Genomic DNA, 56,833 nt, shown 5'->3' on the forward strand with positions numbered 1-56,833 from the left:
TGTTGACGTCAACAAAATGGTCTCCCTTGGGTCTGGGTCGGAACGGGAGATCCCTGATATCATGCTGACCAGGTATGCCTGTTACCTCATCGCTCAGAACGGGGATCCCAGGAAAGAGGAGATCGCGTTTGCCCAGAGTTACTTCGCCGTGCAGACGCGCAAGCAGGAGATCATCGAGGAGCACATCCTCCTCACCGAACGCCTGAGGGCACGGGAGCGGCTGCGGGAGTCCGAGTCCGAACTGTCGCGGAATATTTACGAGCGAGGCGTGGATGAGCCCGGGTTCGGGCGGATCCGCAGCAGAGGCGACATGGCGCTTTTCGGCGGGTATACCACCCAGGCGATGAAGGAGCGCTTAGGGGCGCCGCAAAACCGCCCTCTTGCCGATTTCCTCCCGACGGTGACGATCACGGCGAAGAACCTCGCCACCGAGATCACGAACTTTAACGTGACTAAAGAGGATCTCCAGGGTGAGCGTGCGATCACGGACGAACACGTTCAGAACAACACCGACGTCAGGGACCTCCTCGTGCGGCGCGGGATCAAGCCCGAGTCTCTCCCTCCGGAGGAGGATCTGAAGAAACTCGAACGACGGGTGAGGTCGCAGGAGAAGAGGATCGCCGGCGCTGCCGGGCGGCTGGCGAACTCGGAGGCGGGCGACGGTGAACGCTGATAGGGTTGTCCCGGTTGCATACGCGATGCACGCCTCCCCGAAGCGCTACGCCCTGCTTATCGGGGCGGGGATCTCGGTCGCCGCAGGCCTCCCGACGGCAAGCGACGTCTCCGGGAATATGATCCTTGCCGTCGCCAGAGGACGGGGCGAGAAGGTGGAGAGGGGAGAGAAGAACGAGGTCTGCCTTGCGTGGTTTGAGGAGACGTTTGGGGAGCCTGCAACATTCCAGCGCCTTATGAAGGAGCTTGGGATCTCAGAAGGGAACCGAAAGGACGGGTTGAAGAAGTTCATCTCTCGGACCGACGAGAACGGCGATCCCATCCCCGGAGCCCCCACCGCAGCCCACCGCGCCGTTGTCAGGCTGGTGAAGTCCGGGACGGTCTCGCTCGTCATCACCACGAATTTCGACACGCTCATGGAAGAAGCGCTGAAGGCGGAGTTTGTTCCTTACGAGGTCATCACCGAGGAGTCGGACGTCCGGCAGATGTCGGTATTCCCGGACAGGTGCCGGGTTCTTAAGGTCAACGGGGATTTCGAGCGGGGGACGCTCAGGATCACGCCCGAGGACCTCAAGCATTACCCCCCGGCAATGGAGGACTACCTGAAGCGGATCTTCGGGGAGTACGGCCTTGTTGTCTGCGGCTGGTCCGGGGAGTTCGACACGCACCTTATCCAGATCCTCTGCGCCGAAGAGATCCCCCGCCGATACCCGATCTTCTGGTGCCGGAGAAACGGGGAGCCCGTTCCCCGTGAGGTGTGCAGGGCACTCATGCCGAACGGGATCGCTATCGACGATGCCGATGATTTCTTCACCGCCCTTGAAACGGTGGTTGAGAGGTTTTCGCGGTTTGAACCGAGAACGACCCTCACCGCCGCTGCGGCGGTGAGGAAAGTCAAAGATGCTCTCAGACAGACCAAACCAGAACTTGTCCTTCCCGATCTCATCAATGAAGAAACGGATCGGGTGCTTGCATTCCTCGCCGACAAAAGCCGATATCAGGCCGACGTCATTGACAGCAAAGGGTTTTTCACGGCGCTGCTCAGGGAACTCGAAGACACCGCGGTCCCCTTGGCAGCGATGGTCGCCACGGTGGCGCAATACGATGACGAAATTTTTGCGGATCTCATCACCGATACGATCGAGCGGTTGATCAACGTGCCACCTGTCACCCCCGTTTTCTCAGAGATCCAAAACAGGGGGCAAGTGACGATGAACGATTGTCTTGAGCGGCTGCTCCGGTTGCGGTACTCTCCGGCCCTTCTTGTGATCTACGCTTCGGGTATCGCTGCCGTTCGTACCGAACATTTTAACACCCTGGAGGCGATTGTCCGGAGGCCGATGAAATCCCGGTACAATGGTGTATTACGGGAAAAGATACTGTATCATGCGTACGTAAATATCTGGGATGTTATCGGGGTGTGTCACGAATGGGTCGCTGATCTCGCGCACAGGCGGTTCGGGGAAGAAACAAGGTATCAGGACTATCCGTACCTAACCATATATGAGTTCATGAAGGTCTTGATCCCGAACCAATACACCTTCTTTGAATCGCTTGATGTCTTTGAGTATATCTTCGGGCTTGCGTATCTCGCAGGGATCGAAGGAGACGTAGATGAGGGGGCACTCCTTCGTTCAAGTGTACCTGGGCCCTTGCGGTCCCGGAATCTGTACCTCTGCCGCCGTTATACGGGCCTCGATTCCACTCGACCATTCCTCTCCCTCCCCGCCCATGTCGTCAACTACCTTGCAGATCACAAGCAGATGGTTAGATATTCGACTTTTTTCGGCGGGAATTATCCTGTTTTAGAGGCAGCAAGCCGAAAATATGCAATAGGGTTCGGGATCAAGGTACCTGATGTTGGAGGGCCCGTAATTGCTGCGAGAGCAAGCCGGAGACCTGGAACATGATTCTAGGGGAGATTATGCATATGTTCAGCATTCCCAAAGGTTACAAAATGACAAGGGTGGGGATTATCCCGGAGGATTGGAGGGTAGAACTCATCTCTAACCTCTCTCAAAAGATAAATGGGATCAATCCGACAAACAATCCGGACCAGACATTTAGGTACATCGATGTGTCTTGCATATCCCGAGATACGTTAAAAATTACAAATTACTTGGAATATAATGGTAAAAATGCGCCAAGCAGAGCGAGGAAACTGATAGAAAATGGAGATATCCTTTTCTCGACAATAAGGCCGTACCTGAAGCAGTTGGCGAGAGTCCCAGCCACTTTAGACGGAGAAGTCTGCTCAACTGCTTTTTGTATCATAAGGTGCGACGCAAAAAGAGTGGATCCAGAATATATATTTCAATCAGTTACAAGAGATGAATTTATCTCTAATGTTTCATCACTTCAAAATGGGTCAAATTATCCTGCTGTGACCGACAAGGATATTTTTTCTCAATATATTCCTCTCCCTTCTCTCCCCGAGCAGCATCGTATCGCCGCCGTCCTCTCCACCGTCGACGCCGCCATCGCCGCCACCGACGAGGTCATCGCAAAGACTGAAGAGCTGAAGCGGGGCCTCATGCAGGACCTCCTCACGAAGGGTATCGACGAGGAAGGGAGGGTACGGTCAGAGGGGACAGACATATTTTGCGAAAAGACGATTAATTCGACGACGTTTAAGTTCCCAGAACCCTGGGAGTTTAAAGCTATGGGCGATGTAATCACTCTTAAAAGAGGCTATGATCTTCCTTCGGATGAAAGACTTGCTGGAAACGTCCCTGTTATCTCCTCTTCCGGTATATCGGGCTATCATCAGGAAGCAAAAGTTTGCGGGCCCGGCGTTGTGACGGGGCGCTATGGAACTCTTGGAGAGGTTTTCTTCATTGAAAGAGATTTCTGGCCTCTTAATACGACGTTATATGTTTGTAATTTCAAAGGTAATGACCCCAAATTTATCAGTTACTTTTTGAGACTACATCTGGCAGCATACCAGAGTGATGCGTTATCAATTCCCGGAATAAATCGAAATTTTGTGCACAAATTACTCTGTGCCGTCCCTCCTCTCCCCGAACAGCACCGCATCGCCGCGATCCTCTCCGCCGTCGACCGCGACCGCCTCCAGACCCTCAAAAAGGGCCTGATGCAGGATCTCCTCACCGGGCGGGTGCGGGTGCCCCCGAATGGCGCTGGCGGGACAGCCTGCCCCGGTCCCGAACGCGTGACTGCGTGCGATCTTCCCCCGGGGCACACTCCATGACCCGCGACCCCAGAGAACTGACGGAGGTCGAAGACCCTGCCGTCGAGGTCCTCACCCGTCACCTCGGCTGGACCGAACGCACCGTCCGGGAGGCCGACACCCTCCGCCCTTCCCGCAAGGAGCCGGTCCTCACCGTCCTCCTTAGAGAGAAGATCCGGGACCTCAACCTCTGGATCTCGGAGGAGAACATCGACCGGGTCGTCTACCAGATCACCAACATCCCGGCCGCCTCCGTCCTCGGAGCCAACGAAAAGGTCCATGCCATGCTCGACCTCGGCACCACCGTCCAGCAGGACCTCGGCGACGGCTGGGGCGAGCGGAGCCGGACCGTCCGGCTCATTGACTATGAGAAGATCGAGAACAACGACTTTTCCGCCGTCAGGCAGTACCCCGTCGAGCACTACACCGAATGCATCCCCGACATCGTCCTGTTCACGAACGGTATTCCCATCGGCGTCATCGAGTGCAAGAGCCCTTACCTTACCAGGGCAATGGCTGAGGCCCTCAGGCAGCTCAACCGCTATCAGGAGATCGATTCCGGGTTCAGAAATCAGGGTTGTCCGAAGCTCTTCAGAACCGCCCAGGTTCTCATCGCCACACACGGCACCGTCGCCAGATTCGGGACCAACTATACCCCCCTGCGCCACTGGTCGGAGTGGAAGGATCCCTGGCCGTTGACCCTCGAAGATCTCACGTTCATCCTCGGCAGGCTCCCCACCTCGCAGGACGTCCTGCTCTTCGGTACCTGCTCAAAGGAAAACCTCCTCGATCTCATCCGGAACTGCATCGTCTTCGAACGCGAGGACGGCAGGGTGGTCAAGAAAGTGGCCAAGTACCAGCAGTTCCGGGCAACCAACAAGATTCTCGCGCAGGTCACCGCACCTGAGCGCAGGGGCGGCTTCGTCTGGCACTGGCAGGGAAGCGGCAAGAGTCTCACCATGGAGTTCACCGCCGTCAAACTCCGGCGGAATAAGGCCCTTGCCAACCCGACCCTTGTCGTCGTCACCGACAGGACCGACCTCGATCACCAGATTCATGGCACTTTCCTCCACTGCGGTTTCCCGAACCCCGTCAACGCGACAAGCGCCGCCGCCCTCAAGGAAACCCTCTCTCATCCTGTCGGTCAGACGGTCATGACCACCATCCAGAAGTTCCAGGACGCCGCAGAAGTCTATCCCCCTCTCACCGACGAGAGGAATATCTTCGTCCTCGTCGACGAGGCGCATCGCAGCCAGTACAGCATCCTGGCCGCCAACATGCGCAAAGCCCTCCCGAACGCCTGCTTCATCGGTTTCACCGGCACCCCCGTCTCTCAGAAGAAGCGTGACACTTTTGCCGAGTTCGGTCCCTGCATCGACCGTTATGATCATAAGCAGTCGGTCGTCGACAGGAACACCGTCTCGATCTATTACGAGAGCAGGCTGCCCCAGCTCTCCATCACCGGCAACAACATAAAAGAACTCGCAGAACGCCTTTTTTCCGGCTACTCCGATGAACAGCGGGCGAGCCTCATAAGAAAGTACGTTACCCGGACAGCCATCGCCGTCGCGCCCGATCGAATCGGAAAGATCTGTGAGGACCTGCTCCTCCACTATCAGACCCATATCGAGCCCAACGGTTTCAAGGCCCAGATCGTCGCCCCGAACCGTCTCGGGGCAGTCCGTTATACGGAAGCACTCAAAACCCTCGGCAGGCAAGATTGTGCTGTCCTCATCTCCACGATGCACAACGACGAGGAGCAGTACAAACTCTACCACACCTCAAAGACCGAGGAGCAGGAGATCATCCGCCGGTTCAAAGAGGAGGAAGACCCAAAGATCATTATCGTCTGCGACAAACTCCTCACCGGCTTCGATGCTCCGCGGGAGCAGGTGATGTACCTCGACAGCCCGCTCAAAGAGCATACCCTCCTCCAGGCTATAGGCCGGGTGAACCGCCGGCAGAAGGGCAAGGAGTACGGCCTCGTGGTCGACTACTGGGGACTGGGTAGCGCCCTCCGGGATGCCCTCGGGATGTATGACGATGATGACGTTGAGGGAATGATCCACCTGGATTTCAAAAGGGAGATCCTTCCCCATCTTCAGGCAGCCCACCGCGCCGCCATGAACTTTTTTGCGCCCGTTCCACAGCGGAGCGCGGAAGAAGACTATAAACAGGCCTGCATCCTCTACCTCAAACCCGAGGATCTGCGGATCTCCTTTGACCACGTATTCAAACAATTTTCACAATACCTCGATATGCTCCTCCCCGATCCTGAAGCTCTGCGCTATGTTCCGGACCTCAGATGGCTCGCCGATATCCGCATAGGGGCACGGAACATATTCAGCGAGGAGGACGACCCGGTCGAGGACCTCGGGGCAAAGGTGCGGAAATTCATTGACGACCATCTCAGAGCCGACGGCATTCTCAGGATCTCCGAGCCGATACCCCTCTACTCGGCAGGTTTTGAGACGGAAGTGGGAAGACTCCGGTCGGACGACGCCAAGGCGAGCATGATCGAGCACGCCGTCAAACACGAGATCCACCTCAAACTCGACGAGGACCCGGTCTTCTACGAGGGTCTCCTGGATCGCCTGAACAGGATTCTGGAGGAGTACAGGCACCAGCAGATCACCAGCACCGAGCGTCTCGCCCGCCTCACCGCTGTTCTCGACGACGCCCGGCACCCGCAAAGGCACGCCGGAGTCCTGGGCCTCGACCCGGAGGTCGCCCCCTTCTATCAAGTGATGGCAGTAGATATCGATAACCCTGAACCCCTCAAGGAGGCGGCTATAGAGATCTGTGCGATCCTAAAAGAGCATACAGTGATCGACTGGCAGCAGAAAGAGGACACCAGGCGGGTGATGCGCCAGAGGATCAAGAGGGTGCTCAGAGCGGTCGGATATCCATCGGATAAGATTCAGGATATGGCCGTTCGTCTTGTCGAACTGGCCGCACGGAGGTACCGGGGATGACGGGGGCAGAGACCATACAATTCGGGACGACGACGATCCAGTATACCGTCTCCTTTAGTCCCGGGCGAAAGGATGCGACGATTGCGGTCTATCCGGATACGAGTGTGGTCGTGACGGTTCCGACCGGCACACCCCTGGAGACGGTTCAGGGTCTTGTCCAGAAAAAAACCCCCTGGATCCTGAAGCAGATTGGAGCGTTTGAGCACTTTGCCATGATCGATGCCATGAAGGAGTATGTCAGCGGAGAGACGTTTCTCTATCTGGGCAGGCAGTACAGGCTGAGGATAACCGTCGCCGGGGAGAACGCGTCTGCAAAACTCATGGGCGGCTACTTCGAGGTGACGGTGCCCGACGGCGTGCACCCAGATAGGGATCTGGTCAGGCGCGCTCTCCATACCTGGTACAAAGAGCACGCCCTGCAGAAGGTGCGCGAAGTGGTGCGCGTCTATGCTCGAAGGCTCCACCTTGACCCTCCGGAGGTGACGATCCGGCATCAGTTGAAGCGATGGGGAAGTTGCACGAAGGATGGTGTGCTCAACATCAATCTCCGGATTGTCATGGCGCCGACGGCTCAGATTGAATATGTGGTGGCCCATGAACTCTGCCACCTGCGGCACAGGGATCATTCCGCCGAGTTCTGGGACCTGCTTCGGCTGGCGATGCCGGACTATGAGATCCGGAAAGAGAGACTGCGGAAGGAGGGATGGAGGTACGTACTGTGAGGTGTGAGGAAGGACCTGATGGCCGGTAGTCCGCCGCTCGCCTGCCTCTTCGACACTGATGTCCCGGAGAATCGGCGCATCTCAAAAGACTCCGCTACGGCGTGTTGGTGATGGGAGATGCGCTACTCTGTCGCGGTGCGAACCTCCCGGGGTTTTCGGCGGTCGTGACCGGGAAGGGCGCAAACTCGATGTCGGCAGGAGGTTTTCTACGGTTCACTCCGGGCGCTCCGGACTTTGACGGCTGGACGGTGGTCGACTACGGCAGCGAGTTCGTCTTCTAGCCCATGAGATCGGGGCCCATCAGCATGTCTCACTTCCGGGACGCCCTCTTGCCGCGACGATGCTCGAGTCCGGGATCGAGACGAATATCGCCGAGGATGCACTTCATCCCGTGCATTTCCGGTACCTCACTTTCGCTCCTTCCCCCGGATCAGCACACTCCACCGATGCAGCATCCGCCGGGTCCCGGCGGTCCCGACGGGCGCCGGGTACGGGAACGGTATGGCGGCCCCGTCCGGGTCGACGGTAAGATTGAGGGCCTCGGTGCACTCGGTGCAGACGGCCACCGCATCCGGGTCCGTCTCGAGCATGGGGTGGGGGGATCGGAAGCATACCCTGCTGCCCGCGATCTCGGAAAACCGCGAAAGCATCTCCGCCTGATAGGCACGCTCCTCTTCGACGGCGGCCGAAGCGTCGATGCCGCAGACCCGGCCCGCTTCTTCGAGGAACCGGCGCGTTCCGGCAAGTCCGGCAGGGAACGAGTCCACGTAGGGCGTGTTAAACCTTCGTCTGAGGTCTTCTCCGACCGGCCGGAGGGCAGGTTCCCGGAGGACGTTTACGGCGGCGGACCCGAGGCGCCCGACATCCTCCGTCCCGATCCCCCGCACGAACCGGAGGTTGATGCCGATGCCGAGCCGGGAAAGAAGGCGTGCGATCTCGGCCGCGTTCTCGTCGACGCCGTACTCCAGGTTCTTCTCTCCGACCAGGTTTGCCGAGAGGGTCTTTTCGGCGGCAGGAGCGGGCCGGGCAAGCGAGGCGACGGCAGAGAGGGCGTTTTTGACCCCCGTTTCAAAGACCCCGCCGAGGAACCCTGCGGTCGGCACGGCGATTACCGGGACACCCCGGGCCTTCGCGCAGACCGCCTCGGTGTCGTCCCCGATCGTCTCGACGATGCAGGTCGAGAGGACGAAGACGGCAGCGGGCGCGGGGGAGAGCGAGAGCCCCCGCGCTATGGCCTCTTCCAGCGCCTCTTCGCCCCCGAAGATGATATCGTTCTCCGTAAGGCCGGTGGAGAGGAGACGGGGGACTTCGAGCCGGTCGTTCGCGAGGAGGGTGGCGTGAAGAAGGGAGAAGTTGTGATGTACACATCCCGACGGGCCGTGAACGATGCAGACGGCGTCCCGTACCTCTGTGAGCACCGAAAGCGCTCCGGTCAGGGTGCACCCCTCAAACCTGGACGAATTCGAGGGCGAAGGATTCGAGTTCATCCATCTCGAGGGGCGTGGGGATGCTCGTCGTTTCGTTCCCGCGGATTGCGCGTGCAAGGTCCCGGTAGACCGCTGCCTGGTCCGATTCGGGGGCGTACTCGATGACCGTCTGCCGGTTCAGTTCCGCGATCTGTACCGTCCGATCGCGGGGGACATAGGCAATGAGCCGGGAGTTGATCCGGCGGGCGAACTCCTCCACCAGGTCCCGCTCGCCTTCGATGTTCTTTGCGTTGCAGATCACGCCGCCGAGCGTACACCTGCTCCGCGCCCGGCGCGAGAGACGGGTGATGGCCTTCGCGATGTTGTTTGCCGCATAGAGGGACATCAGTTCCCCGGACGTGACCAGGTAGACCTCCTGCGCGTATCCCTCCCGCATCGGCATCGCGAACCCGCCGCAGACGACATCCCCGAGGACGTCGTAGATGATTATGTCTCCTTTGAGGGCCTCCAGGCGCTCGAGGAGCTGGAAAGTCGCAATGATGCCCCTTCCCGCGCATCCGATCCCCGGTTCGGGCCCGCCGGCCTCCACACAGCGCACCCCCCCAAAGCCCCGGTAGACCACGTCGTCGACCGTGATGCTTGCATCTCCGCGCTCCCGGATGAGGTCGAGCACCGTCGGTATCCAGGCGCCGTGCATCAGCATGCGGGTGCTGTCATGCTTGGGGTCGCAGCCGATCTGCAGGATATCGAGCCCTTCCCCGGCGAGTGCTGCCGATAGGTTTGCTGCGGTCGTGGATTTCCCTATTCCTCCCTTCCCGTAGAGGGCGATCTGTTTCATTGTTTTACCTATGCGCTCGCATGGGTAATTAGATGTCGGGCAGTATCCTCACCGATCAACCATATATACTTTGTTGCGATCCTGCTCATGCGTCACGGGACTCCTCCCGGTCAAACGTTCGGTTTCTGGTTGCAGATTAATAATCCTGGGGATATATATGGATTTTTATCATTAGAAAAGTATATAACAAACTGTTTGAAACATCTGTTAAGAGCGAGGAGAGTGAACCATGGACCCAGGATTTCGATCACGGTTGATTGCGGCGGTAATCCTCATTGCCGTCGTCTGTTCGATCTTTTCGGCGAGCCCGGTCACCGGTTTCCATCTGGAAAACAGGGACGGGAACGGCACCGAAGCGGCACTTGCAGAGGCGCTGGTGCTGCAGCAGAGCACCAAACTCCGGGATGAGTTTATGGAGAACACCACCGTCTACATCGACAGCAAGAATGAGTTATTCAAGCAGCCGGATGCGCCCGGGAACATGAACGGCCTCTACATCCCCGAGGAGAACGCAATATATATCCGCTCGGACAGGGACGCGGCGCGGGCCGATGAGGTCTTTGTCCAGCAGGTCGGGTATCGGGTCTACCACACCATGGGATTTAACGAGAGCACGGTCTTCCCGACACTGGATGTAAACCCCGATTCCTATCTGGGGCATCTTGATCTTCCCTCCGGCGAGGAGAGGGAGGCGGCACTCTTTGCCGATGCCTTCATGCTCTACCATGTCTCCCCGGAGCTCCTGAAGAAGGATGCTCCCGAGGTCTATACCTACATGGACCTGCTTGTCGAGAGCGGCGGGGACCGGGCGACGGTGGACGACCTGTACATGCATCGCCAGTCCGGGTAACCGGCCCTCTTTCTTTTTTTATAGTTCACTCATACCGCTTGAAGACGCCCAGGACGAGCATGATCACCGGAATGACCTCGAGACGTCCAATCCACATGAGCAGGATGTAGAGGACTTTCGCCGGAGCGTCAATATCGGGGGTGATAAATCCCGTTGAGATGCCGCAGTTGCACATCGCGGAGACGACCTCGAAGAGCACGTTGCTCGAGTCGAAGGATGTCGGTTGCAGGTGCATCACCAGTATCGTAGCGATGAAGATGATCAGGATATAGAGCATGATGGTCAGCATGTTCCGGGAGATCTCAAGGTCGGCGACGTTCTTCGGGATCACCTTGCCGTCGTACTTGAAGGGCACGAGCACCTTCCCGGATACGAACATCCGTCGGAACCACCAGACAAGGCTCTGAAAGCCGAGGACCACCCGGGAGAGTTTAATACCGCCGGCGGTGCTTCCCGAAGCCCCGCCGATCAGCATCAGTATCGAGAGGAAGAGAACCGTCACACTCGCCCATTCGTTCGGAGACGCGATCTGGAACCCGGTACTGGTTACTGCGGCGACCGACATAAAGAGCGCCTGGTGGATGGCGGTGGAAATGTCCGTCGCGCTGAGCGTGATGAGATCCCACGCGATCACGATGATCCCGAGCGCAATGAGCATGAAAAGGAGGCGTGCCTGCTGGTCGTCGAAAAATCTCACGCCTTTGCGGCGATAGAGAAGGTAGAAGAGTTTGAACGGCAGGGCGCCGGCGATCATGACCGGAATGATGAGGACCTCAAGGAGCGAGTTGTTGTAGAAGAGGATCCCTTCCGAGTGGACTGTGAACCCGCCGGTGGAGATCGCGACAAGGGCGATGTTCACCGCGTCCCAGAGGGATACACCGGATAGGAGGATAAGTCCGATTGAGGCTGCGGTCAATATAAGATAGATCTTCCACATCTCCATGCCCGTTGCGACAACACTCGGCATCAGCGCCTCCGAACGTCCTTCCGAACGATAGAGGCGGAACTGGGTCAGCCCGGTCCTTGAGGCCATCGCGATGGTGAAAGCGACGATCCCGAGGCCACCGAGCCACTGCATCAGCGATCGCCAGAAGAGGAGCGTCCGGGGCAGGTCTTCGACCGACTGCATCATGGTTATGCCCGTATCGGTCCACCCCGACATCGCCTCGAAGACGGCGTCGAGGTAGGAGACACCGAGGCCGAGGCTGAACGGCAGGGCGCTCACCAGTGCGATGGCGAGCCAGATCAGGGCGACCGCCATAAGGGCAGCGGATAGAGGAGCCTCACGGTTCTCTCGTGGAACCCGGACAAGAAGCGCCCCGAGGAGAAAAAGGGTTGCCGGGACGGAGACCATGGGCAGGATCATATCCCACTCCCGGTAGATCACCGCTACGACCAGCGGCATCGCCGTGGCGATGCTTATATAACGAAAGATGTTGCCGATGTCTGGCGCGATGGTCGAGAATTGCTCGAGGCTATCCATCGATACACGTTCTCCGGGCGTTCTTATCTACTTTCTCTTGTTCGGCCGTTTATCGCTTCCGGGTCCTGCCGGCCCCGGGCCCCTCATCGGCCGCACATACACCCGCCGTTTCCAGTCAACGCCGTCTTCTCTCCCCCGCCCGTCTCCGGGGCGCTCTCGATGAAGATGCGCCGGTTGATGATCCGCCACGCGAGGATGAGCTGGGCTACATCACCGGCCGTCAGGTAACCGTCGCTCCCGACAAGGTCGATGGGCTGCACCTGCGTCTGGATCTCGATGTTCTTCTCCAGTTTTCTCACTACCGCGTCGTTCAATTCCCCGTCGAATGCAAGTGCACCCATCGCTTTCCCCCCGATATCTTCCGTGGTGAACTCGACCATGAAGTTCCGTTGCGAGAGCGAGAGGAGCGGGAAGAGGTCGATGGAGAGATCGACATCCCGGATGCTTCGCTCGAGTTTGCTCTGGCAGAGGGTGACGTGGTAGACGTTCTTCTTCTCGCTTGCCTCGCGGCCGTACTTCGAGAAGGCGATTTTAATGACCGCGTCCGCAAACCGGCACTGCGGTGCGACGTACCGCTCGTAGTCCGGCTCGCGCTCCGCCATCTCCCGGACGACCGCCTCGGGAGAGTACCCCCGCCGTTCCACGTCGCGCTTGATCTTCCAGGCGCGTTTGACATCCGGGTCCGGGTCCACGTAGAGTTTGAAGTCGATCAGGTCCCGCATCTTTTGGGTGATAAAAGGGTGCAGGCCCTCGAAGATCAGGATCTTCGTGGGCTTGAAGGCTACCGGTGGGTCGAATCTTCCGGTATCGTGGTTGTAGACCGGTTTCTGGATCGTCTTTCCCGCCTTCAGTTCTCCGAGGTGCTCCTCCAGCAGGTCGAACCGGTTCGCCTCGGGGACGAGCGGCGTGACCCCGAGTTCTTTACGTTCCCGGCGGTCGTAACGGTGGTAGTCGTCGATGGTGATCGTGGAGACGAGGTCTTCGCCGAAGATCTCTCGAATGGCCCGGGTGAAGGTGGTCTTTCCACTTCCACTGTCTCCCGCTACGCCAATGATAAAGATGTAGGGCGACTCTGCAATGACTCTCTTGAAATCGGACGGGGGCATAAGGCAGCTCAAATACTGGTCGGTATTCCACACTCTTAAGAGTTCGGTGCCGGACCAAAAACGATGAAGTGGGTTCGGTCGGAACCCTCAGGCAGGGATGATCCCCGCCTCCTCATGCCTCTTTTTGATCTCGTCGGCGAGCCGGTCCAGCGCTGCGAAGTCCCCCTCTTTCGGGTAACCCTGGACGTAGACCGGTTCGAGGAACTCGACCCTGAGCCGCCCGAGCATGTCTTTTATAGTGTCGACCGTCTTCCCGCCCCAGCCGTAGGACCCGATCACCGTTGCGTACCGGGTCTTGGGGCGGAGGAGGTTTGCGAGGTATACCGCGGAGACCACCTGCGGGTGAGGGCCGAAGATGACCGTCGGTGCCCCGATCACGACCGTCGCGGCATCCACCAGAGCCTTTGCAAGGTCACCGGTATCGGTCTTCGTGAGGTTGAACGGCTGCACCATAACGCCCCGCTGCACCAGGGCGGCGATGAGGTGGTCGACCATCGCCCGGGTGCTCCCGTGCATGGAGACGTAGGGGAGCACCACCACGTTCCTGACGCCGTCGCCCGTCCAGTCCCGGTAGGCGTCCATGATGAACGCCGGCCTGTCGTAGACCGGACCGTGACTTGGGGCGATCAGGGCGATCTCGCGCGTCGCGAGTTTTTCAAGGTGCCCCTTGATGCTTGCCCGGAAGGGCATCATGATCTCGGCGTAGTAGCGTTTTGCGGACTCGTAGATTGCCCCCTCGTCGGGGACGTAGAGGGAACTCGTGGCATAGTGCGAGCCGAAGAGGTCGCAGGAGAAGAGGATCCTGTCTTCCCGGAGGTAGGTCAGCATCGTCTCCGGCCAGTGGACCCAGGGGGCGATGATGAACTCGAGTGTCCGGTCTCCGAGGGTGAGCGTATCGCCGTCGCCGATGACGACGACCCGGTCCTCCGTGATGCGGAGGAGATCGATCAGGAGGTCGCGGCACTTCTGGTCCGTCACCAGTTTAACTCCTTCGAACCGGTCGAGCATCGCCGGTATCGAGCCCGAATGGTCCTGCTCGGCATGGTTGACGATGATGTAGTCGATCTTTTCGACACCGAGCCGCTCAAGATTCGCCGTGAGGTCCGCAAACGTCGCCGGGTCGACGGTGTCGATCAGCGCCGTCTTTTCGCTGCCCCGTATCAGGTAACTGTTGTAGGAAGTGCCGTGGGGGGTCGGGACCAGCTCGTCGAAGATCCGGCGGTCCCAGTCGACGACCCCGACGGAGAAGACGCCCGGGGCCATCTCACGCGGGGTCATCTCCTGCCTCCCCTTCGTGCATTCCGGCCGCTATACAGGGTTTGTGGATTATTTCCTGACATCTTTCACGCTCCGTGGGCTGCAACCGGCCGTGATTTTTTCCTACCGTGCCGGTCGATAAACGCTTATCCGGTCCGAACGATGATAACGGTTTCGTTCTACCTACCTCCGGAGGGGAGGGAGGTCTGCCCGCCCTTTCCGTTCCTCTCCCTCCGGACGGCGTTTGCATAGAGGTGGGCCTGCCGGGTCGGTTCCGGGAGCCGGTACCCCCGGGAGGTTGCGAGGACGAGGTCGACGGCCTGTACGAGATCGATCCGGTGGCCTACCGAGACATAGAGCGGCTGTGTCCTCTCTTTCGTCCGCACCGCCATTCCGATCGTCTCGCCGCCCCGGAGTATCGGGCTCGTTGAGCCTCTGGGGGCTCCCGGCTCCGCCGCTGTTCCCAGAAGGAGGCTCTTTGCAACCCCGACGGCGGGCCGGTCGAGCAGGACGCCCATGTGGCTTGCGATACCGAGCCCCCGGGGGTGAGCGACCCCCTGCCCGTCGAAGAAGATGACCTCCGGCTCTGACCGCAGGTTCCGGAACGCCTCAAGGAGGGCGGGGCCTTCCCGGAAAGCAAGGAGGCCGGGAATGTAGGGAAACGACGTCTCGATAGAGGCAGAGGCCCGCTCGACGGCGGCGAGATCGGGGTAACGGAGGACGACGACGACTGCATGGATCTCGTTAGAACCCTTCACGTAGGAGGCGTCGGCGCCGGCGAGAAGGGAGACCTCATCGAGATCCCCGGAGAAGCTGATCCGGGCACGCAGTTTCTCCTGGAGGCGGACGGCCTCGCCCGGCGTCAGGTCGAAGGAGTGGGTCTCTCTGATCTCCATGATCGTCTCCCAATCGCATGCCTCTGGATCCGGATAGAACAACTAATTATCTCCTGGTGGTGGAGTGCGGCATCTGTGCGGACCGGGGACTATGGGCAGGCAGAAGCGGCTCCGGGATGCGAAGGTTCCCCGAAAAAGTGACCATTGCAGCGGGTAGCCGGCTGAGGGGAAGAAGTTGCGGAGGACGCCGGGAGCTGGAGACGCCGCCGGCGGGCACAACCGGCGCTAGACCCCGGGTCGGGAAGATCGCATCGGGGCAGCGGTGAAGGGAGTCCCCTCATCTCATCATGTAAAAAATAAAGTACAGAAACGCGACGATGCTGATGAAGATGATGCCGTAGCCGCCACCCCAGATGTTGACCTGAACATCCGGATAGCAGTCTTTCAAGAGGGAGAGCTCTTTCTCGTACGCTTCCGACCTGGATCGATCGGAGAACGCCCGTACAAACGGCAGTTTAAGGGTTTTTCCGGCGATCTGACTGGCAACGAGCGGATTTTCCGAGATGAGCCCGAGGGACGTTGCGAGGCTCTCAACCCCCCTCTCTATCCTGTCTGCGGTGTGCACCAGGGGATTTGCCGAGATCCAGACGATCGCATCTCCGGCCTTGACATAAAGGGCGTCGATATCGGTCTCGACCCCGCGCCATGGGACCCTGAGCGGCCGCACCGCGAACAGGAGCGCCCCTGCGGCGGCAAAGATGGCAGCCGACTCCAGCAGGTACGATGAGGCGAACGCGTGGGCATCCGTTCCGCCGGGCAGAAGATCCGTCAGGAGGTGCGGGAAGAGCCCGATTGCAAGGCAGAGGAAGGCGGTTGCCCCCATCGCAACCAGCATCGGGGTCGGCGGATCATTTGGGAGGAGCCCCTCCCTCGTTCCGGTGGTCGATCGGAAGAAGACGAAGTAGAGGAACCGGGAGACGTAGACGACGGTTATGACTGCTGAGATAAGGAGGACGGGCGAGAGATACGGCACCCCGCCTGCCGCCTCGATCGCCATCCCTTTGCTGACCGCACCGTTCAGGCCGGGCAGTCCCGCAAGTGAGAGACCACCGATGACGGCACAGAGGGCGGTTATGGGCATCGTCCTTCCCAGGCCCCCGAGATCCGAGAGCCGGTGTGACCCCGTCCTGAGGATGACCGCACCCGCCGCCATGAAGAGAAGCGACTTGAAGAGGATGTCGTTTACCATATGGGCAAGCCCTGCATCAAGCCCCTCAACCGAACCCACGCCGATTGCCGCGACCATGTAGCCCACCTGACTGACGATCGAATACGCGAGGAGCCGGCGGATGTCATCCTGCATGAGGGCATAGATGGCCCCGTAGAGTGCCATTGCTCCCCCTATATACGCAACCGCAACCCCCCATCCCCCTATTGCAGCGAGGAGGAAGACCGCCGCTTTTGTTGTGAAGATGGAGAGGGCGACGGACCCGACAACAGATGCCCTTGGATAGGCATCGGGTACCCAGGTATGGAGAGGAATGAACGCAGCATTCACGCCAATCCCGACCAGCATAAGGAGGAGACCGGCTCCATCCCCCACCGGGCCGATGGCGGCACTCCCGGTTGTGGCCACCGTATGCACGATCCCGCCGAGGAAGCATGCTCCCCCGAAGATATGGAAAAGGATGTACCGGTAGCCTGCACCGGATGATTCGGGCGCCTTCGAAGACCAGATGATAGCAAGTGACGCAACGGCGAGGAACTCCCAGAAGACGAAGACGGTGATGAAGTCGCCTGCATAGACGATCCCCATTGCCGCTGCGATCGACGCGAGAATGCCGATCGTTTCCGCCGTCGGAAGATCGCGGTATACTGCATAGATGAGCGTGATCAATCCTGAGAAAGCAAAGATGCCGCCCGCGATCTGCCGCATCGGATCGGACGTCAGGAGGATCGTCTCAATGCCGGGGACGACTCCGATCACCATCTCCGGCGCCGCAGACGAGAGTGAGAGGGCCAGGATGAAGCCGGCAGCGCCGACAAGCAGTGTCCATGCCTTCCTGACCGGCCCGGTGATGACAGGGAGCAGGAGGAGGCCGATAAGGTAGATGAATGCCGGAGGTATCTCGATCATGGAATCACCTGCTGCATGATCTCGGCGAGTGCGATCTCAACCAGGTCCATGAACGGCGTCGATGGGAAGAAGAAGATGAAAACCGATATCGCCGCCGTCAGAATGATCGGAACGAGCATTACGAGAGGAGGCTCTGAGACCGAATCGAGTGAGTGCTCGTCATCCGGCCGGTCCAGGAGCATTGTATAGATGATCGGGAAGAAGTATGCGACATTCAGGACCGCACTGGTGACGATGACCAGCAGAAGGATCGGCATGCCGCCTTCCACCGCCCCGAGCGCAAGATAGACCTTGCTGATTATCCCGGGAAGCGGAGGCAGGCCGCAGATCCCGATCGCAGCAGCCGAGAACATCAGAGCCGTCACCGGTATCTTCCTGCCGATACCCTTCATATCGGAGATGCACTCCTTCCCGGCAGAGACGATGACCGCTCCTGCGACGAAGAAGAGGGTGATCTTGAGGAACGCATGGATGGGGATATGTGCCATCGCCCCGGTCATCCCGGCGATGGAGAGCATGGAGACGCCAAGCAGGATGTAGGAGAGCTGGCTCACGGTCGAGTAGGCAAGCCTTCGTTTGAGGTTGTCCTCGGTCAGGGCGAAGAGTGATGCGGTGATGATCGTAAACGAGGCGATCACGGCGAGGAGCGTGCCGAGGCCGAGGGACGCCATCAGGTCCATGCCGTAGACCCATCCGGCGATCCGGACGATCCCGAAGACTCCCGCTGTGACGACGGCGACTGCATGGAGGAAGGCGCTCACCGGTGTCGGGGCGACCATCGCTGCAGGGAGCCAGCCATGGAGAGGCATCCATGCCGCCTTCACAAACCCGACCATAAAGAGGAGGAAGAGGATCTGCAGGGTTAGGGCTGATCCGGAACCCGCCAGGAATCCCCCGGGTACAAACTCGGTCGTTCCCGTGAGGGTATAGGTCAGGATGACTGCGGCGAGGAGGAAGATGCCGCCGATGAGGAGGTATGCCAGGTACTTCCTGCCTGCCTTCATTGCTGCAGGCGTCTCGGTATGAACAACCAGCGGATAGGTGATGATCGTCAGGATCTCATAGAAGATAAAGAGCGTCAGGAGGTTCTGTGAGAATGCTATCCCGACTGCGGCAGCTATCGCGACAGCAAGACAGAAGAAGAACCTCGTCTGTGCGTGCTCCTTCAATAACCGCATATAGCCTATCGCATAGAACGAATTCAACAGCCAGAGGGCGGTTGCCGTCAGGGCAAAGACCATCCCGAAGGCATCTGCCCTGAGAGCGAAATCCCCGCCGGGCACCATCGGCAGGAGCGAGATTGTGATCCGACTGCCCGATAGGATCTCGGGGAGCATCGCAAGGACGGATCCGAGCATCGTTGTTGCGGCGATGATCGTGACCGCTTCCCGGATGTTCTCATGTCTTCCGACTATCAGTATCAGCACCGACGCGAATAGAGGAACGGCGATGGTTACCGCCGGGAGCACCCCGTTTATATCTGCCATATCAGGCTCCCCCAAGGAGAATTGAGACGGCAGGACCGACGACCTCCATCACGCCCTCGACGAAGATGCCGAGGAAGAGGCAGAGGAGAGCGAGGCCGACGATCGGGACGAGCATCGAGAGGGGCCCTTCCCGTGCTGCGGTGCGGGGGTGAGCTTCGTTGTGGTCGCTGTGAAGGCCTCCAAAGTATGCGGTCTCGATGAACCGCCAGATGTACCCGACCGCAAGGAGCGATCCTAACAGGAGAACGGCTGCATAGACCCAGTGACCGGCTTCAAGCGCCCCGAGGACGAGGTAGTATTTGCTCATAAACCCGATCGTGGGGGGAATGCCGATCATCGATGCACCGGCAAGGGCGAATGCGGCACAGGAGATCGGCATCGTCGTTGCAACGCCCTTCAACTCGCTCAACCGCGATGTCCCCATCCGGTAGATGATCAGCCCCGCGACCATGAAAAGGCAGCCTTTCATCACGGCATGGCCGAGGATATGCAGAAGACCCCCTTCCAGCGCGATCTGGTTTGCAACGCCGAGTGCAAACATGATATACCCGACCTGGCTGACGCTTGAGTACGCGAGCATCCGCTTGAGATCCTTCTGTGCGATAGCGAGAACCGCACCGGCAACGATCGCAACCGTCGCGATGAAGAGGATGAACCCGGTCACCGGGAAGGTATCGATGATGTATGCTGTAGTAAAGACCGAGAAGAGGATCCGGAACATCGCATAGATACTCACCTTCGCCATCACGGTCGAGAGGAGGATCGTCACCGCAGAGGGTGATTCTGCATACGCATCAGGGAGCCAGAGATGGAGCGGGAAGAACGCCGCTTTGATGGAGAACCCGATTACCAGGAAGAGGAATGCGGCATGAACCGTTGCAAGCCCGTATGATGCAGGGAGCAGCTGAGCAATATCCGCCATATTCAGCGTCCCGGTCGCGGCATAGAGGTTCGCGATACCGAGGAGGATGAACCCTCCTGCAATCGACCCGAGGATGAGATAGTTGAAACTTGCCACGTACGCGCGCGGCCTTCGGGCTGAAGCGATCAGGGTGTATGCGGCGATCGACGATATTTCAAGGAAGACATAGAGGTTGAAGATGTCGCCTGTGATCGTCATGCCGACAAGGCCGGTTATGAGGAGCTGGAAGAGCACATAGAATGAGACCGTCTTCTCCGGTCCTATCTCTGTTTCAACGCTTCTTCTTGCATAGACTGCCGTTGCCGCGGCAAGAAGCATGATCGCTGCCAGGATATAACTGTTGAAACCGTCGACGACGAGTTCGATCCCGAGCGGCGGCGCCCACCCTCCAACACTATACCGGATCGTTCCCTCCTGCATCACATGCAGGAGGATGGCGATTGCGGATCCAAACTGGAAGAGGACCGTTATAAGCGATATGGGGTAACAAAACCTCCGGTCATACCATCCGGCCAGGAGTGTCAGGAGCGACGCGAGGATCGGGATGACAATCATGAGGACCGGAATATGGTCGATCACCGTCATCGCTTCCTCACTGCCTGCATCAGTTCATCCTCATCGATGACCCCGTACTCTTCATAGATCCGGACGATGAGCGAGAGGGCAACCGCAGTTACGCTCACCCCGACGACGATAGCGGTCAGCATAAGCACGTGCGGAACCGGGTTGACGTAGAGGGCATCCACCCCTTCGGGAAGGTAGATCGGTGCAGTGCCTCCTTCCACCTCGCCAATCGAGATATAGAAGAGAAATATCGCGGTCTGGAAGATGTTGAGTCCGATGAGCTTCTTCACCAGGTTCTGTTTTGCGATCAATGCATAGAGCCCGATCAGCATCAGGATGATCGCCATCCAGTAGTTGTACCGCGAGAGGAAGAGTTCGTAGAACGCTTCTATCATGGAGATTCTCCCCTTCGCTCGGCCATATCATAGATGATCGATGTCATCACCGCCATCACGGTGATCCCGATCCCGACCTCGACTGCGTCAAGGAGGTACCCATGGAGGTGCGGTATACCGAGTGTTGCCTCGATTATTCCGTACTCCAGGTAATTTCCTCCCAGGATGAGGCAGAGGAGCCCGATACCGGCATAGATGGTGATCCCGATGATCGAGCAGATCATGATCCATTTGTTGTTAAACCGCTTTTTGACACTGGAAAGGCCGAAGGCGATGGTCATCAGGATGAATGACGAAGCAAAGACAACTCCTCCCTGGAACCCGCCGCCTGCCCCCGATGCACCATGCACGATGACGTACAGTGCAAAGACCTGGATAAACGGGACCGCAAGCCGCGATACGGTCCTGATGACGACGTTCTCTCTCATAACTGCCCACCCCGTCTGAGCAGGAGGGCGACCGATATCCCTGCGGTGAAGATCACCACAGTCTCTCCAAGTGTATCGAATCCACGGTAACTGGCAAGTATTGCGGTGACGATGTTTTCAATCCCGATATCCGGAAGAACCGAATTGATATACAGTTCCCCGGTGTATTGAGTGGCCGGAGCTTGCGGATCGCCGAATGCCGGCATATCCTCGATTGCCCAGAAGAGGATGATGCCGATGAGGAGAACCGCAAGCAGAGCTTTTGCCCTCAATCCGATGAACTCCTTTTCGTTCGTGCTATAGCTGCGATAAAGAGGACGGTGGTTATCCCGGCCCCTACTGCGGCCTCGGTGAAGGCGACGTCGACGGCGTTCATCACCGACCAGAGTACCGCCATGGCCAATGAGTATGCGGCAAGGATTATTGTTGCATGGAGGAGGTCGCGCACCGTGATCGCGGCGATTGCACAGCAGATCATAAAGAGGAGGAGGGCGAAGTCGAGCTCCCAGATCATCGCCGTTCATCCCCCTTCTTCCATGGTTTAACCCCCCGAATGTGGGCAAAATTCATAAGAGCATGAACCGCCGTCGGCGACGTGATGAAGATGAAGACCACAAGGAGCAGCAGTTTCACCGCAATCAGGGTCATCCCCTCATACAGGATAAAACCGGTCAGCATCATCCCCTCGCCGAGGGTATCGCACTTGCCGCTTGCGTGGGCACGGGTATAAAAGTCGGGGAGCCTGACAAGGCCGACGGCACCGACGACCATGAAGAAGAGGCCGATTACGATGAAGATCAGGGCTAATGTATTCAGCAGATGCATCCTCTCCCGAGGTACTTGGCGATCGCAAGGGTCGCGATGAAGTTGATCATCGCATAGACGATCGCGATGTCCACAAAGAGCGGCCGCTCATAGATGAAACCGATGAGGACAAGGAGGATGATCGTCTTTGTTCCGATGGTATTTACCGCAATAAGGCGGTTTTCCACACCGGGACCCGCCAGTACGCGATAGAGGCAGAGAAAGATCGTCAGGATCAATACGATCGCACCGGCATGGAAGATATCGATCACGGTGCCTCACCAAAGATCCGTGCCAGATCATTCTGCATACTCCTCCCTTCGAGGAGTTCTTCTTCCGACGCCTCCCGGACGAGGGCATGCACAAGATAAGTCCCGCCCGTTACGTCGACCGTCACCGTCCCCGGAGTCAGGGTTATTGCGTTTGCAAACGATGTTCTGAGGATATCGTTTGTGAACGGCGTATCGACGGTGATCATCCCGGGATCGATCGGCATCTTCGGGTGGAGGACCCGGTATGCGACATCGATGTTGGCATAGAGGATAGCCAGCATCAATTTGGGGATATAGAGAATGAATCGGATGAACGTACGTGCGGATAGAATGAGGCTTCGGTCGGATCTGAAGATGAGATCCCCGGAGATGAGCGTCACGATGCTGCAGCAGATGATGCCGGCACCTATATGAAAGGGATCCAGATACCCGGAAAGGACATACCAGAAGATCATCAGTATTAAAAATACTGTGATATAGCGAGTAACTGACGTTTTGCCGGTATTTGAAGACAATTCATACCCTCCGGAGTAGTGTTTCTTTAAACTTGAGGAGTATTGCTTATAATAGTATCCCCCGCCGCTTCAAGCGCTCGTTCGCGATCGCTCGATTCCTCCCTTTCAGCGTTTCACATGGCTCCGGATGAACCAACTCCTCGGTCGCAACGATCCCGAACCGTTGCACCCGGACTCATCCGGGCCTGCCCTCGGGGGCGATGCCTTTTATATGTGAAGATGGGGTACAGCAGGAGTCGCCATCGGGACGTGAGCGGTATGGCGCGATGGGTGTGCAGTGTCTGTGATTACGAGTATAATGAGGAGGCCGGAGACCCGGCCGCCGGCATACCCCCGGGCACGCTCTTTGAGGACCTCCCGGACGATTGGCGGTGTCCCCGCTGCACCGTGGGGAAGGGGGCGTTTGTGCGGGTTGACGAAGAGGAAGAGGTGAAGACGGATGAAGAAGACTACCTTTGAAGGGGCCACCATGACCGTGGCCGACGTGCTGGTCGCGGAACTCGCGGCATGGGGGATCACCCTGTACTTCGGCATTCCCGGGGCGTCGGCGCTCCCGCTCGTGGACGCGGTCAGGAAGAACGAAAACGCCCGGTACATCGTCGTCCGGCACGAGCAGACGGCGGCCCTCGCCGCGTCCGCCTACAACAAATTCACGGGGAAGATCGCGGTCTGCCTGACCATCGCCGGACCCGGGGCGACGAACCTCGCGACCGGCCTGTACGACGCAAAAGAGGACCATGCGAGCGTGCTTGCGCTCTCCGGGCAGGTGAAGACGCAGTACGCCGGCCCCGGCGGCATCCAGGAGATCGACCAGGACGCGTTCTTCCGGCCGATTGCGGTCTTCAACAACACCGTCGCCGACCCGACGACGGCGGTCAAACTCCTCACCCGCGCCCTGCGCTACGCCGTCGTCGCCCGCGGTGTCGCCCAACTCTCGCTCCCGAACGACGTCCAGAGAGAGCCGCTCGAACTGGCCTACTGCGAGCGCGAGACCTGCCTCCCGGAGGCCAGGGTAGCGCCGACCGACGAGGCCGTCGGGGCGGCGGCGGCGATCGACGGCGCCGCACGGCCGGTGATCCTCGCGGGGTTCGGGGCCATGAGTGCGGCCGGGGCGGTCTTCGATCTTGCAGAGGTGATCCAGGCGCCGATCGTCACCACGTTCCGGGCGAAGGGGATCCTCCCGGACGATAACGGGTGGATTGCCGGGGTGCACGGCCCCCTCGGGACGCCTCACGCCCGGGCGCTTGTCGCGGCCTCGGATCTCGTGATCGCCTGCGGGGCGAGTTTCTCCGACCTCACCGGGATCCCCCCGGAGAAGCGGGCCGTCCAGGTCGATATCGACCCGCTCCAGCTCGGCAAGCACCCGCTCGCGGCCGGGGTCTGGGGCGACTGCACCATCGCGCTGCCCCGGATCCGCGAGCGGGTCCGGCCGCGAGAGGACCCGGCGGTCAGGCAATGGCTCGCGGAGCAGAAACAGGCGTGGTCGGACCGGCTCGACCGGGAGGCCGACCCGGAAGCCGTCCCGATCCGCCCGCCCTACATCATGAAGGTCCTCTCCGAGACCCTGCCGGAGGATGCGGTCGTATCGCTCGATGTCGGGGAGAACCAGTGGTGGTTCGGGCGGAACTTCCGGATGAAGCGGCAGCGGTTCGCGATGTCGGGCTACCTCGGGACGATGGGGTTCGGGCTCCCCGGGGCGCTTGCAGCGAAACTGGCCTACCCTGATGCGACCGTCGTCTGCATCACCGGGGACGGCGGGTTCTCCATGGTCATGGCCGACTTCGCCACGGCGGTCAGGTACGACCTTCCCATCGTCGTGGCGGTCTTGAACAACCACGAGCTTGCCATGATCCGGGAGGAGCAGCGGGAAGCGGATTATCCCCCCTACGGCACCGACCTCACGAACCCCGACTTCGCCGCGTACGCGGAAGCCTGCGGCGGTGCCGGGATACGGGTGACCCGGCCGCAGGAACTCCGGGACGCCGTTCTGGCTGCACTGCAGATGAACAAACCCGCCCTCATCGATATCGAGACCGACCCGAAGCGGTTCGAGTGAGTTCTCGGCCGGGGGAAAGTGCGAAAAGAGGAGTAGGGTTTGGGTTACTCGCCGGCGAGGTAGTCGTAGAGGAACGCCGCGAGCACCGCACCGACGATGGGGCCGACGATGTAGATCGGGAAGAATGCCCAGAGGTTCGATCCCCCAAGCAGCCAGTCGCCGAGGTACGGCCCGAATGTACGGGCGGGGTTCAGTGATGCGCCGGTCAGGTTCCCGATCGTTGTGATGACGCCCGCGACCGTAAGGCCCACCGCGAGACCGGCAAAGCCCGGCGTGGCCCGTTCATCGACGGCAACGCCCATGATGACGAACATTAAGAGGAACGTTCCGATAGCCTCGATGACGATCGCCTGCAGGTAGCCGATGCCGGGGAAGGGGGCCGTTGCCCCGAGGCCCCCGATAGTGACGGCGTCCGGGCCGACGGTCCAGGCAAAGAGGAGACTTGCAGCCGCTGCGCCGATGAACTGGGCGACGATGTACGCGCCCGTATCGCGTCCGGGGAACCTCCGGGTCGCAAAGAGCGCTATCGTCACCGCCGGGTTGATGTGGCACCCCGATACCCGCCCGAGGGCATAGATGGCCCCCGCGATGGCGATACCGAAGGCAAGTCCTATGGCGAGCCAGTCCCCGAGCCCTCCGAGCGCCCCGATTCCGCCGTTGAAGGCGTTCGGCGGCGAAGTTCCCGCGGCGAGCATCAGCGTGACGACGGCTGCACCGGCTCCGAAGAAAACCAGGATGAATGTGCCGACGGCTTCGGCGACGAATCGTTTTCCAAGAGATGCGGTCATGATATCACCGGATAGGTGTGTGCTTGGAGATTCGGCCAAGAAGGTCCGGGGTGTGCTTTACTTCCCTTTCTCATACAGGGCGGCATAGCACGCAGGGCAGAGGATCCGCGGCAGCGGAGCCTTCACACGCCTGCTGGGGAGCGGGTAGCCTCCCTCCCAGACATCGACGTCCTTCCGGATGGCGTGGTCCATACAGAGCCCCATCCCGCAGACGATGCAGATCGCCACCGCCTCGCTCTCCTTCCCCTCAAGGGCGCAGTAGTAGCACTTCATGGCGACTCATTCCTCCTAGACCGCCTCTTTCCACTGACAGTACCGCTGCCGCTGGTCGACCAGACACGCCGTGGCGCAGTTCTTGCAGGCCCGCACCGGGGCGGCCGCCTTGTCCTTCTCGAGGGCGATGATGTTCGTCATCATCGTCGCGGTCACGGGCTCGCTCGTCAGGAGGCACGGGTAGTCGGCAAGCCGCATCAGGGCGGAGAACCGGACGGAGATCGCACAGGCCGCATAGGCGTAGCGCTGGGGGTTCATCAGCACCTCGTTTGCGCGGATGGGCGAGAGGTCGACGGGGTAACTGCCGACCCTGGGGACCAATTCCGCACCGGACCCGTTTGCGTTCCGCTGTGCCTTGTCGAGGAGTTTCCAGCCGCGATAGATCATGTCCATGAAGTCGCAGTTATGGAGTTCTGCCGCCGCTCCCCTGGCCGGGTAGCGCTGGACGTAGTTGTGGAACCTTTTCGTGAGCAGGTCGACGATCATGGGTGCGTTGAACGCGTCGAGCTGGAGGATATACTCGGTTGCAGCCGCCGATGCTCCGGTTGCGACCGAGAGGACGTCCCAGTAACTCTTGTAGGAGTCGAGCGAGTTCTTGAGCGTCGACTCCATCACCCCGGTGACCGCCTCGATCACCGCCATCACGACGTCGTCCTTACACATGTTGAAGGTCGTCTGCGCGATGTGGTGGGCGACGTCGCCGACGCCGTAGGCGGGAATGGTCAGGATGTTGCCGTAGTGGACGCCGTCGTCGATTGCAGCCTTGATCGTCGCTTCCATCCGCCGCCGGTACTCGCTCATGTACTTCCGCTGATCAAAGGAGGTCATCCCGGCCTCATCCATCAACTCCGCCTGGGCTTCGACCGGTTCGCGGTAGATCTTCTGCATGGTCGCGATCTCTTTAGCCGTCGCTTCAGTGGGGGTGGCCCTCGCCTCGAGGGCATGGGCGAAGGCGTCTCCGAAGCCGTAGGAGGTGTTCATGCCCCACGACTTGGCGGCGAGGATCGCTCGCTTGTGCTCGACCGGGATATCGGTCTTCTGCAGCACCCGGTTCACCACGTTGCTCGTGCTCCCCGGGATCAGAGCGAAGTCGACGACGCAGGTGGGGCCGTAGAACCCGCCGTAGTGCCGCACCGCCTCAAGGCCGATCCGGGCCTCCGCATCCGCGATTGCCTGCACGAAAGTATCGACGCTTCTTGCGAACGCCTCATCCTGACTTTTCAGGACCTCGAGCACCACGGGTGTCTGATAATGCTCGACGAACGGGTCGTCTTCGGGACGGACCGTCGTCGTGAGGCCCTTGAGGGTCTCGTAGTGCGCGATCACCGAGTTCTTGTGCAGGTCGATGACCGCCCGGCTCTGGTCGCCGATCGCCGTCATCTTCCTGGCCACGTCGACGTAGGGTTTCGTGTCCTCTATGACGAACTTCTGGCCGCGTTTTGCCTTTACCGTATCCACGTCCGCCCGCTGGGCGGCCATGGCCTCATTTATCATCTTCTCGTAGAGTTCTCTCATACGAAGTCACCTGTTGATTCTCCTTACGGCGGTCCCTTGCGGGGCCGCCGGATCTGACAGAACGGTTCCGATGCGAGGGGGGTACAAATGCTGGCGCAATCCCGGAACGGGGCCTGATGATCCGGGAAGTCCGCGGTTAACTGCGGTCAGGAACGTTTGAACGGTAGTTAGGGATACATCGGCTCACTGTTGGTCCTCGCATCCTCTATCCTCTTCGAAATACCGGTAGAGACCCGTCAATCGAGATACTGCGTCCTCCTCGCATATATCTCTTGTGTCTTCGGGGAAAATCCATATCCAAAGATAGAGCGAGTCTTCCGATTATCGGGTCTGCTCGGGCGTATCAGAACCAGGCGTCCAGCGTCTTCTGCGTCGCCTTCGTCGAGACCTTGGCGAGAGCGTTTTCGACCCGCTCCTCGGAGAAGTCGTAGCGCCCGCAGAGCATCTCTACAACCCCCCCGACATCCGGCGGCCTCCACTCGAGGGTGTAGTCGTCGGCGACCGGCGGGTCGAGGAAGAAGTCCCGGACCGGTTCCGGGTCAAAATCGGGCTGTTTTTCCGCGATCACTGACTCAAACTCACCGTTTCTCACGATCTTCAAGGCCGTCTTGCCGCCGACGCCCCGGATGCCCGGGTTGAAGTCCGTGCCCACCAGGATGCCGATCTCGACGAGTTGCTCCCGGGTAACGCCGAGGCGGTCGAGGAGGGAGGAGAGGACGATCCGTTCCGGTTCCACCGTAATCGTCCGCCCTCTGGTCTTTCGCCGGCCGCTGACCGTGAGGTTCCGCACCAGCACCGGAGAACCGAAGAGGAGCGAGTCGTAGTCCTGCGAGACCGCGTAGGCGACGCTCCCCCTCTGCACCATATGGGCCGCCTGCGCTTCACCCTCGCTCGGTGCCTGCACCCGGGGGATCCCGAGCAGGTCGAGGAGTTCACAGGACGACGCGATGATATGGTTGTCGATCCGGGCGGATGCGCTCGCCTGCTTATATGCCTCCTCCATATCCCCCTCCCGGAGCGCCGCCTTCCAGGCTTCGTCGGCCCTGGCGCGGACCGCCCGCCGCTCTTCGATCGTCTCCTGCTTGAACTCCGGCGGCTTTCCGTCGAAGACGTAGACCGGCTTGATGCCTTTTTCCAGGAAGTTTACCGTCCGGAAGAGGATGCCGGAGAGGTGCGAGGTGATCCTTCCGGCACCGTCCATCAGCGGGGTGCCGTCCGGTTGCCGGATGATCGAGAGGAACTGGTAAAGCGCGTTGTGGGCATCCACCGCGGCGGTGCCGGAAAGATCGCTCCACGTCAACGTCTCTTTACAGTCTGCCAGAATATCGCGGATAGCAACGCCCATGCTTACCTACTCATGAGAGGGGGAGAGACCATTAAGTTGGCGATCCGGTTCACCGATACATCCGCCGGGAGAGCCCGTCGACGATCTCCTCGATATGACTCACGGTATTGTCGTACTTGGCGCTCATTGTCTTTCCCATCTCCTCCATATTCACGCGCATGGTGCGCTCTCGCTGCACGACGCTCTTCTCGAGGCTCAGAATCTTTATGCCGAGAGAGATGAGCAGCCCCCCGAGTGAGAGCATCATAAGCGTCGCCGCAACCGCTATGATCAGGTCCTGCCAGAACCGCATCACCAGCACGACGGTGGAGACCACCATCACGATGGTGAGAACAATGTCGCCGATGAGTTCGCGAAACTCCATAATTTAAAGTAATGAGGATGCATTAATTAACCTACCTATAATGAATGGAGTTTTGTGATGCAGATACGCGACTGGCTGCCGTTTCTCGGGATGCCCATCATGCTCTTTGCCGTCCAGATCATCGTCATCGTCCTCATCCGCCCCATGCAGGCGGCGGGGCTTGTGGCGTTTGAAGACCCCGAGTCGGTTGCAAACCCCCTGATCTTCATCGGGATACTGCTCGCATTCACCCTGTTCCTGCTCCTTCTGATCCGGGTGGGGGGGCGGCGTTTCATCTCCGTCCTCATCGGCGCTTCCATATTCCTGACGTTCCTCTACATATTCGGGGCGCTCTTCCTGCGTGCGCTCGGGCCCACCGATGCCGCGGCCGTCGGGACGCTCGCCGTTGCCGGAGCGGCGACGGCGCTCCTCTACCTCTACCCGGAATGGTATGTCGTCGATATCCTCGGGGTGCTGCTTTCCGCGGGCATTGCATCCATTTTCGGGGTCTCTCTCGCTATCCTGCCGGTGCTCGTGCTGCTCGTGCTGCTCGCGGTCTACGATGCCATCTCGGTCTACCGGACAAAACACATGATCACGCTTGCCGAAGGGGTTCTCGCGACGAAAGCCCCCATCATGGTCGTGGTGCCGAAGCGGGCGGACTACTCGTTCCGGCGCGAGAGCATCAGCATGGGTGAGGGGGAGGAGCGCGGCGCGTTTGTCATGGGTATGGGCGACCTCATTATGCCCTCCATTCTTGTGGCGTCGTCGCACGTCTTTGCGGGTGCGCCCGCCGTCGTCGGGGCCCTCTCCGCCCCGACCATCGGCGCGATGGCAGGCTCCCTTGCCGGCCTCGCCGTGCTCCTCTATGTTGTCAACAAAGGAAAGCCTCAGGCCGGGCTCCCCTTCTTAAACGGGGGCGCGATTGCAGGTTTTATCATTGGAGCGGCTCTCGCAGGCTCGTTTTCGTGGCTTCCTTTCGGTATGTGAGCAGGAGGTCGAGCACCGCCGCCACGCCATCGCCGGTGAGCGTGGACATCGCCGGACAGCCTTCGAGCCCCCGGATATCCGCTTTATTTACAACCGTCACCACCGGCACGTCGACGAGCCGGGAGATCTCGTCGCGGAGCCGGAGCTGGTCGTCGAGCGCGTAGCCGCAGTGCTCGCTTGCGTCCAGAATGAAGAGCACGACGTCGGCCGTGTTGATGATGGCGCTTACCGCCTGCCGCTCGATAGGGTTCCGTTCGTCCGCCGGCCGTTCGAGGACGCCGGGCGTATCGATGAATTGGATGCGGTCGCGTTTCCCGATATCCCGGTGACCGACGATGACCCCCTTGGTGGTGAACGGGTAAGCGGCGATCTCGGGGTCCGCCGTTGAGACGGACCTGATAAACGAGGATTTTCCGACGTTCGGGAACCCCGCCACCACCACGGTGAACTCCCCCTCGGTCACGTGCGGAAGTTTCCGCAGGATGTTCCGGGCTTCGTTGAGAAAGGCGAGGTCGTCTTCCACCTGGTGGACGATTGAGGCGATTCGGGCGACGGCCTGCCGCCGTTTCTGGTCCGTATCTTCTGCGGACCGCATGCTGCGGGTGTATCCGGACCCGATGGTCCAGACCTGGTCGGCCGCCCAGGTGACGGCCCCGAGGGACTGCTTCAGCCGGTCGAGCGAGACGAGGATATCGGCCACTTCCTGATAAAAGGGAGGGAGGCGCTCGAAACTCGGGAACGAGCTGACAGCGCTTTTTAACTTGTCGTGGATTGACTTCGCAGCCGCTCTCACGAACTCCTCGTTCGCCCGGTCGACGTTGGTCTTCAACTTCTTTTTGGCTGCCGCCCTGCGAAGACTGCGATCGAGCACTTCATCAGCCGTCGGAACGGTCGGGATAGTTTCAAACTCCACGGTACGCACAACCTAATGTATATAAACAACGTATCATGACTGATGATTATGGATCTCTCTCCCATTCAGAAGGATATCCTGATAACCCTGATTACTCTATATCATCAGTCTTCTCATTCTATAAAGGGTGAGGAGATCGCGGATGTGCTGAAGCGCAACCCCGGCACCGTCCGCAACCAGATGCAGGCGTTGAAGGCGCTCGGGCTTGTCGACGGTGTGCCCGGCCCCAAAGGCGGCTACAGCCCGACGGCACGTGCGTACAAAGAGCTGAACCTCGGGGACCTCGATCACCAGTTCGAGGTGCCGATCTTCCGCGACGGCGAGAAGGTGAAGGGTGTACGGGTCGCGGAGCTCGATTTTACCACACTCTGCCACCCGGACCTCTGTCATGCCGAGGTCAGGATCATCGGGAGCGTGAAACTCTTCCGCGTGGGGGATATGGTCTCGATCGGACCCACGCCGGTGAACAAACTGCTTGTCCGCGGCGAGGTCTACGGGATGGACGAGAACCTGCAGGCGCTCCTGATCAGCGTCTCGGAGATGATATCCCTCCCGAAACAGTCGATCAAGCACTATATGAGCACACCGCTCCTGACCCTGCCGCTCTCCGCCACCCTCCGGGATGCCGTCCGCCTCTTCAATACGCACCGCATTCACGGGGCGCCGGTGATGGAGGACGGCCGCCTCGCGGGCATCGTGACGTTGAGCGATATCGCCCGGGGCCTGGATGAGGGCCTGACGCTGGATTCGCCTGCCTCAGAAGTCATGACCGCCGATGTGGTGAAAGCGCCGTCGTCGATCCGGCTCTACGAACTCGTGGGCCGGTTCAAGGAACGGGAGATCGGGAGGCTGATTGTGGTCGAGGACGGTAAGCCCATCGGGATTGTTACTCAGACCGATATTATTCGGGTCTTTCCCTCACTTTGATACCCTCCCCGTTCTGAATTTCGCCCTCGAACCCCTCTGGTGACAGATAACTATTTATATATGAGCACCTATGGTGCTTCTGTCAAACGAGTTCTGTGTGAGAGTACATTGCACAGAACTCAATGAAAAGGGGGAAATGAGATCATGACTGATATACCTCTGGCACCCGTTGGCAGAATCGTGAAAAAGTCCGGCGCGGAGCGGGTGAGTTCCGATGCCAACGAAGAGCTTGCAAAACTGATGGAACAGTACGCGTCGAGGATCGCGAAAGAAGCGATCAAACTGGCGGGTCATGCGGGCAGAAAGACGGTCAAGGCCACCGATGTCCGGATGGCGGCCGAGACCGTAAGATGAAAACCCTACTTTCTCTTTTCCGGTCCGGTTTGAAGAGCCTTCTCTGCGGGGTCGTCCGCTGGCATTGTGCGTCAAACAACGGGGTACGGGTGCGATTCGCGGCCTTTCCGCGCCGGCCGATATGCGGCTGCAGCCCCCGGAACGATTGAACCCGGGCGACAGCGACGTTCTTCCCGGTGAAAAATCCATTAATCGGGTTTTTTCGGGATTTCGGGGTATTTGGAATGTTTATATAGTACAAACACCCCACGGTTCTGTATGAGTAAAACCTTCAGTCGCGCCCTTGCGAGAAAGCGGGTGATGAGTAACGACGGCATGCTCATTGGCGTTATCAAGAACATCATGATCGACCTCAGCACGGGGCAGGTCGTCGACCTGATCGTCAAACCGGACGATACGTTCAGGACGGACGGCTACCGGATGGACGGGGATCGGATGCTCGTGCCGTTTGAGTCGGTGAAGGACATAAAAGACTATATTGTGGTCGACCGCTACCTGCTGAAGAGATCGGGATAATACTTTTTCACCGCTTCTACAAACCCGTCCCCGTAGGCGTTTTCGGTGACCAGGTCCGCCGCCGAGCGGGTCTCTGCCGGGGCATTTGCAACAGCAACACCGATCCCGGCGGCTTTGAGCATCTCGATGTCGTTCTCCGAGTCCCCGACGGCCAGTATCTCCGCGAGGGATAACTCCATCTCGCCGGCGAGTTCCCGCATCGCCGTCCCCTTGCTCACGCCGAGCGCCTGAAGGTGGATTGCAAACCCGGTGTCGAGCACGCGGACGGGGAGGCGGCGGTCACGGATGACCGCTTTTGCCTCGTCGGGATCGATGTTTCGGGCGAAGGCCACATCGGCGAACCGGTAATGTGCGCCGAAAGGTTCGAGTTCGACGTCTTTTCGTGCGAAATAGTCTTTGAGTTCCTCAAACGCTGCAAGGCAGGCCTCCCTGTCGCCGGCGATGCGGAGAGTGCCGGGAAACCCCCTCCGGTAGACGCCGCCGTTCTCGCCGATGATGGTCCCGTCCGTCCCGACCATCTTGCAGAGAGCGTCCATGAAGCAGACGATGTTGCCGCTTGCAAACACCACCGTGATCCCGGCGTCGACGAGCGTCCGGATGGCCTCGACGGCCGCGGTGTTGATGCGCCGCCGCCGGTCGGTGATGGTGCCGTCGACGTCCGTAACGAGTGCCTTCAGCACGGTTTGAGCCCCGCCTGCTCGACCATGAACGCCGCCTCACCTTCGGGGAGGTTGGGGCTGTCCACCAGACGGGCGACCCGTTTGCCCCCTTTGCTCTTACGGAGGTAGAGCCGGAAGGTTGCGGTATGCCCGACGATATTGCCGCCGATCGGTTTCGTGGGGTCGCCGAAGAGGACGGCCGGGTTCGACATCACCTGGTTGGTCACGAGGCCGACGGCGTTGTGGTCGTCGATCAGTTTCAGGAGGTCGTGCATGTGGCGGTTCAGTTTCTGCTGCCGGGCGGCGAGGGTGCCGCGCCCCGCATACTCCGAGCGGAAGAGCGACGTCAACGAGTCGATGACGAAGAGCCTGACCGGGTAGTCGGTGGTCCGGAGGTCGTTTGCGAGCTCCCGGGCGGTCTCGAGGAGCAGCATCTGATGATCGGAACTGTGCGCCCGGGCGACGTGGATCCGCTCGAGGATCTCCTCGAGCGGCCCGATGTCCGCCTCTTCCGGGAGGCCGTTGACCATCTGCTCGATACGTTCCGGGCGGAACGTGTTCTCGGTGTCGACGTAGATGACCCCCCCGTGCAGGCCGCCGAGTTCCTCCGGGAGCTGGGCGTTGACGGCCATCTGGTGGACGATCTGGCTCTTGCCGGACCCGAATTCTCCGTAAACCTCCGTGATCGCCTGCGTCTCAAGACCCCCGCCGACCAGTTCGTCGAACTCGGGGACCAGCGTCTTGAGTTTCTTGATATCTTTTCTCTTATCCAGGATATCCCGGCCTGTTTTGAAGCCTCCGATATCCGCCATCTTCCGGGCGGCGAGGATCACCTTTTTTGCGGTCCCTTCGCCGATCTCGGCCGCTTCGGCGAGATCCGACGTTGTGGCCGTTGCAATGCTCTCAACGGTTCCGTATCCGGCCTCGCGAAGTTTATCGGCAGTGGTGGTCCCGACACCGGGTAAATCTTCAAGATCAATCTCTGACATCTCATTCCTCACTTGATCTCTCGTGGTCTTGTTGTGTTACACTAAGAGTCTATAGCGGGAGACATAAAGGTCGCTTGCCGTGCGGGGTGAAAGTGAAGATCGGGATCAGGGTTTCCGGGAGAGACGATCCAGACGGCGCTGCAGTTCTTCCCGATCGGGAATCACAGGCTCCAGGTGGTCCAAAGTGATCACGCCCCGATGCACGGTTCCTCTCGCGCGCACCATGCAGCCGACGGGCAACGGCCCGGCGAGGAGGTAGCAGGCGTCGCCGGTTTCAAGAGCGGTCCCCTGCCGGGTGGCGATGATCGTCCCTTCTACCTCCACGTCTTTCTCCTCTTTTGCGAGGACGACGAGAGCGCTTCCCCACGAGAGGTGCACCTCGAGGTCGCCGTACCGCCCCCGCTTCGCCGCACCGTTGTAGACCTCGATCCGGTCGCCGGGTGCCAGAAGTTCGTCTGCTCTCTCGCCCCAGACGACGACCGGGACCTCGCCGGTTTCGTCGGCGAGGAGAAGGTTCCGGACACTGGACGTCCTTCCGCTCCGGGTGACAAACGAATGAGGAGGCTGCACGCGGACAACCGTGCCGGCGAGCGAATACGTCCCTCCTTCCTCAACGTCCGCGACGGCATCCGTCGGGACGGCGATCTCCCGGTCGATGTACGAGACGGATGCCGACTCGCCGAGGCTGTACTCGACGCCCCGGTCGCTCTCCCGGAGAACGGCGCCGCGGATGACGACGCTTCTTCCCGCCTCGACCCCGAGCAGGGCATCAGGAGCCCAGGCGACGAGCCGGAAGATGCCGTCTTCATTCCCGATAACCGCATCGATCATCTCTCCCGGGCTCCCGTCGCGCCTCCTGAACGTCCGCGGGCTCCCGACGGCGATGAGCCTGACTTCGAGATCTTCTCCCGGTCCGGGAAGTACCGAGGGTTCAGTCTCCGCGCAGGCGATCTCGCACGCCGCTTCCTGGACCGCGACGGCCGTGACGTCGGGGACCTTTCCCCCGCCCTTCGGCCGGCCGAGGATCTCGAGCACGTCTCCTGCCTCGATCTCCTGGACGCCGCCGGCCTTCTCGTCCCAGAGTGTCAGCCTGGCCCTGCCGGTCTCGTCGCCCACTATCACGTTTGCGACGAGGCCGGCCGTGCCGTCGGGCCGCTCGAACTCCCGGGGTCCCTCGACGGCGAGCACCTTTGCAAAGAAGCAGACAAGGCTCGGAGACGCGGCGAGATCGCGTATCCGGACGTGCGCCCGCCCGATCTCTTTGACGACCAGCATCGCCGCCGTCCGTTCGTCCAGGAGGTCCCCCGACTCCGCCACCTTATCGAGAACCCGGTGCTCGAACTCCTTCTCTGAGAGGAGGTCGTCGACCAGAAGATAGTGGAACTTCACGGCAGCCGCTCCGGCCTTACGCCTGCCAGGAGGGTCTCACCATCGGGGCGGTCAGGTCGTCGATCGTCTCGGCCCGGCGCATCAGGGCCGCCTTCTTCCCTGCGAGGAGCACTTCGGCGCACCGGGGGCGGCTGTTGTACTGGGACGACATGGCAAACCCATAGGCACCGGCGTCCAGCACCGCGATGATGTCCCCGGCCGCCAGCTCGGGAAGCAGACGATCTTTAGCAAGAATATCACCCGTCTCGCAGATCGGCCCCGTAACGGAGTACTCTCGTGCGGCGGGGGCGTCCGCCTTGTTTGCCGCCACGACCTCGTGGTAGGCGTCGTACATCGTCGGCCGGACGAGCAGGTTGAACCCGGCGTCGACGTTCGCGAAGGTTTTGTGCGCGGTCTTGACTGAGTTGACCCGGGTTAAGAGGACCGTCGAGTCGGCGACGAGCCATCGGCCCGGTTCGACCCAGAGTTCGGGCTCGATCCCGAGTTCCCGGATGCCCCGGAGGAAGACCGGCACGACCGCTTCTGCGTAGTCTTCGGGCGTCGGGGCCCGTTCGGTCTCCCGGCGGTAGGGAATCCCGAGGCCTCCCCCGATATCGATGAACGAGGGTTCGACGCCGATATCGATGAGGTCGCGGGCGACGTCGATCAGGACCCTGACCTCATGGGCGAAGGGCTCCACGGCGAGGATCTGCGAGCCGATGTGGCAGTGGATGCCGATCGGGTTCGTATGCTCGAGCGAGAGCGCCTCCCGGTAGGCATGGAGGATCTGCCCCGCCGGGATGCCGAACTTGCTTGTCGCAAGACCGGTGGCGATCTTCGGGTGGGTGGGGACGTCGATCGCCGGGTTGACCCGGAACGCGATATCGACGGTCTTTCCCGCCTCCCCGGCCGCGGCATCGAGCTGCCGGAGCTCGTCGGGCGAGTCCACCGAGACCCGGATGCCTTTCTCGACCGCAAGAGCGAGGTCGGCGGGGGTCTTTGAGCTCCCGTTGAAGAGGAGCGACGCAGGAGGCATTCCCGCCGCGAGGGCGAGCGCGACCTCCCCGGCGGAGAAGACGTCGGCCCCGGCGCCCATCGATGCGAGGGTCCGGAAGACCGCAAGGTTGCCGTTCGCCTTTGCGGCGTAGAGCACCCGGACTTTCGGATAGCGCGCGGTGAGGGCGCCCGAAAGGCGGCGGAAGTTGTCCTGTATCCGCTCCTCGTCGGTGACGTAGAGCGGGGTGCCGAACCGGTCGGCAAGGTCAACCGTATCGTGCTCGCCGATCCGGAGGCGGCCGTTCCTGACGGAGAGGTGGGAGGGGAGGATCACAGGCCGAGCCCCCGCATCCGGTCCACCGCCTCGTTGATCCGCTCGATCGACCGGGTAATGGCGAACCGGACGAACCCTTCGCCGTTCCGGCCGAAGCCCACTCCGGGAGTCGCGACGATCCCGGCCCGGTCGAGGAGTTTTGCGGCAAACGCCATGCAGTCGTCGACCGGCACCCAGACGTAGAAGGTGGCCTTCGGTGCCCGGACGTCGAATCCGATCTCGGAGAGTCCCCGAACGAGCGCGTCCCGGCGCTCCCGGTAGACCGCGCAGGCCTCCCGCACGCAGTCCTGGGGGCCGGTGAGCGCGGTTATCGCAGCGTGCTGGATGGCGTCGAACGCACCCGAGTCGACGTTGGTCTTGACCCGGCCGAGCCCGGCGACTACTTGCGGGTTCCCGCAGGCCATGCCGATGCGCCACCCGGTCATGTTGTAGGTCTTTGAGAGGGAGTGCGTCTCGATCCCGACCTCCATGGCGCCGTCGGCCTCGAGGAACGAGGGCGCCCGGTAGCCGTCGAAGGTGATCTCGGAGTAGGCGTTGTCGTGGACGACGACGATCTCGTGCTCCCGCGCGAACTCGACGACCTCCTCGAAGAACGAGAGCGGCGCCGTCGCCGCGGTGGGGTTGTTCGGGTAGTTGATGAAGAGCAGTTTCGCCTGCTTCACCACGTCGGCGGGGATATCCTCAAGCACCGGGAGGAAGTTGTTCTCCGCCCGGATGGGCATCTCGTAGACCTTTCCCTCGGCAAAGAGGGTGGAGGTCTTGTAGACGGGGTAGCCGGGGTCGGCGGCGAGGACGACCTCGCCGGGGTTGACGAACGCCTCGGCGATGTGGGCGATGCCTTCCTTCGACCCGATGAGCGCGAGCACTTCCTTCTTCGGGTCCAGGTCGACCCCGAACCGGCCGCGATACCACTCTGCCACCGCCTCGCGGTAGGCGAGCATGCCGGTGTAGGAGGGGTAATGGTGGTTCTTCGGGTCACGGGCCGCGGTGCAGAGCGCCTCCACGATGTGCGGCGGAGTGGGGAGGTCGGGGTCGCCGACGCCGAGATCGATGACGTCGACACCCTGGCGCATTTTCTCCTCTTTCATCGCGTCAATGCGTGCAAAAAGGTACGGGGGAAGGTGATCCATGCGTCTTGCGTACATTACCCTGAGTATTGCGCACGGAACCCTATCTAATTTCTTGCCCGGGCCCCGCGGACCGGTGACACGTTGCGGTCTTACGGCCCGACGCCGTATCCGGACCTCCAATGGGACCCACGTCCCGCATACGAACCCACGCGCGGCGGCGACATCCCCGAAGCCGGGGTCATTGCACGGCTCCGGCCCCTCGGCCCGGGCGCCGGAGAACGGTTAAATACGGACGCTACGAAGATAACATCATGGTTCTCCCGGAGTATGTTGTAGTCTTCTGCACGGTCCCCGCCGAAGAAGCGGAGACGATGGCGAGGGCGCTCGTCGATGCCCGGTTGGCCGCCTGCGTGAACGTTACCCCTGTTCGGTCCTGCTTCCGGTGGGAGGGCAGGGTCTCCAGCGAGCCGGAACAACTCCTGATCGTCAAGACACAGTACCGCCTGCTCGACCCGCTCATCGCCAGGGTCCGGGGACTTCACAGTTACGACCTCCCCGAGATCATCGCCATACCCATCGTCGGCGGTTACGCCCCGTACCTGGACTGGGTCCGGGAGGAGACATCCTGATGGAGACCGTCGGTCGCACCGGGATTCAGGTGACGGGTGGCGGCGCGCACGAGGTCCACGACGACATCACCCTCGAAGACCACGTCCGGCTCTTCCTGAACGGGGAGTACCTCGCGACCCTGGTGGCAAGCCCCGACCGCCTCGATGACCTCGCAGCCGGGTTCGTCATCTGCGAAGGGCTGACCGATACCATCAGTTCGGTGGAGGTCTCCGGGAAGGACGTGCACATCACCGCCCCGGTCGGGAAGGAGATCCGGCTGGAGGTGGAGTCGTCCGGCGGCTACCGCGTGCTCGGCGAGCCCAAACCGGTCGCCTCGTCGATCACCGTCACGGCGGACGGTATCCGTGCAGTCACGGCGGCGGTCGAGTCCGATACCTGGAAAAAGACCGGCGCCGTGCACTGTTCGGTCCTCTTCTGCAACGGCGAACTCATCACCCGGGCATGCGACGTCGGCAGGCACAACACCGTCGACAAGGTCGTGGGCTACGCGGCCCTCCGGGGGCTGGACCGCTCGACCTGCATCCTCGGGTGTACGGGAAGGCAGCCTGCGGGGATGGTTGCAAAGGCGGCGAACGCGGGGATCCCGGTCATCGTCTCCCGCGCCGCCTCGACCGACCGCGGCATCCAGACGGCAGAGCGGGCGGGGATCACGCTGGTCTGCTTCTCGCGGGGAGAGCGGTTCACGATCTACACGCACCCGGAACGGGTGCCCGAGGTCCTGAGAACACTGGAGAGATCATGACGGAGAACGACGAAAAAACGGCGCTGATCCTGCTCGGGTGCCCGCAGGTGCCCGTCCAGACGAGTGTGGCGCTCTACCTCGCATACGGCTTGAAGCAGCGTGGCGTCCGGCCGGTGGTTGCCGGGACGGCGGCGGCACGAAAACTGATGGAGGTGGCCGACCCGGGTCGATACTACCTGGACGAGGTGACCGATCTCGATGACATGATCGACGAGATCACGGGGGGAGAACGGGATTTCGACCTCTGCTTCGTCTTCATCCACAATGATTCGGGAGTCGCCTACGCAGGTACTATGGCCTACATCTCAAAGGCGCGACTCTATGCGCTCATCTTCGGGGAGCACGCGGAGGAGCTTGCCGGCGAGATCGAGTTTCCCTGCGAGATCGTCGCGGCGAAAGCCGTGCACAACCCCATGCCGCTGAAGCGGAGACTCAACGAGGTGATGCAATGGGCGGCTGTCTCGAAGCGATGAAACCCGAGGTCGTTCTCTCCCAGACCTCTTTCCGGGAGGCGCGGGAGTATATCAAGAAGAACGTCCGGGAGTATTACGAGGTCGAGCCGGGCTACAAGATATTTGACGTCCACATCATCGGCGTCGCGCCGCTCTACGTCGGCGTGGAGGGCGAGCACCTCATATTCCCCTACACCAAGCCTTGCCATGGGACGTTTGTGGTAAAGGTTCCGGGCGGCGATGAGATCGCGCGGCTGCGGAAGAGGAAGTAAGCAGGTTCACCCGCGTGGCGGTATGCGATGCTTCCGGAGGAAGAGAACCGGAGCGCCGCAAGGCGTAAACCCGGGATAATGGTCGATCTCTCATTTTCTCCTCTTTAGGCCCGGACAGATGACGTACGAGTGCTCCAATCAAGGCGTGGCAAAGGTTTGCAGGCCTCTTTGGACGACTTCCCCGTTAGATTAAAACTATTTGTCCTATCAAAATAATCAGCGGGTATGTACCACTAAAACACATCTAATGCTATATTCATAACCTGTTTTGATATTAATATCAAAATTTTTAATACCCGCTCTCTCCTACATCAGGAAAAACGAGCAGATCGTAAGCAGATCGTCCGGCCCCATAACGACTGGATGTCAATCGATATCGTGGAGATCTCATGGTTAAAATCAGTTACAGCACGGTCGTAGCGGTCAGCATTATGGTTGTGGTCGTCGTTGCGATAGGGTTTTTCGTATACGGAAATACGTTCGATAAACCTGCCGACGGCCCGGAAAAATCCGGGATGACCGTCACGGACATGGAAGGCAGGACGGTGACGCTGAACGCTCCGGTGGAGCGAATCGTGCTGATGGAGTCCTCGAAGACCGCCGAACTCGCGGCGATCGTGGGGGACGGCTTCGCCGAGAAGATCGTCGGCTGGGACAACGATATCAAGCAGAATGCCGGGGACGAATACGCCGTGTTCGTGGCAAAGTATCCGCAGCTGGCCGACATCCCGGATGTCGGGTCGCTGGACGACGGTACGTTCAGCATCGAGAAGGTGATCTCGCTTGAGCCCGACGTCGTCATCATGCATAACTGGCAATTTACATGGGCCGGAGATGCGACTGCGGATGCCCTGACCAAACTGGAACTGGCGGGAATCCCCGTGGTCTTCGTGGACTTTTACATGGACCCGATGGTGAACTCCACGAAGAGCATGCTGCTGCTGGGAAAGATCCTGGATAGAGAAGATCGGGCCCGAGAGATCGTGGACTTTTACAACGAGCAGACCGGCATCGTGTACTCACGCCTGGCTACCGTTAACGGAACCGGGCCCAGCGTCTACATCGAATGTGCGAGCAAGGACCCCTCAGACTACGGCATCTCCTACGGCGACGTGAGCTGGGGCTCGATCGTGAAGAAGGCAGGCGGGAAGAACATCGCGGAACCTCTTCTGGCCGGTACAAGCAAGGCGCTGAGCCCGGAGTATCTGGTCAGCCAGAACCCCGATATCGTCGTACTGACCGGCAGGAACTGGTCTACCCCCGGTTCGTTGAAGCTCGGATACACCACGACGCCGGAGGTGGCCCGGAGCACCATGACCGGGTTCGTTCAGCGCCCGGGATGGGACACGATAAACGCCGTTAAAAATCACGAGGTTTACGGGATCTATCACGGCTACTGCTTTAGCATCTACAACTTCGCGGCGCTGGAGGCCTTCGCCAAGTGGTTCTACCCGGACCTGTTCGGGGACGTCGACCCGGATGCGGTCCTCAGGGAGTACCACGATAGATTCATGCCCATCGACTACGGCGGCACGTTCGTCTACCGTTATTCCTGAAAGGGTGTGTGCGGGCGAGGCGTGTTGTCTTGAGGAGACGCGTTAAAACATGAACGTCGAGGCGAAGTCGGTATACGGCGAGATCGCAGGACAAAAATTGTTTTTCCTGCTTCTGACCGCGTCCATAATCGTTCTTGCCGTTATCGTCGACGTCATGACGGGGCCGGCCTCCCTGTCGCTTGACAGCGTCGTCTCGACGATCCTCTCTCCCGGAACAAGCGATTCATCCCTCTATGCCATCGTCTGGACGTTCCGGCTGCCCGTCGCCCTGATGGCCGTCGTGATCGGTGCGGCGCTCGGCATGGCGGGTGCTATGATGCAGACCATCCTGAACAACCCGCTGGCGAGCCCGTACACGCTGGGCATATCGTCGGCTGCGGGGTTCGGCGCGGCACTGGCGGTCGTGCTCGGCGTAGGCGTGGTACCGTTCGCGGAGACGGTGCTGGTCCCGGCCAACGCCTTCGTCTTTTCCCTCCTCTGCTGCATGATGATCTACGCGGCGGCCCGGCTGAAGAGGGCGTCGACGGAGACAATCGTGCTCGCCGGGATCGCGGTGCTGTTCATGTTCGATTCGCTGCTGATGCTGATGCAGTACCTTGGAAACCCCGAGCAGATCCAGGCGATCGTATTCTGGATGTTCGGCAGCCTGACGAAGGCCACCTGGACCAAACTCGGCATCATGGCCGTGATAGTGCTGGTGGTCGTCCCGGTGGTCATGATCGACGCCTGGAAACTCACGACGCTCCGGATGGGGGAAGATAAGGCAAAAAGCCTCGGGGTCAACGTTGAGCGGCTGCGGCTGAAGGGGTTTATCCTGATCTCGGTCCTCACGGCCGCAGCGGTGGCCTTCGTGGGCAGCATCGGCTTTGTCGGCCTTGTTGTGCCGCACATCTCCCGGATGCTCGTGGGCGAGGACCACCGGTTCTTTCTGCCGCTCTCCGCCCTGTTCGGGGCCCTCATGCTCTCTATCGCCTCGATCCTGAGTAAAATCGTCGTGCCCGGCATCATATTTCCCATCGGCGTCCTCACGTCGTTCATCGGGATACCGTTCTTTATCTGGCTGATCTTTTCGCGAAAGAGGGGATACTGGTGAAGCTGGAGGCAAAGCACCTGTCGTTTCGCTACAGGGCCGACCCGGTCCTGAACGATGTGTGCATCATTGCCGAGCCGATGGTCACGGCGGTCATCGGGCCGAACGCCGCGGGGAAGTCCACGCTGCTGAGGTGTCTCTGCGGGATACTGAAGCCGGAAGGATCCATCCTGCTGGACGGGAAAGACCTGAAGGCATACGGAAACGACGATCTCCTGCAGGCCGTCAGCTATCTGCCCCAGGACTCTTCCAGCAACGCGGCGCTGACCGTGTTCGAGGCGGTCCTGCTGGGGAGGCTGAACTCGCTCAGCTGGACGGTCACCGACGAAGACCTCTCGCTGACGCTGGATGCGCTGGAAAATCTGGGGATCGAGGAACTGGCGAAGGTGCCCCTGAACGAGCTCAGCGGCGGGCAGAAACAGATGGTCTCCATCGCCCAATCGATCGCCAAGAAACCGGCGGTCCTTCTCATGGACGAGCCCACGAACTCGCTGGACCTCCAGCACCAGCTCGAACTCTTCGACCTGATCAGGACGATCACAAAAAGACACGAACATGACGACGGTCGTCGCCCTGCACGACCTCAACCTGGCTGCGAGATACGGGGACAGGATCGTGCTGCTGAACTACGGGATGGTTGAGGCGACGGGAAGTCCGGAGTCGGTGATCACGGAAGAGATGATCCGGAACGTCTACGGCGTCAATGCCCGGGTGACCATCGACGATGAAGGGATACCGCAGGTCATACCGATCAATTCCGTCAGAAGGTGCGGTTCCGGAAAATGATGAGTTGATAGCATGGAAACGGATAGGAAAGAACCGGAAAGGGTCAAGAACGGAGTGCGAAGGTACTGGGACTACGGGAGCCGGTTCTACGACACGGCGCCGGGATCGGGCGGCGATGAGGAGAGACTCCTGTGGAAAGAGAATCTATCGCGGGCGATCGGGTCCGGGCCGAAGAAGATACTGGACGTCGGCACGGGAACCGGAGTCATCGCGCTGCTGCTGGCGGAGCTGGGCTACAGCGTCACCGGCGTCGACTTCAGCCGGGGGATGATGGAGGTCGCCAGGAAGAAGGCACTGGCCGGCGGTTCGGCCGTCAGGTTCCTGGAGGGCGATGTGGAGAACCTCCCGTTTGAGGACGGAACCTTCGACTGCGTCACCGCCCGGTATGTCCTGTGGACGATGGTCGACCCGGAAAAAGCGGTGCGGGAATGGGTGAGGGTCGTGAGGCCGGGCGGGACGATCGTCATCATCGACGGCAAATGGGTCACGAAAGGCCTGCTTCCGAAGGTCTCTGCGGCGACCTACCACACCTACCGATTCGTCAGGTACGGTAAGAACCCCTTTACCTATGACTACACCGAAGACGTCAGCGCCGGCCTCCCGAACCCGCACGGGGTCGAGAAGGAGCAGATCGTCGCATATCTGTCCGGGGCCGGCGCGACCGGCATCACCGTTACCGACCTCGAGCCGATCAGGGTTGCACAGAGAAGACGGCTGCCCTGGTACATGAAATATGCCAATGATCACCCGACTTACCTGGTGTCGGGCATTACCCCGAAGAACCACGACGAGGATGATGAAACATGACGTTAAGCGAGGACCAGATCAAGGGCGAGATCGCGAAACGATGGGATTACTCATCGCAGCGGTACGACAACTATCACGGTCACGGCATCAAGAGCGATGAAGAGGTCGCCTTCTGGAAGGCGTTGTTTGAGCGGATCCTCCCCGGGGAGCGGCTGAACGTGCTGGACGTCGGGTGCGGCACGGGGGAGATCAGCCTGCTGCTTGCCGGGATGGGTCATACGGTGACGGGCATCGACCTCTCTGAAAAAATGCTCGATCGGGCCGCATCGAAAGCAAAGGCGATGGCGCAGGCCGGCCGCGGAGTCGACGCGAGGTTCATGATCGGCGATGCCGAGACCCCTCCCTTCGAAAACAGCTCGTTCGACGCTGTCGTGACCAGACACGTGCTGTGGACGCTGCCGAACCCCCAGAACGCGGTAACCGGCTGGACACGGGCACTCAAGGAGGGGGGAACGCTGGCGATCGTAGACAGCTTATGGAACGACGGCAGTCTGGAGACGCGCCTGCGCCGGAAGATCGGGGACTTCCTGATCCTGGTCGTCGAAAGGAACGACATATCAAAGGACGGGTATTCGTCGGAGCTGAACTCGACGTTACCCCACTCGAGAGGCATATCGGCGGATACGATCCGGGCGTACATGGAGAATGCCGGGCTACGGGGTATCGGGACGGAGAACCTGGCCGACCTGATCGAGATCCAGAAAAGGCACATGCCGTTTCGGTATAAGATCAGTTACAAGTACAATTACTATGCTGTTTGCGGCACGAAATGAACGATCGCGGGTTTCGGTAATCGCCGCCCGCATTTCCTACAACCTCACGGAGTGATTTCGCCGGACGACGTCCGGCGCGAAAGGTGTACGGGATGACTGAAGAGTCGAAGATCGTCGAAGAGTATACGAAGGTAGAATCCAGGCGCGGACTCTCGGTGACGAGCGGCGCCGGCCACATGCGGCTGTTCGACCCCCGGGTGCTGGCGATGGGCAGGGGAGAGTACGGCAGGCTGTGGAGCGTCATTGCGCTCGGCCTCCTGATCGCATCGAGTTACATAGCCCAGGGCATCATCATCGCGCTCATCATCGAAGCCGTCTTCTCCGGCAAACCGGTTGCCGGATCGATTCCCCTCTTTTCCGGGCTGGTTCTCGTCATTGCCCTCCGGTGGGCGATGATCTGGGCCAACGACCGGGTAGCAGCCAGGGCCGCGACCAACATTGCCGTATCGCTCCGCCGGCGCATGTACCGCAAGCTGTACGAACTCGGCCCGGGCTGGATGCTCACCCAGAAGAGCGGCGTCGTGCAGGCGACGATCGTCGACGGAGCGGAAGCCCTTCAGAACTATTACGGACGGTTCCTGCCGCAGGTGATCGTGTCGTCCCTGGCAGGCCTCTCGATCATGGCGATCCTGCTCTACGTCGACGTGATCATCGGCCTCGTCGTCGGGGCGATGATGGTCGCCTCGCTGCTCCAGCCGCTCGCCATCTACCGGGGAGTCGGGTCCGGGATCCGCGTCTGGTTTGTCGCCATGCCGCGTCTCTTCGCGGAATACGTCGACAACATCCAGGGCATCGTCACGCTGAAGTCGTTCAACGCCAGCGAGCGGCACGGCGAGCAGCTGTACCGGAAGACGAACACCCTGTACGATGCGGAGATCGGCATACTCAAGGATGAGGTCCTCTGGGGCGTCCCCCTGGGGCTGATCGCGGCGATAGGCGGCACGGTGGCCATCGTGATCGGCGCGTTGCGCATGGATGCAGGCAGCCTCTCGGCAGGAGGCCTGCTTTTCGTGCTCCTCCTGGTCAGGGAAGCGCTGCGGCCGGTGGCCGATCTCCGGCAGACGATCCACTTCTCGTTTGCAGGCATGGGCGCTGCCGAGGGGGTTCTTGATATCTTCGAAGCCGTCCCTCCTGCCCCCGCACCGGCCGATCCCGTTGCACCGGGGAAGCTGGAGCCGGCGATCGCCTTTGAGGGCGTCACGTTCCGGTACCGGGAAGGGGATGCTCCCGCCGTGGACAACCTCTCGTTTGCCGTGCAGCCCGGAGAAAAAGTGGCCATTGTCGGCCGCTCGGGCAGCGGTAAAACGACGGTGACGTCGCTGTTGCTGCGGTTTTTCGATCCTCAGGAGGGGGTGATCCGGCTCGGGGGCGAGGACATCCGGCGCATCCGGCCGGAACACCTGCGTGCCATGTATTCCGTCGTGTCCCAGGACACGTACCTGTTTCACGGCACCGTACGCGACAACCTCCTGCTGGCAAAGCCGGGCGCCTCCCGGGAGGACCTGGAGAGCGCGGCCAGAACCGCTTTGGCCCACGAGTTCATCGCCGCGCTCCCCCGGGGCTACGATACCGTGGTGGGGGAGAGGGGCGTAAAGTTGTCCGGCGGCGAACGCCAGCGCATTGCCATAGCCCGGGCCGTCTTGAAGGGCGCACCCGTCCTCGTGCTGGACGAGGCGACCTCCAGCGTGGACGTCGCCAATGAATCCCTGATCCGGGAGGCTGTCGACCGGGTTTCCCGCGACAGGACGACCATCGTCATCTCTCACCGGCTCTCGGCCGTACGCGACGCCGACAGGATCTACGTGATGGAGAAGGGTCGGATGGTCGAGTCGGGGTCCCACACCGACCTCAGCCGCTGCAACGGCAACTACCACGCTCTGCTCATGGCCGAGGGGGAATGCGTATGAGCCACGAGCACCACGGTGATCACAGCCTGCCCGTCGGCCGGGTATTCCGGAAAGTCCGGGTCATAGATCGCCTGCTGGGCACATACCGGCTGCCCCTGCAAAAAGTACGGATCGCCAGCGTGATCATACAGACGCTCGGCATACTGGCGGCATTGGCCGGCGCATACCTGGTGGGCGCGGTGCTCACGGGAGCCGCGATCGCCGATCAATGGATGACGATCACCCTGCTTGTCCTCTTCACCGTCATGCAGTTTATTCTCTCGAATGTCAACATCTACTGGTCCCACGTCATAGCCTTCCGATCGCTTGCTGAAATCCGCAAAGCGCTGTACAAGAAACTCGACAAACTCGCGCCCGCATACGTGATCGAGCGGCGATCGGGGGATCTGGCGAGATCGGCGCTTTCCGACGTCAACCTGCTCGAACTCTACATCGCACACACGCTGCCGGAATTTTTGCAGGCGATCGTGGTGACTCCCATCACGCTGCTCGTCATCGGGGCGATCCACTGGAGCCTCATGATTGCACTGGCACCGTTCCTCGTTGCCGCGGTGACCGTACCCGACTGGTTCGCCCGGCGGGCGGAGGAGCAGGGCCGGGAGTATCGGGCGTCCGCAGGGGAGATGAGCGCGGACGTGATCGACGGCGTGCAGGGCCTCCGGGAGATCGTGACCTTCGGGGCCATGGAGCAGGCGACAAAACGGCTGGACACCGGCCAGCAGCGATACTCGGACGCATACGTCTCCTATGAAGGCCGCAGCGGCCTGGAGCGCGGGTCCGGCGACGCCCTGCTGGCGGCGGGGATGATCGTCACGGTCGCGCTGGGCGGGTGGCTGACGACGCAGGGGCACATGGATATGGCGTTGTATCCGGCCGCCACGGTCCTTGCGGCGATGGCGTTCATGCCCGTCATGCACCTGATGAACATCGCCCGGCAGCTGAGCCAGACGTCCGCCGCGGCCGAACGAGTCATGGACATAATGAACACGCAGCCCACGGTGATCGACCGTGTCGCGTCCCCGCCCGGAGGGCCGATCGTTCCGACGATCAATTTCGAGGACATCCGTTTTCGTTATGCTCCGAAGCTGCCCGAAGTGCTGAGGGGAGTGACGTTCGGGGTGTCGCCGGGAGAGACCGTCGCCCTGGTGGGCTGCTCCGGCGCCGGGAAGTCGACGTGTACCTACCTGCTGCTGAGACTCTGGGACCCGACGGCCGGCTCCGTCAGGGTCGGCGGCCACGACATCCGCGACTTCCCGCAGGAATATCTTCGGGGCATGATCGCCTACGTCCCGCAGGACGTTTATCTCTTCAACATCTCCGTGAGGGAGAATATTCGCATCGGTCGCGGCGACGCCACGGACGCCGAAGTTGAAGATGCGGCTCGTCGAGCCTTCGCTCTCGACTTCATCACGGCGCTGCCCGACCGGTGGGACACGGTGCTTGGGGAGCGGGGGGCCACGCTGTCGGGCGGACAGCGGCAACGCATCGCGATCGCGAGGGCGTTCCTGAAGGGCGCTCCCATACTGGTGATGGACGAGGCCGTGTCCAGCCTGGATACCGAGTCGGAGATGAACGTTCGCAAAGCCGTCAGGGAGGTCAGCCGGGGGAGGACGACACTCATTGTGGCGCACCGGCCCTCGACGATCCGGTCTGCCGACCGGATCATCATGCTGGAAGAGGGGCAGGTTGCGGAGACAGGGTGGTTCGATGAATTGATGGAGAGCGGCGGGGCCTTCTCCCGCTTGATGGCGTCTCAGGTCGAGATTGCGCAGCCGGTAGATGGAGCGCCGTAAAACCGGGCGCCGGTATTTATCAGAGGGTCATCCCGGAATATTCCGTAAGTCAGCAGGTCTATCGCTATCGGGGCATTGACGTGCCGGGTTTCCTCCATCGCCGCCATTCCGCGAATCCGGGACCGTTGAGAACACCCAGCCCTGGTATTCCAATTGTTTCCAGAGATGCCTTCTCGACAAAGGAGGGTGCGGAGTTCTTCGACCCGGGTTCGAAGATGGAAAGGGACACGATCCATCCGTGGGGGAGATCTCCCCGTCTGGCTCTCTCACTCCAGAGATTAAAAAAAGGAGGTATAAATCCTCCAGAACGGTACCTACTATTAAGAGAATGGATCGCAGATTTTGCCCGCCAGGGATGCGGTCGGGTCGTATCCCGCCGGGATATCCCTGGTCTGCCGGTCCCCCATACGGAAGAACAGAACAATGCGTGTCCGGAGAACATCCTCATGGCAGATGATCGTGAAACGCGGCGGCAACCGACTTCAGCAGGGATATCTGAATTGACGGCTGATGCGGACGGGTATCGGGCCCTGTATATGAGCGAGACCCTGAGCGGACCGCTGAGGGTGCTGTTGATTGGGGAGAGCCCCGGCGACTCCCGGCGCATCCGGGAGATGCTCGGGGAATGCGGGAGCGAGATTGAACTGGTGCACTGCGAACACCCCGAAAACGGGCTTGCCGCGATATCGGAGGGGGGCGCTGGAGTCGTGCTCTTCAACCTCGACCTCCCGGGCGGCCGCGGGACGGCGGTCTTTGACCGGCTGCGGGAAGCGGCGCCCGATACCCCGATCATCGTGCTGACCGCGGAAGGCGACGATCCCGCCGTACTCCGTGCGATGCAGCGTGGCGCGCAGGATTACCTGGTCAAAGATAAGATGGATGCGGAGTTGCTCTGTCGGGCCGTCAGGTACGCGAAGGAGCGTGTGCAGGCGGAACGTGCGCTCCAGCACTCGGAAGCGATGTACCGCAGGCTGGTCGAGAACCTCAACGAGGGTGTCCTCACCGTGGACAGGGCCGGTATCATCACCTTCGCAAATCCGCGTATGGAGGAGATCCTCGGTTATCCGGCGGCGCGCCTGGTCGGGTTGCCGGTCGCCGGATTCTTCGATCCCGCAGGCGTTCCCGACCCGGCCGCAAAGAACCCGTTCTGCCGGGGGATCGATCAGGGGCGTGAGTTCGAACTGGATCTCCGCCATAGCGACGGGAGATGCGTCCACGTGCTCGCGGTCACGTCGCCGGTCGTCGACGCCGCCGGCGCTTTCGGGGGCTGTATTGCCGGGATTCTCGATATTACCGGCAGGAAGCGGGCGGAAGAGGCGCTCAGGCGGAGCGAGCAGAAATACCGGTTCGTCGTGGAGAGCCTCAGCGAGGGGATCTGGGTGTCCGATCCGGATGCCTGCACGTCGTTTGTCAACCCCCGGATGGCGGAGATGCTCGACTATGCCCCGGAAGAGATGATTGGGACGCCGCTTTATTCATACCTTCCTCCTTCCTGTGTTGCCGTGATGCAGGACCGCCTGCGTCGCCTGAAGGGCGGCAGCCGGGAACAGTTCGAGTGCGACTTCGTCCGGAAGGAGGGCTCCCGCATCACCGCACTGGTGTTTGTGTCCCCGTTCACCGACGGGTCCGGCCGGTTCCGGGGCTCGATTGCCAGCGTGATGGATATCACCGAGCGCAAACGTGCCGAAGAAGAGATCCGGGTCCGGAACAAGCAACTCATGGTACTCAACCGGATCATCAGTGTCTCTGCCTCCTCCCTCTCCCTTGCCGAACTCCTGGAGGAGTCGCTCGATAAGACGCTTGAACTGATGGGTCTCCACGTCGGCATCGTCTATATGCTCGATGCCGAGCGCAAAAGGGCCCTGCTGCAGTATCAGCGTGGCGTGCCGCCGGCGTATATGCCTCAAAACCGCATCCTCCGGGTCCATCACTGGCCGTTCAACTTCATCTTCATCGCAGGCCAGCCCCGCTACATCGAGCGGCAGTCCGACCAGAACGCCATCGAGGCGGGGCTGCTCGAAGAGCTCGAAGTCTCGGCGCTCGCGTGTATCCCTCTCATCGCCGAATCGGTCGTTGTCGGGGCGGTCTATGTGGCGAGCAGGGAAAAGGAGTCCTTCTCTCGCGAAGAGAGGACGCTCCTTGAGACGATAGGTAAAGAGATCGGGTCGGGCATCCTGAAGGGCATGCTCCACAAGAAACTGGAAGCGGCAAACCGGGAGGCGAACCTCTACCTCGACATCATGACGCACGACATCAAGAATGCCGAGAACGTTTCCAGCCTCTACGCCGATCTCCTCCTCGAGACGCTCGGGGAAGAGGCTGCACCGTATGCCCGAAAGATCCAGAGCAGCATCCGCAAGAGCGCCGAGATCATCGGCAACGTCACCACGATCCGCCGCATCCATCATGATTCGCCCGATATCGGGCCGGTCGACCTTGGCGCCGTCATCCGGAAGGAAGCGGCGGCCTTCCCGGGTGTTACGATTGAGTTCGGCGGCGCCTCCTGTCAGATCTGGGGGGACGACCTCCTCCCGGAAGTGTTCACGAACCTCATCAGGAATGCCGTCAGGTTCGGCGGATCGGGTGTCAGGGTCGCCATTCGGGTAGAAGAGTATGACGGCGAGAGCGTGCTGGTCTCGGTCGAGGATACCGGGCCGGGCATCCCGGACGGGATGAAGGAGTCGATCTTCCACCGGTTCGAGCGCGGGCGGGTCGATGGGTGCGGCGACGGGCTCGGGCTCTTCATCGTCCGCACTCTCATCGAACGCTACGGCGGCACTATCCGGGTGGAAGACCGGGTCGAGGGGCGGCCGGATCTCGGCGCGGCGTTCCGGTTTACCCTCCGTGAAGTTCTCCCCTCCGGGGACGACGAAGACGACGACGAGCGCCCGGACGGGGAGGAGGGCGGGTAAAGCCTCCCCGGGGCGACCCGCCTATGGGAGGGGAGTCAAAGGCATCAGCGGTTCTGGATTGTCAGACAAGCGGGTCCGGCTGCCGTTCCCCGAGCGCCGGGAGACTCGTGGGTTTGATCAGCACCCCCTCGCTGCTCCGGCGGATCTTTTCGAGGACCAGGTCCTTTGCCTTCGCCGTGAGAATAAAGATCGGGATTGAGATACCGGCCTGCAGAGAAGCGTTCCGGCCGACAATCTCCCTGACGGTCTTCGAGGCGCAGGCGGTCATCATGTCCGCCGAGGCGGCGAATACCTCTGCTTCGTCCGGGGTCAGCCCCGTGACGTGAACCCCGAAGATGACGGCGTCCGGATAGAGCCTCCGGATATTCTTTGCATCCTCGGCCCGCGCGACCGTCACCGCAACGCTGCTATACCCCAATTCGTAGGCACGTTCGACGCCGGCGGCCTGGTCCAGGCGTGCGTGGGCCTTATCGATCACAACCCCGCCGCTCTCCTCGATTCGCCGGATCACTTCCGGGTAAGGGGTTGTTGCGACGAGACCGGACATTCTCCCGCCGATCCCCTGTACGAGGGCGGGTGTTGTCACGATGACGGTCCCGGCACCGTCGCAGGCAAGGACGACCGCATCGATAAATCCGGCAAAAAGACCGAAACTCAGGATCTCGGACGCCCCGAACCCGACGAACTCCCGGGTGTCCAGCACCTCCCGCTCCGGCGTACACATCCCCCAGGTCTTGATGCGGTTCTCGATGTTTGCTTTCACGGCGTCTTTCGTGATTTCAGGAACGGGAAGGGCAAACCGTTTTGCAAGGGGGCATTCTTTTATCCGCGCTTCGCCGACCTCGACGACCTCTCCCCCGCGAATGACGATGCGGCTCCTCCCGATCGCTTCTATAATATGTTCGTCACGTGCCTCTGTCATGATAGGATGCCTGCCTGTAGGGGTATCCGTTTCCCGGTTTAAAAAGCTCGGTCCCGCGGCCAAATTGACCGGTTGATCCCCCCGAAAATTGCCGTCAATTATTGCCGCATCGCCAAGGAGTATCGTCGAACCCGGCATAACCACCTATTATGACCCGCAGCAGAGGCAGTCCGGACCCCGCTGAAAGACGCAACCGGTGGACCTCCTGGCTTGAGATCGGATCGGTGGTCTTCTACGGGGCGGTGATCGTTGTGAGCATCGCGATCGCACTTATGGAACTGCAGATCTGTTTTTGAGCAACGGGCCGGTCCCGTCCGCCGACGTTTTCTGAAAGATTGCCCCCGGGAAGAGGTGAGGCTGGCAAACCGGGCTGGGGGGCAACGGGAATCCCCCATTCCCGTGCCTGCGTCTCGATCAACCCTTCGTATTCACCTCGTCGGGCAAGGAGGCCCCCTGCGCAAGCAGGGGGAGAAATTGCCCGTAGCAAGCCCCGTACACTTTCGCGCCGCGGGAGTTAGCTTATAGACCGCTGAGCGGCAAATCTTAGAATCAATGGCACTGCGAGTGGTCAGCAATTATCTCCATCTTCCCCGGAAGACGTTCCAGATTCTCGATACGCTCGCGTACCATGCCAAGAGCATGTATAACGTAGGACTGTACAACGTCCGGCAACACTACGCTACACACCAGGAAAACACCCAGATCCTTCAAGGGATCCGGCCGGATCTCACCTCGGGGGTTGACATCCTGGTCGGATCCTACCTCCCGTTTACCCGGAAGAAGGACTTCCCCTACAAAGCGTGCAGCAACTACGCTCAATCCAAGCCGAACGAGAACTTCGGCCTCCTGCACAACGACAATGCCCAGCAGACTCTCCGGTCGGTCGAAGAGGCATACAAGAGTTACTTTGAACTGCTGAAGTTGTATCGCACGGGGCAGCTCGAGTACTGTCCGAGTCCTCCCCACTACCTCCCCAAAGATGGGCGGTTCAAGCTGGCGTTCCCCCGGGCGCACCTGACGATCCGCAACGGGTCCGTGACGCTCGGCATGTCCCTCACGTTCAGGAAGCAGCATGGCCTGACGGGGAAGGAACTCACCTTCCCGATCCCGCCGTGCATCAAGCCGCACCAGATCCGGGAAGTCGCGATCCTGCCGGTCAACGGGGGGAAGGCGTACAAGATCGAGTTCTGCTACACCGTACCGAACCAGCCTCAAAACCTTGATCCGAACCAGTACCTCGCTATCGATCTCGGGCTCACCAACTTTGCGACGATGGTTGACACTGCCACCGGGGCTGCCGTCATTCTTGGCGGTAAGCGTATCAAGTCAATTAACCGGTGGTACAACAAGGAGAATGCGCGGTTGCAGAGCATCAAGGACAAGCAGAAAATCGGTGGGATCACGAAGCGGCAGGCCCGGCTGCTGAAAAAGCGGGACTGCCGGATCGGGGAAGCGATGAACCGATATGCAGTCTGGATCGTGAACTATGCCCTCCAGCACCGGATCGGCACCGTGATCCTCCCTCGCTGGGACGGGATCAAGGACAAGATCAATCACGGCAAGCGGGGGAACCAGAACTTCGTGCAGGTCCCCTATCCCAAGTTCCGGCAGAAACTGAAGAGCAAGTGCGAGTTGTTCGGGATCCGGTTCGACGATACGCACTCGGAAGCCTACACCTCGCAGGTCGATGCTCTGAACCTTGACCCGATCCGGAAACCTCCCTACGGGAGAACGCGGCGGGTCAAGAGAGGGTTGTATCAGAGTGCCCGGGATACTCTGATCAATGCCGACGTCAACGGTGCTCTGAATCATTTGAGAAAAGTAGCCAGGGATTCGTCGACCGAAGGGAGCGTGAGCACCGCTAGGTGCGATTCCGTGGTCCCACGGATAATCGGTAGGGGCCGCGTCAACCGTCCCGTGCGAATAAGGACGTCTTTTGAACCGTCAACCTTCGCACACATTAAAGTGCAGCCCTGTGCCCCGCAAGGGGCCCCAGCCGCAAGCCCCCTGCGTTAGCGGGGGGTAGTTGACGGGACCCCTGCAAGCAGACCTGGTTTGGCTGGACAAGAATTACAGTCGCTGCGTTAGCGGGGGGTAGTTGACGGGACCCCTGCAAGGGCATACTCAAGGTCCGCGCAGAGGTCCTCGGGGTCCTCAAGACCGACCGAGAGCCGGAAGATCCCGTCGCCCGCGAACGCCCGGTACGACCGTTCCTGCGCCGGGGTCATCCGGAAGGAGGTCCGGAGCATCTCGTCCGTGGGAAGGTAAAAGACGAGGCTCCGTACGTGGCCGAGCGAGACGGCGTAATGGATGATCGAGAGCCGGTCGGCGAGGATCTTTGCAGCGTTTGCACCGTCTGCTACCTGAAACGTCAGCATACCGGAGAAGTTTTTGAGCTGGCGCGCCGCCAGAGCATGCTGGGGGTGCGAAGCAAGGCCGGGATATACGACCCGGGTCACCTTCGGGTGATCCTCCAGGAACTTTGCAACGGCAAGGGCCCCTGTTTCGTGGGCTTTCATCCGGAGGGGGAGGGTCGATGCGCCCCGCTGGATGAGCCAGGCATTGAACGGGCTTAATATTCCGCCGGTCCGGATCTCGACTTCTTTCCTGATGCCGGCCATGTCTTTTCTGTTCCCGAGAACCGCACCTCCGATGGCATCCCCGTGCCCGCAGATGTACTTGGTCAGGGAATGGATCACATAGTCGGCGCCAAGTTCGAGCGGGTGGATGCCTATGGGCGAGGCGAAGGTGGCGTCCACGGCGACCTTCGACCCGTTCTCATGTGCAATGCCGGCGACGGCTTCAATATCGGTCAGACGGAGGATCGGATTTGCCGGCGTCTCCGCATAGACGAGCCGGGTATTCGGGCGGAGTGCATCCCGGAGGTTCTCCGGATCGGACATGTCGACCTTCGTGACCGATATGCCCAGACGTGGGATGAGTTCGTTCGTCATCTCCGCCGTCGCGGCATAGGATACGTCGCTGATGACGAGGTGATCTCCCGCGGAGAGGTTGTACAGGAGCAGCGCGGTGACGGCTGCCATGCCGCTTCCGAACGCCACGGCCGCCTCCGCCCCCTCGAGGGCGGCAAGTTTCTGCTCCAGCTGATCCACGGTCGGGTTCTTCCAGCGGGAGTACAGATAGGGAGTTGCATCTCCGAAATCTTCGGCGGAGAACGAAGCACCGGCATCGGCGAGGAACGTTGTCGACGTGACGATGCCGGGAGCCGACGCTCGCGTCACGGGATCGGGGGTCTCCCCGGCATGGACCGCGTCGGTCATAAGTCCCCGGTGGGGGGTGTTTTTTTCTGTCACTCGTATCATATCCTAAAAAGTCGTTCGCCCAAAACCGCCGGCCACGCGAGTATCATCACGGGCCGCCGGAGGGAGATCCCCGGAGCATTCCGGTAGAGGCTTGTTGTTACACTCCCGTATTGGAAGGGAGAAGGGATAGTTCCTCAATTTCGGGCAATTATTGCCGCGTCCTGTTCCGGGCGCCCGACAATGGGGAAATAAGAGATGCCAGCGTTCGGCGGCGCACCGCCGGGACCGCGATCAGAGCGACGGGTCGGTTACGGTGATCCCGGCGGCCGTCATCCGCTCGCGGATCATGTCCGAGACCTCGAACTGTTTTTTGGCGCGCAGTTCCGCCCGGATCTCCTGAAGGACGCGTATGGGCACGCTTGCCTCGCGCAGGAAATTTATTCCGAGGATCTCCCCGAACTCTTTCAAAGCCCCGATATCCCCGTTCGCGGCGAGTTTCTGGACGGCGGCGAGCGCCATCGGTGTGTTGAGGTCCGATTCCATGGCATCGATGAACGCTTTTCTTCCTTCCCGGTCCTCTCCGGCATCTTTTTTTGCAGCCGCACGGATATG

General features: G+C 60.7%; 58 protein-coding genes (1 of these 58 only partly in view). 28 read left to right on the top strand and 30 right to left on the bottom strand.

The window, feature by feature from the left end:
- The 6 genes from dinD to BP737_RS06730 form a co-directional block, all read left to right on the top strand.
- Positions 1-673 (top strand): DNA damage-inducible protein D (gene dinD, locus BP737_RS06705; protein ID WP_342686052.1); only part of this gene is annotated, 673 nt, incomplete at its 5' end.
- Positions 663-2,582 (top strand): SIR2 family protein, encoded by a 1,920-nt coding sequence (locus BP737_RS06710; protein ID WP_292405418.1) that lies wholly within the window; start codon positions 663-665, stop codon positions 2,580-2,582. The genes dinD and BP737_RS06710, both read left to right, overlap by 11 nt.
- Positions 2,583-2,602: 20 nt before the next feature.
- Positions 2,603-3,883: a restriction endonuclease subunit S gene (locus tag BP737_RS06715; protein WP_342686053.1), complete on the top strand. Its 1,281-nt coding sequence runs from the start codon at positions 2,603-2,605 to the stop codon at positions 3,881-3,883.
- Positions 3,880-6,837 (top strand): type I restriction endonuclease subunit R, encoded by a 2,958-nt coding sequence (locus BP737_RS06720; protein WP_292405412.1) that lies wholly within the window; start codon positions 3,880-3,882, stop codon positions 6,835-6,837. The genes BP737_RS06715 and BP737_RS06720 overlap by 4 nt, the downstream gene beginning before the upstream one ends.
- The gene (locus BP737_RS06725) at positions 6,834-7,559 is read left to right on the top strand and encodes a M48 family metallopeptidase (protein WP_292405410.1); all 726 of its coding nucleotides are present in this window, start codon (positions 6,834-6,836) and stop codon (positions 7,557-7,559) included. The genes BP737_RS06720 and BP737_RS06725 overlap by 4 nt, the downstream gene beginning before the upstream one ends.
- Before the next feature lie 110 nt (positions 7,560-7,669).
- Positions 7,670-7,840 carry a hypothetical protein gene (locus BP737_RS06730; protein WP_292405407.1) on the top strand — a complete coding sequence of 57 codons (171 nt, stop codon included), beginning with the start codon at positions 7,670-7,672 and terminating at the stop codon, positions 7,838-7,840.
- Positions 7,841-7,966: 126 nt separating this feature from the next.
- On the opposite strand, the gene BP737_RS06735 is transcribed toward BP737_RS06730, so the two are convergent.
- Both BP737_RS06735 and cfbC read right to left on the bottom strand, forming a co-directional pair.
- A complete protein-coding gene (locus tag BP737_RS06735) occupies positions 7,967-9,046 on the bottom strand; it encodes a nitrogenase component 1 (protein WP_292405405.1) in 1,080 nt (359 codons plus the stop codon).
- Positions 9,006-9,824 carry a Ni-sirohydrochlorin a,c-diamide reductive cyclase ATP-dependent reductase subunit gene (cfbC, locus tag BP737_RS06740; protein WP_292405401.1) on the bottom strand — a complete coding sequence of 273 codons (819 nt, stop codon included), beginning with the start codon at positions 9,822-9,824 and terminating at the stop codon, positions 9,006-9,008. The genes BP737_RS06735 and cfbC overlap by 41 nt, the downstream gene beginning before the upstream one ends.
- A gap of 229 nt (positions 9,825-10,053) precedes the next feature.
- Between cfbC and BP737_RS06745 the strand changes: the two genes are divergently transcribed.
- Positions 10,054-10,674, top strand: coding sequence for a hypothetical protein (locus BP737_RS06745; protein ID WP_292405398.1), 621 nt, complete (start codon positions 10,054-10,056; stop codon positions 10,672-10,674).
- 25 nt (positions 10,675-10,699) lie between these two features.
- On the opposite strand, the gene BP737_RS06750 is transcribed toward BP737_RS06745, so the two are convergent.
- From BP737_RS06750 to BP737_RS06815, 14 genes are all read right to left on the bottom strand, one after another.
- Positions 10,700-12,157, bottom strand: a complete 1,458-nt coding sequence (locus tag BP737_RS06750) for a TrkH family potassium uptake protein (protein WP_292405396.1) — start codon at positions 12,155-12,157, stop codon at positions 10,700-10,702.
- 83 nt (positions 12,158-12,240) lie between these two features.
- Positions 12,241-13,263, bottom strand: a complete 1,023-nt coding sequence (locus BP737_RS06755; protein ID WP_292405393.1) for a phosphoribulokinase — start codon at positions 13,261-13,263, stop codon at positions 12,241-12,243.
- A gap of 87 nt (positions 13,264-13,350) precedes the next feature.
- Positions 13,351-14,541, bottom strand: coding sequence for an FprA family A-type flavoprotein (locus BP737_RS06760; protein WP_292405391.1), 1,191 nt, complete (start codon positions 14,539-14,541; stop codon positions 13,351-13,353).
- 158 nt (positions 14,542-14,699) lie between these two features.
- On the bottom strand, positions 14,700-15,416 hold the full coding sequence (gene nfi / locus BP737_RS06765; protein WP_292405387.1) for a deoxyribonuclease V: 717 nt from the start codon (positions 15,414-15,416) through the stop codon (positions 14,700-14,702).
- Between the two features lie 277 nt (positions 15,417-15,693).
- Positions 15,694-17,493, bottom strand: coding sequence for a proton-conducting transporter membrane subunit (locus BP737_RS06770; RefSeq protein ID WP_292405385.1), 1,800 nt, complete (start codon positions 17,491-17,493; stop codon positions 15,694-15,696).
- The gene (locus BP737_RS06775; protein ID WP_292405382.1) at positions 17,490-18,980 is read right to left on the bottom strand and encodes a proton-conducting transporter membrane subunit; all 1,491 of its coding nucleotides are present in this window, start codon (positions 18,978-18,980) and stop codon (positions 17,490-17,492) included. Before BP737_RS06775 ends, BP737_RS06770 begins: the two co-directional genes overlap by 4 nt.
- A gap of 1 nt (position 18,981) precedes the next feature.
- Entirely contained in the window at positions 18,982-20,487 is a 1,506-nt protein-coding gene (locus BP737_RS06780; protein ID WP_292405379.1) for a monovalent cation/H+ antiporter subunit D family protein, read from the bottom strand.
- Complete coding sequence (locus tag BP737_RS06785) at positions 20,484-20,861, bottom strand: cation:proton antiporter subunit C (protein ID WP_292405376.1); 378 nt, start codon at positions 20,859-20,861, stop codon at positions 20,484-20,486. The genes BP737_RS06780 and BP737_RS06785 overlap by 4 nt, the downstream gene beginning before the upstream one ends.
- Positions 20,858-21,289, bottom strand: a complete 432-nt coding sequence (locus tag BP737_RS06790) for an MnhB domain-containing protein (protein ID WP_292405373.1) — start codon at positions 21,287-21,289, stop codon at positions 20,858-20,860. Before BP737_RS06790 ends, BP737_RS06785 begins: the two co-directional genes overlap by 4 nt.
- Positions 21,286-21,561 (bottom strand): hydrogen gas-evolving membrane-bound hydrogenase subunit E, encoded by a 276-nt coding sequence (gene mbhE / locus BP737_RS06795; protein ID WP_292405369.1) that lies wholly within the window; start codon positions 21,559-21,561, stop codon positions 21,286-21,288. Before mbhE ends, BP737_RS06790 begins: the two co-directional genes overlap by 4 nt.
- On the bottom strand, positions 21,558-21,803 hold the full coding sequence (locus BP737_RS06800) for a hydrogenase subunit MbhD domain-containing protein (RefSeq protein ID WP_292405366.1): 246 nt from the start codon (positions 21,801-21,803) through the stop codon (positions 21,558-21,560). The genes mbhE and BP737_RS06800 overlap by 4 nt, the downstream gene beginning before the upstream one ends.
- Positions 21,800-22,114, bottom strand: coding sequence for a monovalent cation/H(+) antiporter subunit G (mnhG, locus tag BP737_RS06805; protein ID WP_292405364.1), 315 nt, complete (start codon positions 22,112-22,114; stop codon positions 21,800-21,802). Before mnhG ends, BP737_RS06800 begins: the two co-directional genes overlap by 4 nt.
- Positions 22,102-22,365 (bottom strand): cation:proton antiporter, encoded by a 264-nt coding sequence (locus BP737_RS06810; RefSeq protein WP_292405361.1) that lies wholly within the window; start codon positions 22,363-22,365, stop codon positions 22,102-22,104. Before BP737_RS06810 ends, mnhG begins: the two co-directional genes overlap by 13 nt.
- Complete coding sequence (locus tag BP737_RS06815) at positions 22,362-22,820, bottom strand: Na+/H+ antiporter subunit E (protein ID WP_292405359.1); 459 nt, start codon at positions 22,818-22,820, stop codon at positions 22,362-22,364. Before BP737_RS06815 ends, BP737_RS06810 begins: the two co-directional genes overlap by 4 nt.
- Positions 22,821-23,138: 318 nt before the next feature.
- On the opposite strand from BP737_RS06815, the gene BP737_RS06820 reads away from it, so the two are divergent.
- Complete coding sequence (locus BP737_RS06820; protein ID WP_292405356.1) at positions 23,139-23,339, top strand: rubredoxin; 201 nt, start codon at positions 23,139-23,141, stop codon at positions 23,337-23,339.
- Positions 23,320-24,936 (top strand): thiamine pyrophosphate-binding protein, encoded by a 1,617-nt coding sequence (locus BP737_RS06825; RefSeq protein WP_292405353.1) that lies wholly within the window; start codon positions 23,320-23,322, stop codon positions 24,934-24,936. The genes BP737_RS06820 and BP737_RS06825 overlap by 20 nt, the downstream gene beginning before the upstream one ends.
- Before the next feature lie 44 nt (positions 24,937-24,980).
- Here the strand turns inward: BP737_RS06825 and BP737_RS06830 are convergent, their stop codons facing one another.
- From BP737_RS06830 to BP737_RS06850, 5 genes are all read right to left on the bottom strand, one after another.
- A complete protein-coding gene (locus tag BP737_RS06830) occupies positions 24,981-25,724 on the bottom strand; it encodes an MIP/aquaporin family protein (RefSeq protein ID WP_292405350.1) in 744 nt (247 codons plus the stop codon).
- 57 nt (positions 25,725-25,781) lie between these two features.
- A complete protein-coding gene (locus BP737_RS06835) occupies positions 25,782-25,997 on the bottom strand; it encodes a DUF2180 family protein (protein ID WP_292405346.1) in 216 nt (71 codons plus the stop codon).
- A gap of 15 nt (positions 25,998-26,012) precedes the next feature.
- Positions 26,013-27,512, bottom strand: coding sequence for a DUF2193 domain-containing protein (locus BP737_RS06840; protein ID WP_292405344.1), 1,500 nt, complete (start codon positions 27,510-27,512; stop codon positions 26,013-26,015).
- Positions 27,513-27,855: 343 nt separating this feature from the next.
- A complete protein-coding gene (gene fen, locus BP737_RS06845) occupies positions 27,856-28,857 on the bottom strand; it encodes a flap endonuclease-1 (protein WP_292405341.1) in 1,002 nt (333 codons plus the stop codon).
- A 49-nt stretch (positions 28,858-28,906) separates the two neighbouring features.
- Positions 28,907-29,221, bottom strand: coding sequence for a hypothetical protein (locus tag BP737_RS06850; RefSeq protein ID WP_292405338.1), 315 nt, complete (start codon positions 29,219-29,221; stop codon positions 28,907-28,909).
- Between the two features lie 57 nt (positions 29,222-29,278).
- Here BP737_RS06850 and BP737_RS06855 point away from each other — a divergent pair, with 57 nt between their 5' ends.
- Positions 29,279-30,190, top strand: a complete 912-nt coding sequence (locus tag BP737_RS06855; protein WP_292405335.1) for a presenilin family intramembrane aspartyl protease PSH — start codon at positions 29,279-29,281, stop codon at positions 30,188-30,190.
- Here the strand turns inward: BP737_RS06855 and BP737_RS06860 are convergent.
- Positions 30,138-31,103: an NOG1 family protein gene (locus tag BP737_RS06860; protein ID WP_292405332.1), complete on the bottom strand. Its 966-nt coding sequence runs from the start codon at positions 31,101-31,103 to the stop codon at positions 30,138-30,140. The two genes, BP737_RS06855 and BP737_RS06860, sit on opposite strands and share 53 nt — an antisense overlap.
- A gap of 48 nt (positions 31,104-31,151) precedes the next feature.
- Here BP737_RS06860 and BP737_RS06865 point away from each other — a divergent pair, with 48 nt between their 5' ends.
- From BP737_RS06865 to BP737_RS06875, 3 genes are all read left to right on the top strand, one after another.
- Positions 31,152-32,030 (top strand): CBS domain-containing protein, encoded by an 879-nt coding sequence (locus BP737_RS06865; RefSeq protein ID WP_292405329.1) that lies wholly within the window; start codon positions 31,152-31,154, stop codon positions 32,028-32,030.
- Between the two features lie 144 nt (positions 32,031-32,174).
- Entirely contained in the window at positions 32,175-32,384 is a 210-nt protein-coding gene (locus tag BP737_RS06870; protein WP_292386548.1) for a histone family protein, read from the top strand.
- Positions 32,385-32,642: 258 nt separating this feature from the next.
- Entirely contained in the window at positions 32,643-32,900 is a 258-nt protein-coding gene (locus BP737_RS06875; protein WP_292405327.1) for a PRC-barrel domain-containing protein, read from the top strand.
- Here the strand turns inward: BP737_RS06875 and BP737_RS06880 are convergent.
- From BP737_RS06880 to BP737_RS06900, 5 genes are all read right to left on the bottom strand, one after another.
- On the bottom strand, positions 32,876-33,580 hold the full coding sequence (locus tag BP737_RS06880; RefSeq protein ID WP_292405324.1) for a phosphoglycolate phosphatase: 705 nt from the start codon (positions 33,578-33,580) through the stop codon (positions 32,876-32,878). The two genes, BP737_RS06875 and BP737_RS06880, sit on opposite strands and share 25 nt — an antisense overlap.
- Positions 33,574-34,548: a DNA repair and recombination protein RadA gene (gene radA / locus BP737_RS06885; RefSeq protein WP_292405320.1), complete on the bottom strand. Its 975-nt coding sequence runs from the start codon at positions 34,546-34,548 to the stop codon at positions 33,574-33,576. Before radA ends, BP737_RS06880 begins: the two co-directional genes overlap by 7 nt.
- Before the next feature lie 105 nt (positions 34,549-34,653).
- Entirely contained in the window at positions 34,654-35,937 is a 1,284-nt protein-coding gene (locus BP737_RS06890; RefSeq protein ID WP_292405317.1) for an OB-fold nucleic acid binding domain-containing protein, read from the bottom strand.
- Between the two features lie 16 nt (positions 35,938-35,953).
- On the bottom strand, positions 35,954-37,246 hold the full coding sequence (lysA, locus tag BP737_RS06895) for a diaminopimelate decarboxylase (RefSeq protein ID WP_292405314.1): 1,293 nt from the start codon (positions 37,244-37,246) through the stop codon (positions 35,954-35,956).
- The gene (locus BP737_RS06900) at positions 37,243-38,391 is read right to left on the bottom strand and encodes an LL-diaminopimelate aminotransferase (protein ID WP_292405311.1); all 1,149 of its coding nucleotides are present in this window, start codon (positions 38,389-38,391) and stop codon (positions 37,243-37,245) included. Before BP737_RS06900 ends, lysA begins: the two co-directional genes overlap by 4 nt.
- Before the next feature lie 236 nt (positions 38,392-38,627).
- On the opposite strand from BP737_RS06900, the gene cutA reads away from it, so the two are divergent.
- The 13 genes from cutA (at position 38,628) to BP737_RS06965 (ending at position 52,036) form a co-directional block, all read left to right on the top strand.
- Entirely contained in the window at positions 38,628-38,945 is a 318-nt protein-coding gene (cutA, locus tag BP737_RS06905) for a divalent-cation tolerance protein CutA (protein WP_292405309.1), read from the top strand.
- Positions 38,945-39,688: a formate dehydrogenase accessory sulfurtransferase FdhD gene (gene fdhD, locus BP737_RS06910; protein WP_292405305.1), complete on the top strand. Its 744-nt coding sequence runs from the start codon at positions 38,945-38,947 to the stop codon at positions 39,686-39,688. Before cutA ends, fdhD begins: the two co-directional genes overlap by 1 nt.
- The gene (locus BP737_RS06915) at positions 39,685-40,161 is read left to right on the top strand and encodes a DUF1890 domain-containing protein (protein WP_342686054.1); all 477 of its coding nucleotides are present in this window, start codon (positions 39,685-39,687) and stop codon (positions 40,159-40,161) included. Before fdhD ends, BP737_RS06915 begins: the two co-directional genes overlap by 4 nt.
- A complete protein-coding gene (locus BP737_RS06920) occupies positions 40,158-40,412 on the top strand; it encodes a DUF1894 domain-containing protein (RefSeq protein WP_342686055.1) in 255 nt (84 codons plus the stop codon). The genes BP737_RS06915 and BP737_RS06920 overlap by 4 nt, the downstream gene beginning before the upstream one ends.
- A gap of 389 nt (positions 40,413-40,801) precedes the next feature.
- Positions 40,802-41,968, top strand: coding sequence for an ABC transporter substrate-binding protein (locus tag BP737_RS06925; protein WP_342686056.1), 1,167 nt, complete (start codon positions 40,802-40,804; stop codon positions 41,966-41,968).
- Positions 41,969-42,017: 49 nt separating this feature from the next.
- Positions 42,018-43,061 carry an iron ABC transporter permease gene (locus BP737_RS06930; RefSeq protein WP_342686057.1) on the top strand — a complete coding sequence of 348 codons (1,044 nt, stop codon included), beginning with the start codon at positions 42,018-42,020 and terminating at the stop codon, positions 43,059-43,061.
- On the top strand, positions 43,058-43,699 hold the full coding sequence (locus BP737_RS06935) for an ABC transporter ATP-binding protein (RefSeq protein WP_342686058.1): 642 nt from the start codon (positions 43,058-43,060) through the stop codon (positions 43,697-43,699). The genes BP737_RS06930 and BP737_RS06935 overlap by 4 nt, the downstream gene beginning before the upstream one ends.
- Positions 43,674-43,844: a hypothetical protein gene (locus tag BP737_RS06940; protein WP_342686059.1), complete on the top strand. Its 171-nt coding sequence runs from the start codon at positions 43,674-43,676 to the stop codon at positions 43,842-43,844. Before BP737_RS06935 ends, BP737_RS06940 begins: the two co-directional genes overlap by 26 nt.
- A gap of 12 nt (positions 43,845-43,856) precedes the next feature.
- Positions 43,857-44,651, top strand: coding sequence for a class I SAM-dependent methyltransferase (locus BP737_RS06945; RefSeq protein ID WP_342686060.1), 795 nt, complete (start codon positions 43,857-43,859; stop codon positions 44,649-44,651).
- Entirely contained in the window at positions 44,648-45,424 is a 777-nt protein-coding gene (locus tag BP737_RS06950; RefSeq protein ID WP_342686061.1) for a class I SAM-dependent methyltransferase, read from the top strand. Before BP737_RS06945 ends, BP737_RS06950 begins: the two co-directional genes overlap by 4 nt.
- A gap of 92 nt (positions 45,425-45,516) precedes the next feature.
- Positions 45,517-47,331 carry an ABC transporter ATP-binding protein gene (locus BP737_RS06955; protein ID WP_342686062.1) on the top strand — a complete coding sequence of 605 codons (1,815 nt, stop codon included), beginning with the start codon at positions 45,517-45,519 and terminating at the stop codon, positions 47,329-47,331.
- The gene (locus BP737_RS06960; RefSeq protein WP_342686063.1) at positions 47,328-49,124 is read left to right on the top strand and encodes an ABC transporter ATP-binding protein; all 1,797 of its coding nucleotides are present in this window, start codon (positions 47,328-47,330) and stop codon (positions 49,122-49,124) included. Before BP737_RS06955 ends, BP737_RS06960 begins: the two co-directional genes overlap by 4 nt.
- 446 nt (positions 49,125-49,570) lie before the next feature.
- Positions 49,571-52,036, top strand: coding sequence for a PAS domain S-box protein (locus tag BP737_RS06965; protein WP_292407013.1), 2,466 nt, complete (start codon positions 49,571-49,573; stop codon positions 52,034-52,036).
- A 61-nt stretch (positions 52,037-52,097) separates the two neighbouring features.
- On the opposite strand, the gene BP737_RS06970 is transcribed toward BP737_RS06965, so the two are convergent.
- Positions 52,098-52,958: a methanogenesis marker 8 protein gene (locus BP737_RS06970; protein ID WP_292407016.1), complete on the bottom strand. Its 861-nt coding sequence runs from the start codon at positions 52,956-52,958 to the stop codon at positions 52,098-52,100.
- A gap of 149 nt (positions 52,959-53,107) precedes the next feature.
- Here BP737_RS06970 and BP737_RS06975 point away from each other — a divergent pair, with 149 nt between their 5' ends.
- Positions 53,108-53,254, top strand: a complete 147-nt coding sequence (locus BP737_RS06975) for a hypothetical protein (RefSeq protein WP_292407019.1) — start codon at positions 53,108-53,110, stop codon at positions 53,252-53,254.
- 256 nt (positions 53,255-53,510) lie between these two features.
- Positions 53,511-54,974: an RNA-guided endonuclease InsQ/TnpB family protein gene (locus tag BP737_RS06980; RefSeq protein WP_292407023.1), complete on the top strand. Its 1,464-nt coding sequence runs from the start codon at positions 53,511-53,513 to the stop codon at positions 54,972-54,974.
- Positions 54,975-55,042: 68 nt separating this feature from the next.
- On the opposite strand, the gene BP737_RS06985 is transcribed toward BP737_RS06980, so the two are convergent.
- The gene (locus BP737_RS06985) at positions 55,043-56,272 is read right to left on the bottom strand and encodes a trans-sulfuration enzyme family protein (RefSeq protein ID WP_292407025.1); all 1,230 of its coding nucleotides are present in this window, start codon (positions 56,270-56,272) and stop codon (positions 55,043-55,045) included.
- A 240-nt stretch (positions 56,273-56,512) separates the two neighbouring features.
- Positions 56,513-56,833, bottom strand: partial view of a cysteine--tRNA ligase gene (gene cysS, locus BP737_RS06990; protein ID WP_292407029.1) — the end only. 939 nt of this gene lie beyond the right edge of the window; the window shows 321 of its 1,260 coding nt (coding positions 940-1,260); the start codon falls outside the window, past its right edge; the stop codon is at positions 56,513-56,515.

The sequence above is a fragment of the Methanoculleus sp. UBA291 genome (assembly GCF_002499755.1).
Classification (GTDB): domain Archaea; phylum Halobacteriota; class Methanomicrobia; order Methanomicrobiales; family Methanoculleaceae; genus Methanoculleus; species Methanoculleus palmolei.

Excerpts from the sequence above, each read along its gene's own strand:
- BP737_RS06715 (WP_342686053.1), top strand. The coding sequence starts at position 2,603 with ATGTTCAGCATTCCCAAAGGTTACAAAATGACAAGGGTGGGGATTATC.
- BP737_RS06720 (WP_292405412.1), top strand. The coding sequence starts at position 3,880 with ATGACCCGCGACCCCAGAGAACTGACGGAGGTCGAAGACCCTGCCGTC.
- BP737_RS06725 (WP_292405410.1), top strand. The coding sequence starts at position 6,834 with ATGACGGGGGCAGAGACCATACAATTCGGGACGACGACGATCCAGTAT.
- BP737_RS06730 (WP_292405407.1), top strand. The coding sequence starts at position 7,670 with ATGGGAGATGCGCTACTCTGTCGCGGTGCGAACCTCCCGGGGTTTTCG.
- BP737_RS06735 (WP_292405405.1), bottom strand. The coding sequence starts at position 9,046 with ATGAACTCGAATCCTTCGCCCTCGAATTCGTCCAGGTTTGAGGGGTGC.
- cfbC (WP_292405401.1), bottom strand. The coding sequence starts at position 9,824 with ATGAAACAGATCGCCCTCTACGGGAAGGGAGGAATAGGGAAATCCACG.
- BP737_RS06745 (WP_292405398.1), top strand. The coding sequence starts at position 10,054 with ATGGACCCAGGATTTCGATCACGGTTGATTGCGGCGGTAATCCTCATT.
- BP737_RS06750 (WP_292405396.1), bottom strand. The coding sequence starts at position 12,157 with ATGGATAGCCTCGAGCAATTCTCGACCATCGCGCCAGACATCGGCAAC.
- BP737_RS06755 (WP_292405393.1), bottom strand. The coding sequence starts at position 13,263 with ATGCCCCCGTCCGATTTCAAGAGAGTCATTGCAGAGTCGCCCTACATC.
- BP737_RS06760 (WP_292405391.1), bottom strand. The coding sequence starts at position 14,541 with ATGACCCCGCGTGAGATGGCCCCGGGCGTCTTCTCCGTCGGGGTCGTC.
- nfi (WP_292405387.1), bottom strand. The coding sequence starts at position 15,416 with ATGGAGATCAGAGAGACCCACTCCTTCGACCTGACGCCGGGCGAGGCC.
- BP737_RS06770 (WP_292405385.1), bottom strand. The coding sequence starts at position 17,493 with ATGATCGAGATACCTCCGGCATTCATCTACCTTATCGGCCTCCTCCTG.
- BP737_RS06775 (WP_292405382.1), bottom strand. The coding sequence starts at position 18,980 with ATGGCAGATATAAACGGGGTGCTCCCGGCGGTAACCATCGCCGTTCCT.
- BP737_RS06780 (WP_292405379.1), bottom strand. The coding sequence starts at position 20,487 with ATGACGGTGATCGACCATATTCCGGTCCTCATGATTGTCATCCCGATC.
- BP737_RS06785 (WP_292405376.1), bottom strand. The coding sequence starts at position 20,861 with ATGATAGAAGCGTTCTACGAACTCTTCCTCTCGCGGTACAACTACTGG.
- BP737_RS06790 (WP_292405373.1), bottom strand. The coding sequence starts at position 21,289 with ATGAGAGAGAACGTCGTCATCAGGACCGTATCGCGGCTTGCGGTCCCG.
- BP737_RS06800 (WP_292405366.1), bottom strand. The coding sequence starts at position 21,803 with ATGATCTGGGAGCTCGACTTCGCCCTCCTCCTCTTTATGATCTGCTGT.
- mnhG (WP_292405364.1), bottom strand. The coding sequence starts at position 22,114 with ATGCATCTGCTGAATACATTAGCCCTGATCTTCATCGTAATCGGCCTC.
- BP737_RS06815 (WP_292405359.1), bottom strand. The coding sequence starts at position 22,820 with ATGATCTTCTGGTATGTCCTTTCCGGGTATCTGGATCCCTTTCATATA.
- BP737_RS06820 (WP_292405356.1), top strand. The coding sequence starts at position 23,139 with ATGGCGCGATGGGTGTGCAGTGTCTGTGATTACGAGTATAATGAGGAG.
- BP737_RS06825 (WP_292405353.1), top strand. The coding sequence starts at position 23,320 with ATGAAGAAGACTACCTTTGAAGGGGCCACCATGACCGTGGCCGACGTG.
- BP737_RS06830 (WP_292405350.1), bottom strand. The coding sequence starts at position 25,724 with ATGACCGCATCTCTTGGAAAACGATTCGTCGCCGAAGCCGTCGGCACA.
- BP737_RS06835 (WP_292405346.1), bottom strand. The coding sequence starts at position 25,997 with ATGAAGTGCTACTACTGCGCCCTTGAGGGGAAGGAGAGCGAGGCGGTG.
- BP737_RS06840 (WP_292405344.1), bottom strand. The coding sequence starts at position 27,512 with ATGAGAGAACTCTACGAGAAGATGATAAATGAGGCCATGGCCGCCCAG.
- fen (WP_292405341.1), bottom strand. The coding sequence starts at position 28,857 with ATGGGCGTTGCTATCCGCGATATTCTGGCAGACTGTAAAGAGACGTTG.
- BP737_RS06850 (WP_292405338.1), bottom strand. The coding sequence starts at position 29,221 with ATGGAGTTTCGCGAACTCATCGGCGACATTGTTCTCACCATCGTGATG.
- BP737_RS06855 (WP_292405335.1), top strand. The coding sequence starts at position 29,279 with ATGCAGATACGCGACTGGCTGCCGTTTCTCGGGATGCCCATCATGCTC.
- BP737_RS06865 (WP_292405329.1), top strand. The coding sequence starts at position 31,152 with ATGGATCTCTCTCCCATTCAGAAGGATATCCTGATAACCCTGATTACT.
- BP737_RS06870 (WP_292386548.1), top strand. The coding sequence starts at position 32,175 with ATGACTGATATACCTCTGGCACCCGTTGGCAGAATCGTGAAAAAGTCC.
- BP737_RS06875 (WP_292405327.1), top strand. The coding sequence starts at position 32,643 with ATGAGTAAAACCTTCAGTCGCGCCCTTGCGAGAAAGCGGGTGATGAGT.
- radA (WP_292405320.1), bottom strand. The coding sequence starts at position 34,548 with ATGTCAGAGATTGATCTTGAAGATTTACCCGGTGTCGGGACCACCACT.
- BP737_RS06900 (WP_292405311.1), bottom strand. The coding sequence starts at position 38,391 with ATGTACGCAAGACGCATGGATCACCTTCCCCCGTACCTTTTTGCACGC.
- cutA (WP_292405309.1), top strand. The coding sequence starts at position 38,628 with ATGGTTCTCCCGGAGTATGTTGTAGTCTTCTGCACGGTCCCCGCCGAA.
- fdhD (WP_292405305.1), top strand. The coding sequence starts at position 38,945 with ATGGAGACCGTCGGTCGCACCGGGATTCAGGTGACGGGTGGCGGCGCG.
- BP737_RS06915 (WP_342686054.1), top strand. The coding sequence starts at position 39,685 with ATGACGGAGAACGACGAAAAAACGGCGCTGATCCTGCTCGGGTGCCCG.
- BP737_RS06920 (WP_342686055.1), top strand. The coding sequence starts at position 40,158 with ATGAAACCCGAGGTCGTTCTCTCCCAGACCTCTTTCCGGGAGGCGCGG.
- BP737_RS06925 (WP_342686056.1), top strand. The coding sequence starts at position 40,802 with ATGGTTAAAATCAGTTACAGCACGGTCGTAGCGGTCAGCATTATGGTT.
- BP737_RS06930 (WP_342686057.1), top strand. The coding sequence starts at position 42,018 with ATGAACGTCGAGGCGAAGTCGGTATACGGCGAGATCGCAGGACAAAAA.
- BP737_RS06945 (WP_342686060.1), top strand. The coding sequence starts at position 43,857 with ATGGAAACGGATAGGAAAGAACCGGAAAGGGTCAAGAACGGAGTGCGA.
- BP737_RS06950 (WP_342686061.1), top strand. The coding sequence starts at position 44,648 with ATGACGTTAAGCGAGGACCAGATCAAGGGCGAGATCGCGAAACGATGG.
- BP737_RS06955 (WP_342686062.1), top strand. The coding sequence starts at position 45,517 with ATGACTGAAGAGTCGAAGATCGTCGAAGAGTATACGAAGGTAGAATCC.
- BP737_RS06960 (WP_342686063.1), top strand. The coding sequence starts at position 47,328 with ATGAGCCACGAGCACCACGGTGATCACAGCCTGCCCGTCGGCCGGGTA.
- BP737_RS06965 (WP_292407013.1), top strand. The coding sequence starts at position 49,571 with ATGGCAGATGATCGTGAAACGCGGCGGCAACCGACTTCAGCAGGGATA.
- BP737_RS06970 (WP_292407016.1), bottom strand. The coding sequence starts at position 52,958 with ATGACAGAGGCACGTGACGAACATATTATAGAAGCGATCGGGAGGAGC.
- BP737_RS06975 (WP_292407019.1), top strand. The coding sequence starts at position 53,108 with ATGACCCGCAGCAGAGGCAGTCCGGACCCCGCTGAAAGACGCAACCGG.
- BP737_RS06980 (WP_292407023.1), top strand. The coding sequence starts at position 53,511 with ATGGCACTGCGAGTGGTCAGCAATTATCTCCATCTTCCCCGGAAGACG.